We start from the raw sequence: 57,671 nt of genomic DNA, 5'->3' as shown, positions 1-57,671 counted from the left end.
CGGCAGTGCCGCATGCGCGAGACGGGCGACCACCTCCGCGTGGCTCACGCGATCCAGCACGAGCCCCGCGACGCTCACGCCGAACATCGAGCCCACCATCACGAGCGTAAAGAACAAGCCGATCGCCGTACCGGCATCTTTCGCAGGCACCTGGGTGGTGACGCCGTTGATGGTCGCGGTCGTCAGCATGCCGTTGGACACACCGAAGCAGAACAACCCAACGACGAAGATCGCACTCGACGTAGCGGGCCCGAGCACGCAGAACGCCGCGCAACTGACGAACAGCAGCGACATCGATACGAGCGTAGGAATGCGGAAGCCAACGCGATCGATCACTTTGCCGGCCAGCGGCGCGATGAACGCGACCGCGATCGTCATGCACAGCAACCACATGCCGGATTTCAGCTTCGAGTAGTCGAGTACGTTCTGCATGAACAGCGGCAGCACGAACAGAAAGCTGGCCATCGTGTAATTGAAGATCATCCGGATCAGGATGACCGTGAGATAGCCGCGGCTCGTCAACAACGTCACGTTGATCAGCGGAGCCGGCTTGCGCAGGCTGCGTCGCATGAATATCGCCGCCGACAGCAGCCCGGCCACGGCGATCGCGGCGAGTGTGGCGGTCGCGGCCGTGCTCAGCATGTTCGACACATAGATCAGGCAACCGAGGGCGAACAGGTAGAACGGCACGCCCGCGACGTCGAGCGCCAGCGGGCGACGCGCTCCGGCTGCGTCGTCGGACACGAAAATCCAGGTCAGTACGATCGAAAGCAAGCCGAGCGGGACGTTCAGCAGGAAGATCCAGCGCCACCCGAGATATTGCAGGATGAAGCCACCGGTCGGCGGTCCGAGCGCCATGCCGACCCCGGTGATGGTGACCGCGACGCCAGTCGCGAAGCCCTTCTGGTCCGGCGGAAACGCATTCGCGATGAGCACGAGCGCAAGACCCAGCGTGGCGGCGAAACCCGCGCCCTGGACGAACCGCGCGACGATGATCTCCGTGACCGTGCTCGACCACGCGCCTATATACAGCGACGACACCATGAACAGCACCGCGCCGAACATGAACACGCGCTTTCGGCCCACGCTGTCGGCCATCTTGCCGAACAGGCAGAAGAACGCCGCAGCCGCGGTCAGATAGCTGACGATGATGAGCTGAATCTGCTGCATCGACGCACCGAACTCGGTCGAGAACGCCGGCAAGGCCAGATTCACGATCGTCATGTCGAGATTGGCGAGCAGCAGGCAGATGCCGATCGAAAATAGAACGATCCATTTCTTCATTGAATTGCCTCGTTATGGCTGCGCTGATCGCTCACTGGAACATGTGCATCTGTCGTCGCGATGAACCAGGGCCGTGCCGAGCGACGCCGCTCGGCACGGCCGCCGGCCACGCCGTCATGCGAGTTGCCGCTCCAGCGTCTGCAGATCGAAATAGTCCTTGAAGAGCGTCAACTTGCCGTTTGCGTCGAACTCCAGAATCACCACCATCGGCAACCGAATCTCCTTGCCGCCCAGCACGATATGGCTCGTGCGCTCGACGATCGCGGTGCTGCCCTGTGCGATCAAGCGCTGCTGCTCCCAGCGATAGGTGCTTGCCTTGCCGAAGAAGTCGGTGATCTTCTCGACGACGGCATGCCTGCCGACATGCGCGCCGAGCGGTACGTCCTCGAGGCGCACGTCGTCGGCGAGCAGCGCCGACATCGACTCGATATCGCGCGCCTCGAACGCGCGGACGACTTGCTCGGCGAGGGTTTTCGTATCGTGACTCATGGGTTTTCACCTGTTCGTTGGGTTGGTGGAACGACGATCGACTCGGTGTTCGGGGCGAGCCGGCCTGATGCGCCGTTGCTGGACGGGCCGTGCGGCATTCGGGGCGCGTCTTCGACGGATAGACGACGGCCGAGCGATTCCTACGACAAGATGGATTCGTCGTCGCGGTCGCGATGGAGCTCTTGCGTGACCGCATTGCACACATCGCCGTGCGGCCTCACGACGGCGTTGCCGTTTTCGTTTTCCGCGTAGTGGTCTTCTCACGCTGCGATGCCGATCGAGGTCTCATCTTATCGACGGCCGCGGCCCGATCAAGTGTGAAAATTCACAGTCGCCGGCGCGTGAAAATTTCCAGGAAAACTGCTAGTGAGCGCGTCATGCGCCGAACCACGCCGGTGCGCGTGTCGCTGCCGGCGCATCGCGACGGCATGGCAACCGACCGGTGCCGGACCAAGCCAATCAGGGCGCGGGCCTCCCGCTGATCGCCGCCGCCAGCGCCGCGTGCGATTCGACCTCCGCCATCGAGCAGCCTCAAGACGGCGTCGCACGCACGTTGCTATGCTCGCACCGCCCGACGCGGACGCGCCGGCAGTCCACCGACGGCTGCCGTCGCGCAGGAATCTGCGTTTGCTGCCGGTGCCAAGCCGGGACTAATCGCGAACCGGAATCAGCCCGAGCATCGCCGCCTTGACCGTTGCGTGAGTCTTGTTGGTGGCGTCGAGCTTGTCCATCGCATTCTGGATATGGAAACCGACGTTGCGTTCGGTCAATTGAAGAATCGCCGCGACTTCGGCGGCCGTCTTGCCCTCCGCCGTCCAGTGCAGCACTTCCTTCTCGCGGAGCGACAACCGCATTGCGCCGCTCGGCATCACGTCCGAAACGATCAGGTTGCTCATCGTCGCGTGCACGAACTGGCAAAGCCAGATCATCTCCGGCTCCGTGCGCCGCAACTCTTCCGGCGAGATGGGCGGCCCGCCGCGCACGAGGCTGAAGGTGCCCATCGCGCCGCGATGATCGCGGAGCGTCTGCGACCAGCCGTGGCGCAGGCCGAAGTCCGCTGCGTCGCGCCAGAACGCGTCATGGCCGGCCAGCGGCCCCGGCCAGGGCATTGGCCGGGTGCAGGCTTGTCCGTAATGGAGAACCGGATCGGCATGCTGATACCGCTTTTGCGCGTAATGGGCGCGCCATGCTTGCGGAAAATTGTTCCATTCCATGCTGGCGGGCCGCGTAATCGGTATCGTGACCCGCAGCACATATGCGTGGTATTCGAACCCCAGCGCGCGAACGGCCGGCGCGAGACCATCGAATGCGTCGGATGCGGTTTCCGCCTGCTCCATGCTCGCCAGCAGCGATTCTCGCCATTGACTCATCTACGGCCCCTTCGATCGCTCGGTTATTCAATATAGTGTTCCCGACCCGTGAATCGCGCCGGTCACCATATCCGAACTCCGGAACCGAATCAATTGGCCGCGTTTCACAAAAAAATGGCGAACGCGACGTGGCCGCGCGACCGGCCGCGACACCGGCAGCCCGGAACTGCCGAACGTCCTGCGGTCGCACACCCCCGAGCAGGAGCCGCCGGTAACGCTGCCATTGCCGCTCCCATCCCGATCGCGACGGACCTCCCTTCCCTGCCGCCCAGTCATCCCCCCGGCAACACCCCCGTATACCTCCCCCCGACATTCCTCTATACTGCCCCCCAGTATCCGGAGCCCACGATCCCATGCCGCATTCCCCCGAAGAAAAGAAGCGCGTCCTGACCCGCGTGCGCCGCGTGCGCGGGCAACTGAACGCGCTCGAGCAAGCGCTGGAAGACGGCGCGGACTGTGGCCCGATACTCCAGCAACTGGCTGCGATTCGCGGCGCGATCAACGGCGTGATGGCCGGCGTGCTCGAAAGCCATTTGCGCGAGGAATTCACCCAGCTCGCGGACGCGACGCGCCCCGCTTCCGGGTCGATCGACGATATCGTGACGCTCGTCCGGTCGTATTTGCGCTGACCGATACGGGATCGTCGACGTGCCGATTCATTCGATGATTACTTAAAGGATTCCCATGAAATCACGTGCCGCAGTTGCATTCGAGGCGGGCAAGCCGCTGCAGATCGTCGAGCTCGACGTCGAGCCGCCCCGCAAGGGCGAGGTGCTCGTCAAGATCACGCACACCGGCGTATGCCACACCGATGCGTTCACGTTGTCGGGCGACGATCCGGAAGGCCTGTTCCCCGCCGTGCTGGGCCATGAGGGCGCCGGCATCGTGGTCGAAGTCGGCGAAGGCGTGACGAGCGTCAAGCCGGGCGACCACGTCATTCCGCTGTACACCGCCGAATGCGGCGAGTGCCTGTTCTGCAAGAGCGGCAAGACCAACCTGTGCGTGTCGGTGCGCGCGACGCAGGGCAAGGGCGTGATGCCGGACGGCACCACCCGCTTCAGCTACAACGGTCAGCCGGTCTATCACTACATGGGCTGCTCGACCTTCAGCGAATACACGGTCGTCGCCGAAGTGTCGCTCGCCAAGATCAGCCCCGACGCCAACCCGGAGCAGGTCTGCCTGCTCGGCTGCGGCGTCACGACCGGCCTCGGCGCGGTGAAGAACACCGCCAAGGTGCAGGAAGGCGACACCGTCGCCGTGTTCGGCCTCGGCGGGATCGGCCTCGCGGTGATCCAGGGCGCCAAGCTCGCGAAGGCCGGCCGCATCATCGCGGTCGACACGAACCCCGGCAAGTTCGACCTCGCGCGCGTGTTCGGCGCGACCGACTGCGTGAACCCGAGCGATTACGACAAGCCCATTCAGCAGGTGATCGTCGAGATGACCGGCTGGGGCGTCGACCACAGCTTCGAGTGCATCGGCAACGTCAACGTGATGCGCGCGGCGCTCGAATGCGCGCACCGCGGCTGGGGCCAGTCCGTCATCATCGGCGTCGCGGGCGCCGGCCAGGAAATCTCGACGCGTCCGTTCCAGCTCGTCACCGGCCGCCGCTGGCTCGGCACCGCGTTCGGCGGCGTCAAGGGGCGCTCCGAACTGCCGGGCATGGTCGAGGACGCAATGGCCGGCAAGATCCAGCTCGCACCGTTCGTCACGCACACGAAGCCGCTCACCGAAATCAATGAAGCGTTCGACCTGATGCACGAAGGCAAGTCGATCCGCACCGTCGTGCATTTCTGATCCCCATCCGACCGGCCGGCCACGCAGCCGGTCGCGCCGCATGACGACGCCGGCAAACCGCGAGGTTTGGCCGGCGTCGTGCATTCTGCGGGTGCGTCACGATCGCGCCGGCCGCGGCCTGCTGCGCCGGGAATGCGGCGGCGCTTCACACATACGCGCGGTCCGGTCGCACGCCCGTCAATCCCTGCGACCATCCGCGCGCGGCGACATCAGGATCGGCGCGTAATGCACGGCATACGCGGCGAATGCCACGATCCAGCAAGCAGCGGACGCATCGAGCCACACGACGTAGCCCACCCCAGGCACGAGCGGCCCGAACGCGCGCAGCAGCGTCGCGCCGATCATCAGCCAGTAGCACAGCCGCTCCCAGGGCCCGGCGACGAGCTTGCGCCCGGTATGGCCGAGCGCGGTGCGCGTCACCATCGCGATGATCGCCCCGCCGATCGCGCCGACCGTCAGCACATGCACCGCCAGCGAATGCGGCACGACGCCGGCGACCGACAGCGCGAGCATCGCGAATCCAGCCGGAATCCACAGGCACGATACGTGGAGCATCCAGACGATCGGCCGATTGCCGACGCGCCACGAGCGCCACCCGACGATGCGCCACGCATGCAGCACCGCAGTCGCGAGCGCGGCGGCAATCAGCAATGCGCCGGGTGCGCCGAGCGCATCAGCGAACAGCGTGAGCGCGACCGCCGGCCCCGTGAGCGTATCGACGAGCCGGAAGCGGCGCATCGTGAAGCCGGGGATCGCGTTCATCGTGAACATCGGCACGATGCGGCCCGTGATCACCGCGACGAAGAACACGACGAGCCCCGTCGCCGCGTAGGCGGCGCGCAGCGCGAGATCCGCGCGGCCGGTCGTCACGGCCACATGGAACAGCACGTTGAGCGCACCGAACAGCAGCAGCGCCACCGGCAGGAACACGTTGTGCCGGTTCTTCACGGCGACCAGCACGCGCAGCAGCACGGCGGCGGTCACGGGCAGGAACAGCGCATCGACGATCGCCGCGGGCACGGCCGACCCCGACCAGACGAGCACGCGTCCGGCGAGCCAGAGCAGCCACAGGGCTCCGAGCGCGGGGCCGCGCAGCGTTTCGCGCGACGTCCATGCGCGCACGGCGGTCGGCAGGAAACCCACGACGATCGCCGCCACGAAGCCGAAGATCATCTCGTGCACATGCCACATGAGGCCGGTCATCGCGCCCGCGCGCCCCGCGGCCGGCACGCCGTGCCAAGCCGCGAGCCACACCGCGACGGCGATGCTCGCGAACCCTGCGCCGGTCAGATAGAAAGGCCGCAGCCCGAGTTGCAGCAGCGGCGGCGTGGCGGGCGCGGATGGCGCCTGCATGGGCTCGCTGATTTTCATGTGCGCTCCGTCGATCGAGGATGACGTCATTCATCCTAGACCTCCGACGCACGCGACGACGGGTGCCCCTACGCAGCGCGGTGGCATCGTCCGCGTTCGTGACCTGCGTCAAGCTCGCACTTCACGCATGTGCGAGACTTTCGCAACCGCGCGTGTGTTGTCATCGCCCCGTCAGCATCGCGCGCGTCGCATCCGGAGCGTGGCCGACGGCGATTCCCCGAACGCCCGCTTGTATTCGATCGCGAACCGCCCGAGGTGCGCGAAGCCCCATTTGAGCGCGATGTCCGTCACCGACGCGAGCCCCGGCGTCGCGTCGTCGAGCAATTCGTCGCGCACGCGCTGCAGCCGCAACTGGCGCAGATACGCCATCGGCGTGCTGCCGTGGCGGTTGCGAAACCCGGCGAACAGCGTGCTCGGGCTCACGCCCGCCAATTCGGCCAGGCGCTCGATCGTCAACGGCTCGTCGAGATGCGCGCGGATGTACTCCTCGACGCGCCGCACGTAGAACGGCGCGAGCGGCGCCGGCGCCGGACGTGCGCGGTTGCGTGCGCTGTTCGGATGGCCGTACAGCAGCAGGTTCAGCAGCGTCGACTCCAACTGCTCGAACGCGAGCGGATGGCGCAACGGATGCCCGTCGGTTGCGATCGCGTCGGCCAGCATCGGCAGCATCTGGGCGAGGCACGCGCCCTGCGGCGACGCGAGGCTGAACTCCGGCTCGAACTCCACCGGCGCGCGGTGCTCGTCGCCGAAATGGCGCCGCGCATGCCGCTCCATCACCTCGCGCTCGACGCGCAGGATCACCTGCGGGCACGCGTCGCCCCACTGCATCCGGACCGGCAACGTCGGCGACAGCAGCGACGCGGTGTCGGGCGACGACACGAAGCGTGCCGCGCCGCACTCGATCTCGGCATCCCCGCGCAACGGTATCTGCAGCAGATAGAAGTGTTCGAGCGGCCCCGGCTCGATCGCCACCTGCCCGCCGTAGTCGAGCAGGTTCAGCGACAGGTTGCCCCAGCGCGCGTGATGCATGCAGCCGTGCAGCGCGTGCGCGGCGCCGGTCGGCGTGAGCCGATGCGGCTTGAACACGTCGGCCACGCGCGCGCGCACCTCGTCGACGTCGTTCGACTGCAGCAACAGCGTGTCGCGATTGAAACAGGCGGCCTCGCCCAGCCAGCCCGTTCCCGTAAATTGCCCCATCGAAGTTCTCCCGTCGTGCCCGATCGCACTTGCGCAGTGCACGTGTTCCCGATTCCTGGGAAGCGCGTCGCACGATCCGGATAGCACCCGGACTATCCGGACAGTCCGCGCCGTCGCGCGCGCAAGCCCCACGCCCATCACGCAAGAAGCGGACCGTTCGCGCATCGTAGAAAACTGCGCGGGTCTTCCGCATCCGCACATACCCGCAGTGCGCCGCGCGCCGGCCGCAGCGCCGCATGGCGCGCCGCAGGTTTCCGGAATCCGCGGATACCGGCCGAAGAAAGCGGATAGAAGTGCCAATTTCGTCCGCCAATACTGGGTCCATCCAAGCAACGCACCGAAGGGAGGGACGCATGAAAGGACGACACATCGAGGTTCCGTCGCCGCACGGCGGCGCGTTTCGCGCGTATCTGAGCACGCCGGCGGCCGGCAAGGGGCCCGGTATCGTGTTGTGCCACGAAATCTTCGGCGCGAACGCGACGATGCGCGACGTGGCCGACTATTACGCCGAAGAAGGCTATACGGTGCTCGTGCCCGATTTGTTCTGGCGTCAGGCGCCGGGCATCGAGCTCGGTTACACCGCGCCGGACTTCGAGCGCGCGATGGCGCTGTACCGCGACTACGACGAAAACGACGGCGTCGACGACGTCGCCGCCGCGCTGGCCGCGCTGACCGGCCGGCCGGAGTGCACGGGCAAGGCCGGCGTGCTCGGCTTCTGCCTGGGCGGCAAGCTCGCCTATCTGGCCGCGTGCCGGCTGCCGGACGTGGCGGCCGCGGTCAGCTATTACGGCGTCGGGATCGAGCACGCGCTCGACGAGGCGGCCGGCGTGCGCGGCCGGCTCGTGCTGCAGATCGCCGCGCAGGACCGCTTCTGCCCACTGGACGCGCAGGCGCGCATCGCCGCAGCGCTGAGCGGCCGCGATGGCGTCGAGGTGTACGTGTATCCCGGCGTCGACCATGCGTTCGCGCGCAGCGGCGGCGATCACTTCGACAAGGCGGCCGCCGTGATGGCGCATCAGCGCGCGATCGCCGCGTTCCGTGCGGCGCTCGGCCCGCACTACGATCTGTCCGCACTGTGGGAAGAACACCTGCGCCACGAATTCGACACGCGCAACGTCGACGCGACGATGGCCACGATGGTCGCGCAACCGTACGTGAACCATATCCCGACGCTGACCGGCGGCGTCGGTCACGACGAGCTCAAGCGCTTCTACACGCATCACTTCGTGCATGCGAACCCGCCCGACACAACGATCACGCCGATCTCGCGCACGATCGGCGCGAGCCAGATCGTCGACGAACTGCTGTTCTGCTTCACCCACACCACCGAGATCGACTGGATGCTGCCCGGCGTCGCGCCGACCGGCAAACGCGTCGAGATTCCGCTCGTCGCGATCGTCAAGTTCCGCGGCGACAAGCTGTATCACGAGCACATCTACTGGGACCAGGCCAGCGTGCTCGTGCAGATCGGCTTGCTGGACGCGGCCGGGCTGCCGGTCGCCGGCGTCGAGACGGCGCGCAAGCTGCTCGACGAAACGGTGCCGTCGAACCGGCTGATGCAGCGCTGGCGCGACAGCGCGTAAGCGCCCGAGCGACGGCCCGCAGCGCGAGCGCGTCGCCTTCACTCAATCATTCCAGGAGACACCCCATGACAGCTCTGGCAGGCAAAGTCGCGATCGTCACCGGCGGCGCCACGTTGATCGGCGCGGCGGTCGCGCAGGATCTGGTGCGCGCCGGCGCGTGCGTCGCGATCGTCGACCTCGACGTGCAGAACGGCGCGCGCGTCGCCGACACGCTCGGCGAGCGCGCGATGTTCATCGCCGCAGACATCACCGACGATCATGCGATCGAGCACGCGGTGGCGGCCGTCGTCGAGCGCTTCGGCGCGATCGATCTGTTGATCAACCTCGCATGCAGCTACGTCGACGACGGCATCCGCGCGACGCGCCGCGACTGGCTCGCGGCGATGGACGTCAACGTCGTATCGGCGGCGATGCTGGTCAAGGCCGTGCATCCGCACCTGGTGCGGCGCGGCGGCGGCGCGATCGTCAACTTCAGCTCGATCTCGGCGCAATGCGCGCAGACGGGCCGCTGGCTCTACCCGACCTCGAAGGCCGCGATGCGCCAGCTCACCCGCAGCATGGCGATGGATCTCGCGGCGGACCGGATCCGCGTGAACTCGGTGTCGCCGGGCTGGACCTGGTCGCGCGTGATGGACGAGATGACGCACGGCGACCGCGCGAAGACGGACCGCGTGGCCGCGCCGTTTCATCTGCTCGGGCGCGTCGGCGACCCGTCGGAAGTCGCGCAGGTCGTCACGTTCCTGTGCAGCGACGCGGCGAGCTTCGTCACCGGCGCCGACTACGCGGTGGACGGCGGCTATTCCGCGATGGGCCCCGAGCAGGCCGTGCCTGCGATCCCGCAGCTCGCGCAATAGCGGCAAGCCGTTGCGCCGCGCCGCATCACGACCCGATTGATTCGTCATACCAAGGATTTCATCATGAAGCGCATCGCCATCGTCGGTGCCGGCCAGTCCGGCCTTCAACTCGCTTTCACGCTGCTCGACCACGGCTATCACGTCACGCTCGCGACCAACCGCGACGCGCAGCAGATCCGCTCCGGCAAGGTGATGTCGAGCCAATGCATGTTCCACACCGCGCTGCAGCTGGAGCGCGATGCCGGCCTGAACCACTGGGAAAAAGCGTGCCCGTCCATCGAGGGGATCGGCGTCGCGGTGCCGCATCCCGACGGCGGCGGCCGCAAGGCGATCGACTGGTCGTCGCGCCTGACCCGCTACGCGCAGTCGGTCGACCAGCGCGTGAAGATGGCCGACTGGCTCGACGCGGTGCGCGACCGCGGCGCCGACGTGCGCATCTGCGACGTCGGCATAGCGGAGCTCGAAGCGCTCGCGATCAGCCACGATCTCGTGCTGCTCGCGGCCGGCAAGGGCGAAATCGTCAACCTGCTGGGCCGCGACGACGCGCGCAGCGCGTTCGAGCGCCCGCAACGCGCGCTCGCGCTGACCTACGTGAAGGGCATGACGCCGAGCCAGCCGTATGCGCGCGTGCGCTTCAACCTGCTGCCCGGCATCGGCGAATACTTCGTGTTTCCGGCGCTGACCACGACCGGCCCGTGCGAGATCATGGTGTTCGAGGGCACTCCGGGCGGCCCGCTCGACTGCTGGGCCGACGTGAAAACGCCCGAACAGCACCTCGACCGCAGCCTGTCGTTCCTGCAACGCTACGTGCCGTGGGAATTCGAGCGCTGCCGCGACGTCGAGCTGACCGATCCGAACGGCACGCTCGCCGGGCGCTTCACGCCGACCGTGCGCAAGCCGTTGTTGCGGCTGCCGTCGGGCCGCACCGTGTTCGGCATGGCCGACGCGGTGGTCGTGAACGACCCTATCACCGGGCAGGGCTCGAACAACGCGGCGAAATGCGCGAAGGTTTACGGCGACGCGATCCTCACGCGCGAGGCCGCGCCGTTCGACGAAGGCTGGATGCACGACACGTTCGAACGCTACTGGGCCTACGCGCAGCACGTCGTGCGCTGGACCAACTCGCTGCTCACGCCGCCGCCGCCGCACGTGCTCGAACTGCTCGGCGCGGCCGGCCAGTATCCGACGCTGGCCGCGACGCTCGTCGACGGCTTCGACGACCCGCGCCGCTTCGCGCCGTGGTGGTTCGAGCCGGCCGCGTGCGCCGCGATGATCCGCGAACACGCGGCACGTTCGGAGCAAGCGCGATGAACGCCAGCGCTTCCTCCCCTCTCGCCGCCGTCGATCCGCTGCAACTGCGCGCCGCGTTCGGGCATTTTCCGACCGGCGTCACCGTGATCACCACGCGCGCCGCCGACGGCCGCAAGGTCGGGCTTACCGCCAATTCGTTCTCGTCGCTGTCGCTCGATCCGCCGCTGCTGCTGTGGAGCCTGCGCAAGGTGGCGCCGAGCCGGCCGGATTTCGTTGCGGCCACGCACTTCGCGATCAATATCCTCGCGCACGACCAGCTCGAGCTGTCGCGCCGCTTCGCGACGCCGCGCGCCGACAAGTTCGACGGCGTGCCGCACGACGACGCCGAAGCCGGCGGCGTGCCGTGCCTGCACGGATCGAGCGCGCGCTTCGTGTGCCGCAACGTCGGCCATTACGAAGGCGGCGACCACCTGTTGTTCATCGGCCGGATCGAAGCGTTCGACGCGTTCGGCAAGGCGCCGCTGGTCTTCCATGCCGGCGAATATCGCGCGCTCTGCGCGCACCCGGATCTCGCACGCGCCGTTTGACCGGCTCTACTCATAACGCAACAGGAGGTGGTGATGAAGAATTGCGGCTCTCGCCTGCTCGCGATCGCGGGCATCGTGGTCGCCGGCCTGGCCGTCCACGCGCCGGCCCAGGCGGCCGACCTGCCGTCGGTCAACCTGGGGATGACGAGCTTCGTCGACGGGCTGCCGCCGGCCGGCTCCGGCTGGTACGGCACGCAGTACCTCGAGTACTACACGGCCGGCCGCGTCAACGACAACGCGGGCAACAAGGTCGGGCTGCCGAAGCAGGACATCGACCTGTTCGCGGGGCTGAGCCAGCTCGTCTACCAGGCGCCGCTGACGTTCGGCGGCATGCATCCGGGGCTCGACGTGATCCTGCCGTGGGTCGGCTCGGTCCATACCGACGACGGCATCGGCAACGTCGCGCTGAACGCGCGTGCGGGCTTCGGCGATCTGTTGATCGGCCCGTTCGTGCAGTTCGACCCGGTGATGGGCGCGCACGGACCGCGCTTCGCGCAGCGGGTGGAATTCCAGTTCATCGCGCCGACCGGCGCGTACGACCGCACGCGCGCGATCAATCCGGGCAGTCATTTCTGGTCGTTCGATCCGTACTGGGCCGCCACCTTCTGGATCACGCCGAAGTGGACCGTGTCGTGGCGGCTGCATTACTTGTGGAATGCAACCAATCACGCGCCGGCCGCCTCGCTCGGGCCGGACGTGACGTCGACGCAGGCCGGTCAGGCCGTGCATGCGAACTTCGCGACCGAGTACGAGGTGCGCCCCGGATTGCGGCTCGGGCTGAACGGCTACTGGCTGCGTCAGACCACCGACATGAAGGCGAACGGGCAGGACGTGGCGGGCACGCGGGAAGCGGTGTTCGCGATCGGACCGGGCGCGATGTACAGCTTCTCGCCGCAGGACCACGTGATGTTCAACGCCTACTTCGAGACCTATGCGCGCAACCGCCCGCAGGGCACGCGGATGGTGCTACGGTACGTGCATCACTTTCAGTGACGGGTGACGGGTGACGGGTGACGGGTGACGGGTGACGGGTGACGGACGGCATCGGGCCGTGCAACGCGATCGCGGCTCGCGCGCGCCGCATCGCGCGTGGCTCGCACGCGCGCCGTGCGTTCCAATGGCCGTAGGGGGCCACCCGCGCGGGCGGTGGACTACGGCCACGTCCAGGGTCGACCATGGGTCCGGGTTGCGTTGACGCCGCTATGATCGGCCTGTCTCGCGACGCCGCCCGGGGGACGACGAGCCTCCCATGAAGACGGTTGCCGTGCCGGCTCGCGATGCCGCGCAGCCGGCGCGCCGATCCACGGCGCGGCCGGCCGCGCCGCGCCGCTTACTGGCCGATGGTCGCGAAGCTCGGCAGCAGCACGCGGTACACATGAATCATCGCCGGCCCGAGCAGCACGCCCATCAGCGCGGGGAAGATGCAGAAGATCAGCGGGAACAGCAGCTTCAGCGCGATCTTCGCCGCACGCTCCTCCGCGCGCATGCGCCGCCGCGTGCGCAGCATGTCGGACAGCACGCGCAGCGAATCGCCGATGCTCGTGCCGAAGCGGTCGGCCTGGATCAGCATCGCGCAGAACGATTCGATGTCCTCGACGCCGGTGCGCAGCGCGAGATTGCGCAGCGCGGCTTCCTTCGTGAAGCCCGAGCGCATTTCGAGCAGCATCAGGTCGAGTTCGCCCGAGACCACTTCGCTGCGAAAGCGCAGCTCCTCGCTGACCCGCATCAACGCCGCATCGAGCCCGAGCCCGGCCTCGACGCACACGGTCAGCAGGTCGAGCGCGTCCGGGAAATCCTCGAAGATCGTCCGCTGACGCTTGGTGATGCGGCGCGACAGGACGAAGTTCGGCAGGTAGTAGCCGATGCCGGCCAGCGCGACGAGGATGAACGACAGCAGCATGCGCTGATCGGCGAGCCGCGTCGTGGCGAGCGCGAGCAGCGCGGCGCCCGGCAAGGTCAGCGCCAGCACCGTCTTCGCGGTGAAGTAGAGCCCGGCCGCGCTCGGGTCGCGCCAGCCGGCGTTCATCAGCCGGACCCGCAGCGGCGAGTCCTCCCAGCCCTCCTTCGGCACCGACAGCTTCGAGATCGGTTGCGACAGCTCGACGAGCCGCGCGATCCAGCGCGGGCCGGGCGCGCCGGCGTCGTCCGCTCCGGCGCCGGCCGCGCCGACCGCCACGCTCGCGCCGCTGGCCTGCTGCAGGCGGCGCTGCATGTTGCGCGGCACGAACAGCAGCATCGCGACCAGCACGCCGCCCGCGACGAACAGGAACAAGCCGGCGAGCATCACGGTATGTACTACGCTCAGGTTTTGCATGACAGCCTCGAATCGGTTCGTGAAGCCTGAGACACGCGTCAGACGCGAATCCGGATGATCCGGCGCATCCACAGCACGCCGAAGGCCATCGACACCAGCGTGGTGGCGACCATCTTGATCCCGGCCGAATCCTGCCAGAGCACCGCCAGGAATTCCGGGTTCAGCACCATCATCGCGCCGGCGGTGGCGAACGGCAGCAGCCCCAGCACCCACGCCGACATGCGCCCTTCCGCGGACAGCACGCGAATCTTGTCGAACAGCTTGAAGCGCTCGCGGATCAGCGCGGCGATGCTGTCGAGCAGCTCGGCCAGGTTGCCGCCGGTCTCGCGCTGGATCAGCACCGCGATCACGAAGTAGCGCAGGTCGCGCACCGGCACGCGGTTCGCGAGATTCATCAGCGCGTCGTGCAGCGACACGCCGTAGTTGATCTCGTCGAACGTGATGCGGAACTCGCCGCCCATCGGATCGGAAAACTCGTCGCTGACCATCCCGATCGCGCTCGTGAACGCGTGGCCGGAGCGCAACGCGCGCGCGATCATGTCGCACACGTCGGGCAGCTGGCGCTCGAGCTTGCGCATCCGGCGGCGGCGATGCCGCGTCACGTACAGCGTCGGGATGCAGCCGGCGAACAGCGCGACCGGCAGCACCGCGACGAGCGGCAGCGGCGTGACGCTCAGCACCAGCGCGGTGGCCGCGCACAACGCACCGCTCAGCACGACCAGCTTGGCGACCGTCCAGTCGAGGCCGGACTGCTGCAGCAGCAGGTCGAGCGAGTGCACGCGCGGCATCGCCATCAGCAGGCGGTCGAACGGCTTCGCTTCGTTGAGCATGCGCTCCTTCAGGATCGACAGCCGCTCCTTCTGCACCTGCCCGCCGGCGGACATCGCGCGCAAGCGCGATTCGATCCGGCGTGCGGCATTGCCGTGCCGCGCGTTCCACCATTGATAGACGCCCTCGATCGCGAGCACGACCGCGACGAAGGTGAGAATCACAAAACCGTAAAAGATCGAGTCCATGAGGCCTCCGGCCGTCGTCAGTTCGCCTCGTAATGGCGCGACGGGTCGTAGAGCGCGTCCGGCAGGTTGATGCCGAACGCCTGCAGGCGGTCCGCGAACTTCGGCCGCACGCCGGTCGCGGTGAAGTGCCCGCGCACCGTGCCGTCCTTGTCCACGCCCGTGCGCCTGAACGTGAAAATCTCCTGCATGTTGATGATGTCGCCTTCCATCCCGGTCAGCTCGGAGATGCTGACGATCTTGCGCTTGCCGTCGGTCAGGCGCGCCGCCTGCACGACGACCGAGATCGCCGACGCGATCTGCTGGCGCATCGTCTTCGGCGGCAGCGACAGGCCGGCGATGCTGATCATGTTCTCGAGGCGCGTCAGCGCGTCGCGCGGCGTGTTCGCGTGGATCGTCGCGAGCGAACCTTCGTGGCCGGTGTTCATCGCGTTCAGCATGTCGAGCGCCTCCGCGCCGCGCACTTCGCCGAGGATGATGCGGTCCGGGCGCATCCGCAGCGCGTTGCGCACCAGCGTGCGCTGCGTGATCTCGCCCTTGCCCTCGATGTTCGGCGGACGCGTCTCGAGGCGCAGCACGTGCGGCTGCTGGAGCTGGAGTTCGGCCGCGTCCTCGATCGTGACGATCCGCTCGTTCGGCGGAATGAAGCCCGACAGGATGTTGAGCAGCGTCGTCTTGCCGCTGCCGGTGCCGCCCGACACCAGCACGTTCACCTTCGCGCGCGACAGCGCGTCCAGCAGCTCCGCCATCGGCGGCGTGAGGCTCTGGAAGCGCACGAGGTCGTCCATCTTCAGCGGGCACACCGCGAAGCGCCGGATCGACATCAGCGGGCCGTCGATCGCCGACGGCGGGATGATCGCGTTGACGCGCGAGCCGTCCGGCAGGCGCGCGTCGACCATCGGGCTCGATTCGTCGATGCGGCGGCCGACGCGCGACACGATCTTCTCGATCACCTTCATCAGGTGTGCGTCGTCGTAGAACGTCACGTCGGTCAATTCGAGCTGGCCGTGCCGCTCGACATAGACCTGCTTGTACGTGTTGACGAGGATGTCCGACACGCTCGGGTCGCGCAGCAGCGATTCGAGCGGGCCGAAGCCGAACATCTCGTCGTACACGTCGATCGCGAGCTGGCGCCGCTCGATGTCGTTCGCGGGCAGCCTGTCCTCGTCGAGGATGCGCGCGATCAGCATCGAGATCTCGTGGCGGACCTGCTCCTGCGGCAGGCGCGACAGCCGCTCGAGCTCGACACGTTCCAGCACCGCGGCATGGATCTCGCGGCGCAGCTTCTGATACGCGTCGCGTACCGACGGATGGCCCGATCCGGCCGACTCCGCGCCCGTTGCCGGCGCCTGGGTCCGATACAACGACATCTGTTCGCGCAATGACATGATGGTTTCCCCGAAAGATTCACATGGACTTGAGCTTCGGCGTGGCCTTGCGGCCGAACAGCCGGGACATCAACGGTTCGCTGCTGGCCGCGTCGGGCTGGGTGCGCACGTCGCCTTCGACGATCTGCTTCGCGCACGCGTGCACCGCGCGCGCGACGCCGGCGGTGCGCGCCAGGCGCGACACCGGATACCCCTGGTCGATCGCTTCGCGCACGGTGTCGGCGTCATCCGGAATCGTGGTGCTCGCGTGCATGCCGAGCACTTCCTCGAGCGCGGTGCGGGTGCGCTCGCCCGTGCGCGTCATCCGGTTCACCACGAGCCGCAGCTGGTCGCTCGAGTAGCCGAGCGACATCAGGATTTCCTGCAGCCGGCGCCCCGCGCGCACGTGCGGCATCGTCGGCAGCAGCACGAGCCCGATCCGGTCGCTGCGGTCGAGCGCGACCATCGATACCGGATTGAGGCTCAGGCCGACGTCGAAGATCACGAAGTCGTAGCGCGGCGCGGCAACGCCGAGGATCCATTCGAGCGCGTCGTCGCGCATCTCGGCCGCCTTCACGGGATCGCCCGCGCCGGCCAGCACGTGGAAGGTGTCGCTGACCCGCGCGACGCTCGCGTCGAGAAACGCGCCGTCCAGGCGTTCGAGCTGCGTGCAGAGCTGCGGCAGCGTCGACGGCGGCGTCTCGTCGGAGACGAGGAACGCCGCGTCGCCGAACTGCTGGTTCAGGTCGATCAGCAGCACGCGACGCTTGAAGGTCTCGGCGATCTCGTACGCGACGTTGCTCGCGACGAACGTCGTGCCCGAGCCGCCCTTGCACGACATGAACGACACGATCCGGGTGTCGCCGCTGTCGCGCCGCGTGCTCTGCGCGGCCGCGCGTTCGAGCGCACGGGCGAGCGCGGCCGTGTCGATCGGCCACTGCAGCACGTCGCGCGCGCCAGCGCGCATGGCGTCCAGCAGCATCTGCGGCGATGCGTCGGCGCTCACCAGGATGCCGGTCAGGCCCGGATGCTGCCGGCAGATGCGTTCGAGCGCCGCCAGCTCAGCCGCATCGATCTGCCCGCTGTCGATCAGCAGGATGTCGAACGCGTCGAGCCCGTCGGTGCGATGCTCGATCTGCGAAGGCCGGCCGGCCGCGCGCGTGACGCGGTAGCGGCCGGCGTCGCTGACGAGACGCGCGATCCGCATGAGCCGGGCCGTGTCGTCGGAAGCTACGAGGATATTGATCATGACTGTGCCTCGTCGTGCAATTATTGACAGGCTGATCCGCCGGTCGAGGAATTCAGGCTCTCTCGCGGGAGCGTCGTCGTGAAGGGCGGCATAGTGAGCGCGACGTTGACGAACGGGACCATCGTCTTGACGGTGAGGTTCGTGATGCTCAGCGTCACGAACGAGCAGCTGCTCACGTCGCAGCCCGACGGCGTGTAGGTCACCGCGACGTTCGCATCGGCCAGGATCGGCAGCATCGACTTCACGCGCTTGACGATGCCGGCGGCGTTCACGTCGCACACGGTCGCGGTGCGCGCGCCGAGGCGCATCGCCTCGCTCGCGGTGTTCCAGTAGAACAGCACGCGGCCGAACTCGCAGATGCCGATGAGCAGCGTGCAGAAGATCGCCGCGACCAGCGCGAACTCGACGACGGTCGCGCCGCGCTCGTTGCGGCGGCACAGCGGGGAACGGGTGCGCGGTTTCATGACACTTGCCTCATCACGGTGACGATGTTGCCGAAGGTGATCTGCGGCAGGCCGGGGAACGCCGGGATCGGCTGGTACTTGTAGCCCTTGATCTTCACCTCGACCAGGTTGATGCTCCCCGACGGCGTGCCGCTCGACGCCCCGTTGTTGGTGTCGTAGGTCGCCACGTTCGCGAACTGCGGCGGATCCGACGCATCGGCGCAGTCGGGCGTGTGCGCGGCGTCGCAGACGATCACCATCGACGTGGTGAGCCCCGGCACCAGCTCGGTGCCCGTCGCGCCGCAGGTCGTACTGCCGTAGACGGCGAGGCACTGCGCCGCCGCAAGCGGATAGGCGGGATCGCTCGACAGGTAGGTCGACAGGTAGCGCGCGGCGTCGCGGGTCGACTTGGTCAGCGCCTCGTACTGGTAGATCGCGCGGCCGAACTCGGCCACGCCGGTCGCGAGCACGATCAGCGGGATCAGCACCAGCGCGAACTCCACGGCGGCCACGCCGCGCATGCGCGAACGGTGCATCGGAAGCCTTTTCATGATCGCGTCTCCTCTATTGAACGAGCATCGGCACCTTGACGCCCGCCGAGCTGCCGACGCCCGGCAGCCCGTGCGTCGCGCAAGGTGTCGAGCCCGATGCGGTCGAGCCGAGATATTCGAGGTGCGCGACCACGCCGCCCGCGCCCGGGCTGAACGGCAACGGATCGAGCATCAGCACGCAGTCCCACTGCGTGACGTGCAGCTTGCTGCTGCTGCCCGACAGCGTCGAGCAGTCGCCCTCCGGCGCCAGCGCGAGCCGGCGATCGCCGCCGTACGTCTGATAGTTGCTCGCGGTGGCCGTCCCGTTGGTCGCGATGCCGCTGCCGGCCGGCGGCGCGCCGTCGCCCTGGTAGGACTTGAAGCTGGCGCGATCGAGCACGAACTGTGTGTACGCATCGCCGACGATGCCCGGCGTGCCGGGCGGCCCGTATTTCGGCCCGACGTACGCATAGCCGGTGAAGTCGGGCTGGCCGCTCGAGCCGTTCGCGCCGTTCGTATAGATGCCGAAGCGGGTGTTCCAGGCGCGCAGCGACGCGGACTTCAAGCCGGTCGAGCCGAGATCGGGCGGCGACGTGATGTTGCAGGTGTTGCCCGACAGCTCGCTCGCGATGGTCGTCTCGTTGGTCGAGCCATCGAGCGCCGCCCAGCCGAAGTTGCCGGGGCCGTAGGTCGACGACGACCCGGACGGCGACGAGATCCAGTCGCCGACCTTGTACGGCGCGGCCGACGAGGCGCGGCACACGAACACCGGAATCGCACAGGTCGTCTGCCCGGCGGCGACGGTCGCGATCGCGCTCGCCGACACCTGCGTCGCGTTCGCGACCTGTACGCCGGGCATCGTGTTCAACACGCCGACGAACCAGTTCGCGATGCCGCTCAACGTGGCCGTGCATTTCACGTACTTGACGTTGGCCGGCGTCGAAACCGCCGTCTTCGTCAGGAACGGATTCGTCAGCGAATCGCTGAACGTGACGTTCGAATCGGTCAGCATCTGCACCGCGCTCTTCTGAAAGAACGCGAAGTTGACGTGACCGGCGGCGATGCCGTCCGCCTCCGCGACGGACAGGCTGATCGCCGAAGTCAGGTCACGCGCGGCGGACAGCGCGCAGGCGTCGGCGCTGTTCTGCAGCTCGCTGCGCGTGACGTACAGCTTGCCAAGATCCAGCGCGAGGCCGACGAACCCGATCAGCACCGCCAGCGCGACGGCGACGACGACCGCGACGGCGCCGCGCTGTCGATGCAAACTGCGGCGCGTGAGTTTCGGATGACGAGCTGCGCTGGACATGGCGTTCTCCCTGAGCTTGCCTGTTGTTATTGCGCCGACTTGCCGATGCCGATCACGAAGGCATTGCCCTTCGGCTCCGGCTGCTTGAACGACTTGTCGTAGTTGTCGAGCGCGGACGCCGCGGCGTGGCCCGACACGGCCGGCGTGGACGGCGCGTGCTCCGCGGCGTGCGGATCGATGATCTGCGCTTGCATCACGGTGCGCACCGATTCGCCGAACCGGCCGTCCCACACCGGCGTCGACGACATGCAGCCCGCGAGCGCGGCGGCGAGCGGCGCGGCCAGGGCCATGCGGCGCACGATTACGAGGTAGGCGGATTTCATGAGCTTCCCCTTGAGTGGATTCAATGATCGGTGGACTGGGGGCCTGCGTTCGCCCGCGCGACCTGCGCGTGGGCGGCGGCTGGCAGCCGGGGCTTCTGGGGCGGCGTGCTGCCCGCGGCCGCCGCGAGACGCGCGGCGGCGGCTTCGATGCGTGCGACACGGGCTGCGTTGGCCGCATCGGCCGGCGGCTGCGCGACGGCCGGCGCCGCGCTCACCGCACCGGCCGCAGCCGGTGCGGCTGCCGCCGCGTTCTCCGGCTGGACCGCGGCAGGCGCCGGTGCGTCGGCAGGCGCCGGGGCACGCGGTGCGGGCGCGGCCGCCGCGGGCGCAGCCGATTGCTGCGCGGGCGTGGGCGCCGGTGCCTGCGGCGCATCCGCGGCGCCGTTCGCCGGTTGCGCGGCCGGCCGGCGCACGCCGTGGCGGCCTTCCATGTTGCCGGTCGCGAACACGTCGACTTCGTTCGTCCGGGTGAAGCTGTCGGTCGGCAGCGGCACGTCGGCGGTCTGCAGCGGCTTCACGAGGTGCGGCGTGATGATGAAGATCAGCTCGGTGCGGTCCTGCTGGAACGACGTACTGCGCGCCAGCGCCCCCAGCACCGGGATTTCGCCGATGCCCGGCACCGCCTTCAGCGAGCCCGTCGCGTTGTCCTTGATCAGCCCGCCGATCGCGAACGATTCGCCGTCGGCCATCTGCACGGTCGTCGATGCGCGCCGCGTCGTGATCAGCGGCAGGATCGACGCGCCGGCGACGTTGGTCGCGGTGAGCGTGACGCCCGTCTGCGACAGCTCCGACACCTCCGGCGCGACCTTCAGGCTGATGCGGCCGTTCGACAGCACCGTCGGCAGGAACCGCAGCGCGACGCCGAATTCCTCCTCCTGCAGCGTGATCGTCGAGCCGCCGCCGGTATTGCTCTGCGGGACCGGGATGAAGATCTTGCCGCCGGCGAGGAACGTCGCTTCCTGGCCGCTGATCGTCACGAGGTTCGGCTCCGCGAGGATCTTGACGAGGTTGTCGGTGTTCTGCGCGTCCACCGCGACGCTGAACGGCCGGTTGTTCGCCTTGTTCGCGACGATGCCGCTCGCGACGCCGGCGAGCAGGTTGCTCACCAGCGCGCCGCTCCACGAGCCGAAGCCGCCCTGGATGTTGAACGCCGAGCCGAGCTGGTTGATCAGCGTCTTCGACACCTCGGCGACCTTCACCTCGAGCATCACCTGCTGCGGCGCGGTCACGGTCAGCATGTTGAGCACGGTGCCGCCGCCCTTGGCCGTCCCGCCTTCGCCGCCGCCGGCGCTGTCGCTGTAGGCGCGCGCGATCTGCACGGCCTGCTGCGCGGCCTGCGCGCTCGACACGTTGCCCGCGAGCACGATCGTGTCGGCCGCGGTCGACACGTGGATGTCGCGCTCGCCCGGCATCAGCTGCCCGAGCGACGCCTGCAGGCCGCCCGCGTCGGCGCCGACCGCCACGTCGATGATCCGGCACGCGCCGCTCTTGCCCTGCACGATCATGTTGGTCGTGCCGACCGACAGCCCGAGGATGTAGAGCGTCTGCGGCGACACCATCGTCGCCTGCGCGACGGCCGGGTTGCCGATCGTGCGGTTGCGCACGGGCTCCGGCATCGGCACCAGCATCGACTTGCCGAGCGGCACGCTGACGGACGTCGATTCACGCACCGCGCCGACGCAGTTCGGCCCGCGCAGCGGCCCGTTCGCGGCGGCGGCCGCGGCGCCCGCCGCAGGCGCCGGCGTCATGCTGATCGTCATCTGCATCGGTCCCTTCGCGACGGCGGCCGGCGCGCTCGCGCCGCCCTTCGTCAATGCCGCCGATTCGGCGGCTTCCTGCGCCAGTGCGCTGTATACCGTCAGCGTTCCGGTACAGAGGATCGCGGCCATCATCGCGCCTCGTGCGATACGTGTGCGCACCGGGCCGGTACCTGAGTGTTGCGGTTTGATCTTCATTTCGTCTGATCCCCCGAATTCCCGGCGCAGCGCCGGTTGTCGACTTCCAAGGCCGCCGTGCCCTGACGGCGGCCGATCTGGTTAATCTGTTGTGTGGGCCTGTCGTGCGGCTTCAGAAACACTCGACGCTGCCGGCCACGCCGGTCAGCACGCCGATGCAGTCGCGCCGCACCGCCGGCGCCGCGTGCGACGCGACGTGCACCCGCACGGTTCGCACGCGGGCCGGTGCCGGCGCGGGCGGTGCATCGGGCACCGGTGCCTTGCCGAGCAGCGTGAGCTTGGTCGCGCCGTCGGTGTTCAGCGTCTGCTTGTCGACCTGGTTGCGCAGCACGAGCGACAGCGTGCCGACGCTGCGCGCGACGTCGAGCTTCTCCGCCTGCTCGGGCGACACTTCGAGCGTCACCGCGTTGACGACCTTCGGCTGCGTGTCGTCGCGGCTGACCTGCTGCGCGACCGCCAGCACCAGGATGTGCTCGAGCACGATCTTCGAGATGCTCTGCTGGTTGTCGGTCTTGCCCGGCTCCTGGGTGTTGACGATCACGTCGACGTAGTTGCCCGGCAGCGCGAAGCCCGCGACGCCGACGACGTCGTTGACGCGCACCGTGATCGCGCGGTTGCCCGCGCCGATCACGGCGGACAGCCCGCCCTTCGTGCCGAGCGGCGCGAGCTTCGCTTCGAGCACGGGCTCGCCGCGCGCGAGGCTCGTGCGCACGACGCGCCCTTCGAGCGACTTGGTGTCGGTGAACGCGCCCGGGGGCACGCTGCCCGTCGGCCAGCTGATGGTGCGGATCTGGGCCGGCCCGATCGGCTCGCCCAGGTTGAGGTCGGTGGTCGCGACCGCGACGGACGTGACCGAACCGTTGGACGTGTTCATCAGCCAGCGCGACGCGAACACGACCGCGGCAAGCCCCGCGACCATCGCGACCACCAGCATCAAGATTGCGCGAGTGTTTTTCATGGCAATGCTCCTCGACAGATCGTGAATGAAACGGCTCAACCGGCGACGCGCGTGCGACCGCCGCGCTCGCCCGGCGGCAGATACCCGCCGTCGCGCTCCGGCGCCGCGCCGAAATAGCTGGCCCAGGCGTCATGCAGCGCGTCGTGCGTCACTTCGGGCGGATCGCCGCGATAGCGCGCCGACGCGGCGACGAGACGCAGCAGGTCGCCCGGGAAGCAGGCGAGGAACGCCTTGCCGGTCGGCAGGTGCAGCCGGTGCAGCAGGTAGTCGAAGGCGTCCTGCGACGACACCAGCCCGAGCGACTCGCACGCGGCGTCGAACACCGTGCGGTAGTCCTCGATCTCCATCGGCCCGACGTAGAGCTTCGAGCCGAGGCGGCGCAGGAACGCGTCGTCGCCGAACTGCGACGGCGCGATGTTGCTCGAGAACACCGGCCACACGTCGAACGGCACGAGAAAGCGGTTGCCCGAGCCGAGCGTCAGCAGGTCGACGCCGCGATCGAGCGGCCGCAGCCAGCGGTTGAGCAGGTCGCGCGGCTCGACGCGCTGGCGGCCGAGGTCGTCGACGACGTACATGCCCATGTTGGCCTTCACGTGCGGCGGCGCCTGGTAGCAGCCGGACGCGTCTTCGCGCCGCAGGTCGAGCTCGTCGAGCGTCAGCTCGCCGCCGGACATCACCATCGGGCGCTCGCACAGCCGCCAGCGGCGGTCGACCGACTGCCCGTCCGGCTGCTGCGCCGCGTCGACGTGCACGAGCGGGTCGTGGATCTGGATGATCTCGCCGCCCGCGTAGATCGCGTACGGCACCGGCACGTCGCCGCGCATCAGCATGCCGAGGCGCTCCGCGAGGAAGGTCTTGCCGCTGCCCGCAGGGCCGTGGATCAGCAGCGGCCGGCCGGCGTTCAGCGCGGCGGCGGCCGCGTCGAGGATCGACGTGTCCATGATCACGCCGTCGAACACGGCCCACACGTCGTTCTGCGCGACGCGCAGCTTGCGCACCGAATGCGCGTCGATGCAGGCGAGATACGCATCGAGCGGCACCGGCGCCGGCCCGCTGTAGCTGCTGCGCGCGCGCTCTTCGAGCGCCGCGACGCGGCCGGCGTCGGTCAGACGGAACGACACGTCGAGATCGGTCGTGCCGCGATGCGTGATCTCGACGAGATGCTCGCGCACGAGGAACGCGAGCACGTCGTCGAGCACCGAGATCGGCAGGCAGTGCCGGTCGATCAGATCGCCGTACGACGGGCGGCCGAGCACCAGCGTCGCCTTCAGCACGAGCCCAGCCACGAAGGTCTGGCTCAGCCCGGTTTCCGCGATCGAGCGCGGCGCCGGCGGCAGCTGCGTGTCGGGCTTCGCATGCGCTTCCCGCTGCGGCGACGGCTGCGGCAGATGCGCTACCTGCGCGTCGCGTTTCGGTTCGGTGGGATTCGTGTTCATGTTCGTTCCATCCTCGTTGCGGATACGCCGCGCTATGCGCACGATGCGAACAACATCCCCAGCGTGCCCGCGGCGATTGCGACGCCGTACGGCAACGCCCCCACCGACGCGGATTCGACGGGGCCGTCGGTTGCCCCTGCAAGCGGCGCGGCGGCGCGATGCGCGACCAGCATCCACACGTTGGTCCACATCCGGCGCATGCGGCCGCGCAGCAGCGCGAAGCCGAGTGCACCGACGCCGCCCGCGACGAAGGTCGCGAGCACGATGTAGAAGGTCATCTGCGCGCCAACCCATGCGCCAATGGCGAGCATCAGCTTCACGTCGCCGGCCGCCATCCCGTGCATCAGGTACAGCGGCAGCAGCAGCGCGAGCCCGGTCGCGGCGCCGGCGAGCCATGCGAGCACGCCGGCCGGCACGCCGTGCAGCGCACATTGCGCGACCAGCGCACCGGCGAGCCCTGCGACGACGAGCCGGTTCGGGATGCGGCGGCTCGCGAGGTCCGTGCTCGCCGCGACGATCACGAGCAGCGTCACGCACAACGGAACCGGATAAGGCGGCGCAACTGGCAACATGGCGAACCTCGGTTAAATGAAACGATCTGGATTACTGCCCGAGCGCGGTATTCACCGCCGCGGTCACGATCGACGCAATCGCGTCGTACGCGCCTTGAACCGAGCCCTTCAGCGCGACCACGGCGCCGAGCACGACGGTCGCGAACACCGCTGCGAGCAGCGCGTATTCGATCGACGTCACCCCTCGCTCGTCGTCGATCCATCGCGATACCGCTACTGCAAGTACCCTGGCGCGCATGACGGCCTCCGATCCGGTTGATCGACCGAGCGGGAGACGGCTCGCGGAGCGCACCGGCCGAGCCATCCGCCATTCGGTCCATCAGACATTCGTTGCTTGGTATGTCCGGCCTTGCTCGACGGACGACATGGCGACGAACGGGCCGGACCAGCCGTTCGTCGCCCCGTCATTCAGATCGCCGCGTTGAGGTCGTCTGCGATCGTGTTGAACACAGTCTTCAGGTCGTTACCGACCAGCGTCAGCGCGGCAACGAGGCCGACTGCGATCAGCGCGGCAATCAGGCCGTATTCGATGGCCGTCACGCCTTGCTCGTCTTGAACGAAACCGCGGACCTTCTGGATGAACGTGGACATGGCTACTCTCCTTTTGCACTGCTACGAAAACCCCGTGGTCTGGAATAGACGCGGGGAGCGGGTACCACCGGTACTACAAAGAAACTCGGAGCCGAGGCTCAGCGACGGGTGCGGCCGGCTGCGAGCCGATCCGGACCTGGAGACATCGGTGAGCTGGTGTGTGCGCTGCACATGCGTGGAACGATCGGCGATACATCACGATCGAACCGGACGGCACGGCTGCCGTCCTGCACAAGGCCGCGGATTGAATGACCGACGCAAGCGCGTCGATACTGCTGAAGGTTCCCGTCGCGGCATGCGAGCCGCGTGGTGCTGTGGTCTGTCATTTTTATTCCCCAATGCTGTCATCTGATTCTTATTGCGCGAACGATGCTGACGCTCGCTCGATCGATCGGTCGACGATGCTGCCCGCCGCTGCGTGGACCACTACGCCGTATTCCCCGACGCGCTTGCGGTCCATCGTCCTGCACGGGTGAGGCGCTCCGGTATGTTCTGCTGCGTCAACCGGTCGCGGCTCGCATCGTCGCCTGCCGTGCGGCCCTAGACGCAAAGAGCAGGCCAGCCGACCGACAATCGAGGCGCAGCAAGGATTCCGACGATCCATGCGCCGGGCCGGCGGCAGTGCGACACCCGAAATGTTTCAGATTTGATATATGCGCGGCGGGCATCGGCGCGCGTCGGCCGGGCGCAGGCGCGCTGCCAGGGCGGTTCGAAAAATTTTCTCGGGACTTTCCCGAACCCGCGACGCCATTCATCCGACGCGTATTCGATGCAGTCCCGAAGCAGCGACAAACGCGGAATGTTTCAAGCGAGAAACATGAATTGCGCGGCGACCGATTGCTCTGACGTAAAAACGCCGTTTTCGGCCGAAGAACTGCCGCATCGACATCGCGCGTTTCCGGCCGCGGTTTGCGTCGTGCGATTTTTTCTCCAACAATGCATTCACCGGACAGCGCCATCGAATGCGATTCGATCCGGATACACGACAACACGAAAAGCCGCGCGCACACCACGCGGCATTCACCAGACACGGGGCATCATGTACACGGCCAATGATGGAATGCGCTATCGCGCGACACGCTGTGCTCAATGGCTGACGGCCGACCGGGTCGTGCCGTACAGCTGCGCGATGCTGCTGTTGTGCGTGGGCTTCGTGATCACATGGGCCGTCACCACCGACGCGTTCACGGCGCAAACCACCGCCCGCCCCGGCGTCGACTTCTCCGTGTTCTGGAGTGCATCGCATCTGGTGCTGCACGGTCATGCCGCAGCCGTCTACGATCCCGTGTTCTTCTCACGGGCCGAGGTCGCGAAATTCGGTGCCTACATGGGTCACCAGTCGCTGCCGTGGCTGTATCCGCCGACGATGCTGCTGCTCGTCGTGCCGCTCGCTTTCGTGCCGTTTCTGCCCGCCTTCTTCCTCTTTTTCGCGGGCAGCTTTCTATGCTATGCGTACGCCGTCCTGCGACTGTCGGGCCTGCGTGCGCACCTGCCCGTGCCGCGCGCCGCCGTGCTCGTCGTGCTCGGCTACTCGGCCGTCTGCGCGTGCGTGCTGTACGGGCAGAACGGCCTGCTCACCGCCGGCATCGCGGCGCTCGCGCTGCACCTGCTCGGCCCGCGCCCGATCGTAGCCGGCGTGCTGATCGGACTGCTCGCCATCAAGCCGCAGATGGCGACGGTGTTCCCGTTCGTGCTGATCGCCACGCGCGCGTGGCGGGCGTTCGGCGCGGCGGCGGTCACGACCACGCTGTTCACCGCGGCCGGTTTCGCACTGACCGGCCCAGGCTCGCTGGAGGGCCTCGCTCACGCGTTGTCGATCGTGCGCGGCATGCACTTCACGCTTCCCGCGTACTGGTTCGTGTCGCCGTCGCCGTTCGCGGCGCTGCGGCTCGCCGGCGCGTCCATCGCGGTGTCGCTCGCGGTGCAGGGCGCCGTCGCGCTGCTCGCGATGGCCGCGGCCATCTCCGTGTGGCGCCGCACGCGCGACATGCGCCTGCGCGGCGCGGCGCTCGCAGCCGCGACGCTGCTGACGACGCCGTACCTGTGGCATTACGAACTGCCGTGGCTCGGCATCGCGGTGTTCTGCGTCGTCGCGTACGGCCTCGACGAAGGCTGGCTGCCCGGCGACCAGCCGGTGGTCGTGCTCGCGTGGCTGCTGCCGGTGTTCGAAGTGTTCAACCGGATCACGAAGTGGCCGCAAATCGGCCCGGTCGTGCTGCTCGCCGTGCTGCTGATCACCGTGCGGCGCGTCGCGCTGCCGCCGCGGGAACGGCAATGAAGGCGCCGCGCTTCCTGCTGCATGGCGGCTCGGCGATCGATGCTCATCCGGAGCTGCCGATCGCCGGCCCGCGCCGCCATCCGCACTGGCTCAATCGCGATCGCGTGCGCACGTATGCGGCGGCGGCCCTGCTGACCGAGCTGCTGTTCGTCTGCGTCTATCTCGCGCGCGTGCACGGCTCGCATACGTCGGTGCCCGAGCCGCTCGCGCAGGATTTCGCGCCGCTGTGGAGCGCCGCGTGGCTCGCCGCGCACGGGCGCGCGCTCGACGCATGGCATTTTCCGTCGCTGTTCGCGATCGAGCGGCTGGCGATTCCGACGCTGAATCTCGCCGGCGGCTCCGCACCGTGGCTCTACCCGCCGACGATGCTGCTGCTGGTCGCGCCGCTCGGCTGGCTACCGTATCCGGGCGCGCTCGCGATCTGGCTCGGGCTCACGTGGATGCTGTTCGCCGCGACGATCCGCGCGACCGTGCAGCGCGACGCCGCGCTGCTGTGTGCGCTGGCGTTTCCCGGCGCGTTCGTCGCGCTGCTCGCCGGACAGACGAGCCTCGCGAGCGCGGCGCTGGCGGGCCTCGGCCTGCTGGCGCTGAACCGGCGCCCGGTCGCGGCGGGCATCTGCTTCGCGTTGCTGACGGTCAAGCCGCAGCTCGCCGCGCTGTTCCCGCTCGCGCTGCTGTGCGCCGCGCAATGGCGCGCGCTGGCGGCATGGGCCGCGACGCTCGCCGCGGGCGTCGTGCTGTCGACGCTCGCGTTCGGCTTCGAGACGTGGATCGCGTTCGGACACGGGATCGCCGACGCATACCGCAACGTCGACGCGGGCCATGCGCAGCTCGCGCGCATGCCGACGGTGTTCGCGCTGGCCGCGTACGCCGGATGGCCGGCCGCGCTGGCGCGCACGCTGCAGCTGCTGTCCGGCGCGGCCGCCGCGCTCGTCGTGGGGTACGCGTGGCGCGGCGCGTGTTCGTATGCGCTGCGCGCCGCGACGCTCGTCTGCGCGAGCCTGTTGGCCGGCCCGTCGCTGATCGACTGCGATCTCGCGTGGTACGGCATCTTGATCGCGTGGTACGCACGCTATGCGTGGACGCACGGCTGGCGGCGCTTCGATCGCGAGTGGCTGCTGCTGATGTGGGTCATGCCGCTCGCCGGCCTCGTGCTGGTGCCGCATCTGTCGTTCCAGTTCATGCCGCTCGTCACGCTCGCGTCGCTCGCGATGCTCGCCGCCCGGATCGCACAGGAACGACGCGACGTGCCGTCGATGCCCGACGCGCACGATCACTCGACCGACACCGGCTTCAAGCATCCGGCCCGGTCGCATCACCGCTCGACGCACGGATTGCGCCGCATCGGCCGCCCGCTGTTCGGCGCCGATCGCTGATATGTCATTACAGGGGAACCCGTCATGCGCGAATCGCTCTACACACCGCTCGTGTCGCTCGTCGTGCCGTTCTACAACGAAGGCGAGGCCGTCGGGCACTTCTTCGACGTCGTGATTCCGCTGATGGCCGGAATCGACGGGATCCGCTTCGAGATCGTGTGCGTCAACGACGGCAGCCGCGACGACACGCTCGACCGCCTGATCGCGATCGGCGCGAAGGACCGCCGCGTGCGCGTGATCGACCTGACGCGCAATTTCGGCAAGGAAGCGGCGCTCACGGCGGGCCTCGACGAAGCGGTCGGCGACGCGGTGATTCCGATCGACGCGGACCTGCAGGACCCGCCGGGCCTGATCCCGGTGATGATCGAGCACTGGCGCAACGGCGCGGAAGTCGTCGCCGCGCGGCGCACCAACCGCGCGTGCGATTCGTTCGCGAAGCGCACCGCCGCCGCCCTCTACTACCGCGTGCACAACGCGCTGTCGGAAGTGAAGCTGCCGGAAAACGTCGGCGACTTCCGGCTGATGGACCGCCAGGTCGTCAATGCGCTGCGCAGCCTGCCGGAGCGGCGGCGCTTCATGAAGGGCCTGTTCGCGTGGGTGGGCTTTCGCACCGTGATCGTCGACTACGAGCGCGAAGCGCGCAGCGCCGGCAAGTCGAAATTCTCGGGCTGGAAGCTGTGGAATTTCGCGCTCGAAGGCATCACGAGCTTCAGCACGGTGCCGCTGCGCAGCTGGACCTACATCGGGCTCGGCATCGCCGCGCTCGCGTTCGTGTACGGCGCGTTCATCGTCGCGCGCACGCTCATGTTCGGCAATCCGGTGCCCGGCTATGCGTCGCTGATCTCGGCGATGCTGTTCATCAGCGGCATCGAGCTGATCGGGATCGGCGTCGTCGGTGAATATATCGGACGCATCTACTACGAATCGAAGGAGCGGCCCATCTATCTCGTGCGCCGCCGCTATCAGGCGCACGCGAAGGTGATCGAGCTGCCGGTCGCGCGCGATGCGCGGCGGGCCGGCGCACGCCGGCGCGTGCAGCCGGCGCGCGTGCGGGTCGGCGCGCGCTGAGCCGCGGGGCGCGCCGATGTTCGCGCTGCTGTATGCCGAACGTGCGCGGCTGGCGCGTTTCGGCGTGACCGGGCTCGGCTCGACCGCGCTGCACGTGCTGGTCGCGTCCGCGCTGTATGCCTGGTTCGATGCGACGCAGGTCGCCGCGAACGCGGTCGCGTTCGTCTGCGCGACCGTGTTCTCGTATCTCGCCAACACGCTGTGGAGTTTCTCGTCGACGCTGCATTCGCGCAACCTGCTGCGTTACCTCACCGTCGCAACGGCCGGCTTCATCGAAACGATGCTGCTCGCGCGCGCCGCCGAACTGCTCGACGTTTCGCGCGGCGCGGCCATCGTCGCGATCGCGCTGCTGATCCCGCCGACGATGTTCGTGATGCACCGCGCGTGGACGTATCGCTGACGCGTCGGCGTCGTGCGAGGCCCGGTGGCCTGCATCCAATCGTTGCATGAGACGGCGATGCGGCGGCTTGCACCGCTTCCGCCGATACCGCTGCTTCGGTCTACCGCTCGCATCCGATCGCATGCGCCGCACGCGCGGCCGTGTCGCGACGTTCATCGAACGGTCATCGAACCGTCGCAGCCGATCGGCGCGGCGCCTGCTAGGATGGCATGTCCGCCGCGGGACGGCGGCGACGCTCGCACGCTGCGCGGCACGAATCGTGCTCGGTGCGCACCCGCCTCCCATTCGACGCCGGCTTCGGCGCTACGCGCCGTCGGCACGAGACTCGTGACTCGTCCATGCCCAGGAAAAAATCCAGCCTCTGGCTCCGGCCTTTCGACCTGCTTGCCGCCGCCACCGGCACGCGGCCGAAACGTAAAACCGCGAAGCCCGCCGCGTCGGTCAAGCGCAGCGCCGGCACCAAGACGGCGCGCGCCGCCCGCCCCGCCGCGCCCGCGGCCCGCACGTCGCCGCGCGAGACGCAGGGGGCGTGGCTGCGTTCGTTCCATTCGGCGCGCCCGGCCGCCGGCCGCCTCGTCAACCATCTCGCCTATGCGCTGTACCTGCCCGCCGCGGCGGCGACGACGCGCGACATGCCGGTCGTCGTCATGCTGCACGGCTGCACGCAGACCGCCGAATCGTTCGCGGCCGGCACGCGCATCTGCCGCGTCGCGGCGCGCGCCGGGTGTGCGGTGCTGTTGCCCGAGCAGGCGAAGACGGCGCACTCGCACCGCTGCTGGAACTGGCATGGCGATGCATCGCTGTCGGAAGCGCCGGCGATCGCGTCGCTGGTCGATGCGATCGTGCGCGAACGCGGCTTCGATCGCGACCGCGTCTATCTGGCCGGCATGTCGGCCGGCGCCGGGCTGGCCGCGCGGCTCGCGCTCGACTATCCCGACCGGTTCGCGGCGGTCGGGCTGCACTCCGGCCCTGCCATCGCGCCGCCGTTGTCGACGATGGCCGCGATGAGCGTGATGCGGCGCGGGCTGCGCGACGATCCGATCCGCACCGTCGACACCTGCGTCGACACGCGCCATTACCCCGGCATGCCCGCGCTGATCGTGCACGGCGGGCTCGACACGGTCGTCGCGGAGCAGAACGCGGTGCAGCTCGGCGTCGCGTTCGCGCGCCTCAATCGGCTGATCGACGAGGCAGGCGAGCCGCGCGTCGGCGAGCAGCGCACGTACACGCACGACGGCGTGCGCTACACCGACTATCTGCGCGGCGGCCGGGTGATCGTGCGCGTCTGCATCGTGCACGGCCTCGCCCATGCGTGGAGCGGCGGCGATCCGCGCGAGGCGTTCCACTCCGCGACCGGGCCGGATGCGACCGCGATGTTCTGGAATTTCTTCCGCAGGCGACGGCGCAAGCGCAAGCGCTAGCGCTTGCGCGGCGGCGCGCATGCACGACTCACGCGCGCTGCGCGATCGCTGTCGCGTCGCTCGCGTCCGCGTGCGACCGCCGGATCGGCAGCCGCACGCAGAACGTCGTGCCCTGCCCCGGCACGCTCGTCACGTCGATCGTGCCGCGATGACGCTCGACGATTCCGTGCGACACCGACAGCCCGAGCCCGGTCCCCTGCCCGACCGGCTTGGTCGTGAAGAACGGATCGAAGATCCGGCGCATGACGTCGGGCGGCATGCCCTTTCCGGTATCGCTGATCGCGATCGTCACGTGGTCGCCGTCGCTCGTCGTGCGAATCGTGATGACGCCGCGCCCCGGGATCGCCTGCGCCGCATTGACGAGCAGGTTCATGAACACCTGGTTCAGTTGTGAAGGCAGGCATTCGACATGCGGCACGTCGCCGTACTCGCGCACGATGTCGGCCTTGTACTTGAGCTCGTTGTGGACGACGTTCAGCGTGCTCTCGAGGCCCGCGTGGATGTCGACGACGCTCCATTCGTCGCTGCCCGGGCGCGAGAAGTCGCGCAGGTCCTGCACGATGCGCCTCACCCGCATCGTCCCGTCGATCGACTCATCGATCAGCGTCACGATCTCGTCGCGCACGTAGTCGAGGTCGGCCGCGCGGCGCTGCGCCGCCAGCGCGTCGCGCGCGGCCGGCTCGAGTTGCGGCAGCAGCGCGTCGTGCGCGGCGACCACGTCGAGCAGGCCGCGGACCCAGGTCTTCAGCGTATTGAGATTCGCGCTGACGAAGCCGATCGGATTGTTGATCTCGTGCGCGATGCCCGCCGCGAGCTGGCCGATCGACGCGAGCTTTTCCGACTGCAGCAGTTGAACGTGGGTTTCCTCGAGCTCGTGCAGCAGGCGCCGCTGCTCGTCCTTCTCCTGTTCGAGGCGCGCTTGCGCGGCACGGCGCTCGTCGATCTCGGTCGCCATGTTCTCGCGCGTGCGCTGCAGCATCGCGGTGGTCTGCTCGTAACGGCGCAACGCGGTCTCGAGCTCCGCGGTGCGCACGCGCACCAGCCGCTCGAGCATGTCGGTGATGCCGCGCAGGAACATCGTGCGTGCGTCGAACCGGCACACCAGCAGCGTGACGGTCAAGGTCGCGGTGGTGAACATCGCGATGGTCGTCGCGAGCCACGGCGTGTCGATGCCGTTCGCGGCGCCGCAGCGCGCGTCCGGCGCGAAATGCGCCGCCGCCATCGCCGTGTAATGCATGCCGCTGATCGCGATGCCCATGACGAGCGCCGCGCCGATCCGCAGCGCGCTCGCATGGCGCGCGTGCTGCGCGCGCAACGCCTGCGCCATCCACAGCGCGGCAGTCGACGCCAGCACGGCGATGCCGATCGACGCGGCGAACAGCGCGGGATCGTAGCGGATGCCCGGCTGCATCTGCATCGCGGCCATGCCCGTGTAATGCATGCCGGCGATGCCGCCCCCCATCAGCACGCCGCCGGCGAGCAGCCGGGAACGCGTCTGCATGGCGCGCGTCACCACGCTCAGCGCGAAGTACGACACGAGCACGGCGATCACCAGCGATACGCCCGTCTCGACCAGGTCGTAGCCGAGGGGAATCGGCAGCGAGAACGCCAGCATCCCGACGAAATGCATCGACCAGATTCCGGTGCCCATCGCGGCCGCACCGCCGCCCAGCCACGCGCGCCTGAGCCGCGGCTTGTCGAGCAGCGAAATGAACGCGGCCAGATCGAGCGCCGTGTAGGAGGCCAGCGTCGCGATGACGAGCGACAGCAGGACGAGCGGCAAATGGTAGGTGCCTTGCATGATCGCGCCTCGGTCGGATTGAACGCGTGGCCCTCGCGTGCGAGGGCCGTGCAGCCGCGCGCCGGCTCAGGCGGACGGCGCGTGGCTCGCCGCAGCCGCGCCCGCGCCCGTCGCACCGGTCGCGCCGGTCGCGCCGGCCACCACGAGGATGTCGAACGGCGTCCCTTCCCGTGCTTCGAAACGGCGCACGAGTTCGATCTGGTGGGTCGTCATCACGCTGCCCCTCGTCATCAGCAGCACGCCGCGATGCGTGCGCAGGTCGTCCGCGAGCTGCATCCCTTCGCACAGCTGCGCGGACTGGATCTCCGCCACCGACGCCGCGATGCCGAGGTTCTGGGGATCGCGCATCAGGTCGATGAAGCGCGCGACGAGCAGCGGGTCGTAGCGCACGCCGGCCTGAGACTTGAGAACGTCGAGCGCCTGTTCGACGGAATGCGGCGGGCCGATCTCGCCGAGGCGCAGCCCCTCGAAATCGCGCGCGACCGCGACGATCCGCGAGCCGAGCGGAATATCGATGCCCGCGAGGCCGTCCGGCGTGCCGCGGCCGTTGAACCGTTCGTACTGGTGCAGCACGATCGACGCGACCTGATGAAGCTGCGCAACCGGCGTCAGCACCATTTGCGCGCGCAGCGGATGCTGCTGGAACAGGCCTCGTCCGTGGTCATGCGGCTCAGCGGCTTGTGCAGCAGCTCGTCGGGCAACGACAGCTTGCCGATCCCGTGCAGCAGCCCGGCGTAATAGACGTCCTGCGCGTGAAGGCTGGACATCTCGGACGCGAACGCGAGATGCCGCGCGATTTCGCCGATGCGCATCGACTGCCCGCTGGCGGCCCCGCAGCGCAGCTCGATCATGCTCGCGCAGACCTGCACCATCGCCGTGAAATTGCTTTTCAGGTCGCGCTGCGCCGCTTCGAGGAACATCACGGTCTGGGCCAGTTCCTCGGTGCGGGCCCGCACCTGGGTTTCGAGTTCCGTGTTGAACTGGCGCAGCGTCTCGTTCTGCGCCTGCGTGAGCGCCGTCAGCCGCGCGGCCTCGCGCCGCAGGCGCCGCTGCTCGAGCGCCTGTTCGATCGTCAGCAGCAGATCGTGGTCGTCCCACGGCTTGTTCAGGTAGCGATAGATGCCGCCTTCGTTGACGGCCTCGACGATCGACGCGATGTCGGAATAGCCGGTCAGCAGCACCCGCATCGTCTCCGGGTACAGCGCGCGGGCACGGCGGAGAAACGCCGCGCCGCTCATGTGCGGCATGCGCATGTCCGATACGATCAGGTCGACTTCGGTCGACGCCAGGAGCTCGAGCGCCGCCTCGCCGCCGTCGGCCGTCAACACTTCGTAATTCGCGGGCCGCAGCACGCGCCGCAGCGCGGACAGCACGTTCGGCTCGTCGTCGACCAGCAGGATCGACGCCGTGCGGCGCGGCTCGCCGTCCGCCGTTGCGCCGATCGTTTCAGGCAGCGCGGCAGTCATGCCGGTCGCGCCATCGGTTGCGTCTGTTCCGTTCGTCGCGGAAATCGTCATAATCGGCCTCGGATCAATTGTCTTCACCACCTCTCCTCTGTGAGAACGGCCGGCGCCGCGCATTCCGTATCGGGGAAAACGCTGATGCAGCGCAGCTGACTGGCGGCGCAGCTGGCTGCGACGCGCGCCGGCTTCCGGTATCGTGGCGGGGCGCGCCGAGCGCGGCGCGCGCCGGCTGCACACTCATTCAACCTATGGAGCACGCATGATCCTGGAAATGGCATCGCTCGAAATCGATCCGGCGCAAGCCGCCCAATTCGAAGCGGCGGTTCGCGCCGCACTGCCGCTGTTCGCGCGGGCGCGCGGCTGCGGCGGCGCGCAGCTGCATCGCTTGATCGAGCGCAGCGGCGGCTATCTGCTCGTCGTCGAATGGGAAACCGTCGACGACCACATGGTGCATTTCCGCCAGTCGGACGACTTCCAGGCGTGGCGGCAGCTGGCTGGCCCGTTCTTCAAGAGCCCGCCGCAGGTCGTGCATACGGAAGTCGCGGTGAAGTGAGCGCCGCGACACGCGAGCGGCGCGCCGCCCCGCATCGGCGGCGCCGCGCCCGCGCACGCGCCCGCGCCCGCACGCGCACGCGCACTCGCGCGCGCCGTTCGCGCGTGAGCGCAACGCCGCATCCCGCGCACCTCGCGCAACCGATCCTCTACGAGCCTTCGCAATGACCATCGACCCTTCCGTCCTCGCCGCCTTCACGCCGACCGGCAAGCTGCGCGCATCGATCAATCTCGGCAACCCGATTCTCGCGAACCGCGACCCGGCCACCGGCGAGCCGTTCGGCGTGTCGATCGACCTCGCGCGCGCATTCGCCGAGCGCCTGTCGGCCGAACTCGAACTGGTCGTGTTCGACGCGGCCGGCAAATCGGTGCAGGCGCTCGCCGACGAGCGCGCCGACTTCGGCTTCTTCGCGATCGATCCGCTGCGCGGCGAAACGGTCGCGTTCACCGAGCCGTACGTGCTGATCGAGGGCTACTACCTGGTGCGCGACGATTCGCCGATCCGCAGCAATGCCGACGTCGATCAGCCGCACAACCGCGTGACGGTCGGCAAGGGCAGCGCGTACGACCTGTTTCTCACGCGCGAGCTGAAGGCCGCGCAGATCGTGCGTGCGCCGACTTCGGCGGACGTCGTGCCGACCTTCGTCGACGAGCGGCTCGAAGTCGCGGCGGGCGTGAAGCAGCAGCTCGAGGCCGATGCGGCGAAGACGCCCGGCCTGCGGCTGCTCGGCGAGCGTTTCATGGTGATCCGGCAGGCGATGGGCGTGCCGAAGAGTCGCGGCGAAGCGGCCGCCGCGCTGCTCGGCGCGTTCGTCGAGGAGATGAAGGCGTCGGGCTTCGTCGCCGATGCGCTGCGGCGGCACGGGATCAGCGGCGCGTCGGTCGCGCCGTAACGCTGACCGGCCACTCGCCGGCCGCGCTGCACGGCGGCGGCCTCGGTGCAGACCGAGGCGCCGACATTACTCCACGGCGGCCGGCACGAACGGCTGCGGATACCGCCCCGCCGCCTGACGCTCGATCATCCAGTCCGGATAGCCGGACGGCAGCGCACTCACCGTGTCGAGATGCGCCAGCTCGTCCGCGCTCAGCACGACGTCGAGCGCGCCGAGATTGTCTTCGAGCTGCTCGATCCGTTTGGCGCCGACGATGACGCTCGTCACATGCTGCTTCGCGAGCAGCCACGCGAGCGCGATCCGCGCCACCGACACGCCGCGCGCGTCGGCGAGCGTGCGCATCGCCGCCACGCACGGCCACGCGCGCTCGAGATCGACCGGCGGGAAATCGAAATGCGCACGGCGCGCACCGGCATCGGTAGGCGCACCCGGCCCGAACTTCCCCGACAGCAGGCCGCCGGCGAGGGGCGACCAGACCAGCAGCGACAGTTGCTCGTCGCGCGCGAGCGGCACCAGCTCGCGCTCGACGTCGCGTCCGGCGATCGAGTAATAGGCCTGCAGCGTCTCGAAGCGCGTCGCGCGGAGCGCTTCGCTGAGCCCGAGCGCCTTGCCGATCTTGCCCGCTCGCCAGTTCGAGACGCCCACATAACGCACCAGCCCCTGACGCGTCAGGTCGTCCAGCGCCCGCAGCGTCTCGTCGATCGGCGTGACCGGATCGTTCGCATGGATCTGGTAGAGGTCGATATGGTCGACCTGCAGCCGTTCCAGGCTGCGCTGCGCCGAATCCATGATGTGCGCGCGCGACGCGCCCTGATCGTTCGGCTTCGGACCCATCGCGCCGGCCGTCTTGGTCGCCAGCACGACGTCGGCGCGCGGCACGCCGAGGTCCTTCAGCGCCTGGCCGACGATGCGCTCGGACTGGCCGAACGAGTAGACGTCCGCGGTATCGATGAAGTTGATGCCGCCGGCCAGCGCGCGTTCGATCAGCCGGTTCGCGTCGTGCTGGCCGACGGCGCCGATCGCCGCCCACATGCCGGCGTCCGCATTGCCGCCGAGCGTCATCGTGCCGAGACACAGCTCGGAGACGTACAGGCCCGTGCGGCCCAATTGCTTGTATTTCATCCTGGTTCCTTTCCGGTTCGCCAACACCGCATGCGGCGGCGCGCGCTCACGCGTCGCGCGCCGGATGCGAATTCAGCCGATCTGCGCGCGCCCCGCGCGCCACTGCGCGGCGACGGTCGCGACGCGCTCGCCGTAGCGGCGGGCGGTCTCGAGATCGCCCGGCGACATTTCGTCGGGCGACGCATCGGCCGGCGTCTGCGCCATCGGCGCAAGATACGAGCCCATGCGATTCAGGTCGTCGCGCTGCGACGCCTTCAGGTTCGCCGGCTTGAGGTCCATGCTGACCCAGAGGCCGCCGTGCTGGCCCGCCAGCAACACGAAGTACTCGAGCGTGTTCAGCTTGTCGCCGTTGACGCTCGCGCTGTTGGTGAAGCCGCCGAACAGCTTGTTGCGCCATGCGCCTTCGAACCACGCCTTCGCAGTGGCGTCGGCGAATTTCTTGAACTGCCAGCTGGGGCCGCCCATGTAGGTCGGCGAGCCGAACAGGATCGCGTCGGCCGCGGCAAGCGTGCGCCACGCGTCGTCGGCGACGTTTCCGTCGGCGTCGATCGCGACCAGCACGGCGCCCGCGCCGTCGGCGACGGCCTTTGCCATCCGTTCGGTATGGCCGTAGCCGGAGTGGTAGACGACGACCGTGCCGGCCGCGGAGGAAGTCGATTGCGTCATGGTTGAGCGTCCTTTGGTTCGGGTTGCCGTCGGGCGACGACATGGGAACGCACTTTACTGAGTCGCAAATGCGTTATAAATGGGCGACCTTTGAACGTTCTGTTACCCCCGGAGAGAACAATGCAAAACCTCGATGCGCTTCTGATCTTCGCCCGGGTGGCCGAGATGACGAGCTTCACGCGTGCCGCCGAGAGCCTGGGGATCCAGAAGGGACGCGCATCGATGGTCGTCCGCCAGCTGGAGCGCGACGTCGGCGTGGCGCTGCTGCACCGGACGACGCGCAGCGTGCAGCTGACCGAGGACGGCCGCGCGTTTTACGCGCGCGCCCGCGATCTGCTGGCCGAAGTGCAGGAATTGCAGTCGATGTTTTCGGGCAGCGGCACGCGCCTGCGCGGGCGGCTGCGCGTCGACATGCCGACCGAGCTGGCGCGCAGCGTCGTGGTGCCGGCGCTGCCGCAGCTGATGGCCGCGCATCCCGAGCTCGAGCTGGAACTGTCGAGCACCGACCGGCGCGTCGATCTCGTGCAGGAAGGGTTCGACTGCGTCGTGCGGCTCGGCCCGATCATCGACGACACGCTGATCGCGCGGCCGCTCGGCCGCCTGCGGATGATCAATGCGGCGAGCCCCGACTATCTGGCGCGGCACGGCGTACCGCATACGCTCGACGATCTGCTCGGCCAAGGGCACCGGATGGTCCACTACTCGCTGACGCTCGGCGCGCGGCACGCCGGATGGGAATACCCGAAGGGCGACGGCTACGCGACGCTCGCCTTGCCGAGCGCGATGCAGGTGAACAACGTGCAGACCTATCATGCGGCCGGGCTGGCCGGCATCGGCCTGATCCAGGCCGGCTATTCGGGCGTCGCGCCGCACATCGCGAGCGGCGCGCTGGTGGAGGTGCTGCCCGACCTGCGGCCCGAACCGCTCGCCGCGTCGCTGGTGGTGGCGCATCGGCGCAATCTGTCGCCGCGCGTGCGCGCGTTCATGGACTGGATCGAACGCGTGCTGCAGCCGTACTTCGATTGAGCGCACGCGGCATCGCGCGAGCGGCCGTCCTCGCCGCCAACGACCCGTTGCGACGTTTCAGATCTGCAACCTGAACCGCAGTGCGGTCGTCCGGTTTCGTCAGACGCAGGTAGGCGCGCGTCGGCGCGGTCCGTACTGCGGCAGACGCTCCCGACGCCGCCTCGCGGCTTGCCCGATATCCGCGCGTGCGCGGTGCGGCGCGGTTGCGCGATCGCAGCGCGGCGCCGTCGTCTTCGCGTTGAGCGCGACCGCGCCGAGATGGCGGCCGGCATTCGACAACGCGACGAACGACGGCCGAGCCGATTCGCCGCGCGCGACCGTTTCAGGATCGACACATTTCCGGCGACGGCGAGCGTCCCGACCCGCATGGCCGCGCCGCCGGCCGCCTGCCCGCGCGCATCGACGGCCGTGGCACGCTCCATGCATTCACGCCAGAGACGCCGGACCCACCGTATCGGCGCGCACACAATATTTCGAATAAATCCGCGTCCGGCGCACCCGTCGATGAGTTCTCCGGTGCACGGCGCATCGGGGGACACGATGAAAACGAACACGACCGTCTCGATCGGCGCGGCTGCGCGCGCCGACAGCAGCACAGCAACGCTCCCTTCGCGGCCGCTGGCCGCCGCATCCCGCGCATTTCATCGCGCCGACGCGCTCGACGCGAACCCGGCGACGCCCGTGCGCACGCGCACGCCGCGTGCGGCCGCGCGCAGCGCCGGCGTCCGCAGGTTCGGCCGGCCCACCGCCGGCCGCGCACCGCAACCCGCACGCTGAGCGCCAGCCGGCGCTGCATTCGGACGCACCGCGGCCGTCCGCGCGCGCCGCCGACAGCGGCGGCCGGCGCCCGATGGCCCGGTGGCCCGACAGCTCGTTGCACCGCCGGCAGCCGGCAAGCGCACGCAATCCCGTCGACGAGAGCCTGCCCTTCCATCATGAATCCGACTGAGAAACCCGGCCGTTCGGACATCGCACTGGTGGTTTCGCTGGCCGTCCTGTTCGTGGTCGCGCATCCCTACACGGGCATCCGGCACGACGCGATTCTGTACACCGCGCAGGCGCTGCACAACCTCCATCCCGACAGCTTTGCGCACGACCTGTTCTTCCAGTACGGCTCGCAGGATCGCTGGACGATCTACGGGCGGATGTTCGCGCTGCTCGTGTCCGCGTTCGGCCTGCGCGCAAGCAATCTCGCGTGCCTGATCGCCGCTCAGGCACTGTGGTGGACCGGCATCTGGCGGCTCGCCCGCCAGCTGCTGCCCGCACCGTGGCACTGGGTCGCGCTGCTGTTCGTCGCGTGCATGCCGGCCGATTACGGCGCCGGCCTGATCTTCTCGTACGACGAAGGCTTCGTCACCGCGCGGCTGCCGGCCGAAGCGCTCGGCCTGTGGGCGATCGCGTCGCTGCTCGAACGCCGGTATCGCGTGGCGCTCGCGCTGACCGTCGTCGCCGCCGCCGTTCATCCGCTGATCGGCGGCGCGGCGCTGGCGTTCGTCGCACTCGTGCGGCTGCCGCGCGTCGCGTGGTGGCGACTATTGCCGATCGCGCTGATCGCGTTCGCCGTCGTCGAGATGCCGGCCTTCCACGCGCTCCACCTCGATCCGTTCGATCCGGAATGGCGAGCGATCGCGCGCTACAACGTGCCGTTCCTGTTCCCGACCCTGTGGTCGCTCACCGCGTGGAGCAAGCTGTGCTGGGCGATCGCGCTTCCGGCCGCGCTATCCGCGGACCCGGCGCAGCCGCAACGCGCGCTGTGGTCGAACCTCGCGTTGATCGGCGTGGCGGGCGTCGCGGCCACCACGATCGCGGACCTGACCGGCCAGGACGCGCTGTGGATCCAGCTGCAGCCGTGGCGCACGCTGTGGCTGCTCTCGGTGATGCAATGGCCGGCGGCCATCCTGCTCGTGCGGCGCGAAGCACGCGTGCGGCCGACACTGGTCTGGCTGCTGGCGATCTGCTGGCTGCTGCTCGACGTCGGCGGCGGGATCATCGCGCTGGCCGTTGCCGCCGCGCTGCACGTGGGCGCGCGCCGGCCCGCCGCTGCGGTGCCGGTCACGCAGCTGCGCGACCTCGGTACGGTGCACCGCGCCGCATGGATCGGAACCACGCTGATCGCCGCGATCGTCTGGTTCGTATTCCAGTGCGCGTATCAGGTCGCGCGCGCCGCCTATCCGACCGGCAAGGTCGCGCTCGACATCGGGTGGCTCGAGGCGTTGATTCACACGCATCTGGCGATCGTCCCGGTCGCGTTGCTGGTCGCGCTCCACCTGTCGCGCACGCGACTCGCGGCCGCCGCGCTTCCCGTCACCTTGGCCGCGCTCGCCGCGTATGGATTCGTCAATCTCGACCAGCGCTCCGCGGCGGCGACGCTCGTCGAAGCGCGCGCCGACCGCCCGGCGATCGCGCCGTTCGCCCGCACGGTCGCTCGCGGCGACATCGTGTATTGGGACGGCCCGGGCGACGAAGTCGTCTACCCGTGGTTCCTGATGAAGACGTCGAGCTATTACTCGTCGGCGCAGGCGGCCGGGTTGATCTTCAACCGCCGCACCACCTTCGAGGCCGTACGGCGCGTCGAGCTGATCCGGCGAGACCCGTATGCCGCGCGGCCGCCGCGCGGCGGCGCCACCGCCGCCGCTGCGGACAAGCACTCGAACGTCTTCGTGTCCACCTACGACTACGTCGCGCTGACCGCGGCCGGCATCCGGCGCGTGTGCGCCGATCCCGTGCTCGATTTCATCGTGTCGCGTCGGCACTACCCGGCATTGGCGACGCGCGACGCGTGGTCGCCCGACGCCGCAAGCACCTTCTGGCTGTACGACTGCGGCCGCATCAGGACGGCAGGCGCGGCCGCGCACGCGCTGACCGTACATGCGCAACCGCGCACCGACACCGACGCAATTCACGAGCGAATGCCCGCTGCAGCGCAGGCCGGCCCGCCCGCGCGTGACGACGCGCGCGTGGACGGCGCTTGAGCCGGACGCCCGCAACCGCTTCGACATCACGGCTCGCCGTCCGGCTGGAACGGCAGAGACGACACACGACAAACCAGCGACTCGACACTCGGGGTGACATCATGGATCAATCGGTTGACGTACTGATCATCGGCGCCGGGCCGGGCGGCCTCACCGCCGCCTACCTGCTGACCAAACAGACCGCGCTGTCGGTCGCGCTCGTCGAGAAGGATCCCCACTATGTCGGCGGCATCAGTCGCACCGAACGGTTCGACGGCCATTGCTTCGACATCGGCGGGCACCGCTTCTTCTCCAAGTCCGCCGAGGTCGTCGCGCTGTGGCACGAGCTGCTGCCGGACGACTTCATCGAGCGGCCGCGCAGCTCGCGCATCTTCTACCGGAACAAGTTCTACCGCTATCCGCTCGACGGGCTCGAAGCGTTGATGAACCTGGGCATCGTCGAAAGCGCGCGCTGCGTGCTGTCGTACCTCGCCGCGCGCGTGCGGCCGTGCCGCAACCCGACGTCGTTTCATCAATGGGTCGCCAATCAGTTCGGCGAACGGCTGTTCTCGATCTTCTTCAAGACCTACACCGAAAAGGTGTGGGGCATGTCCTGCGACGAAATTTCGGCCGACTGGGCCGCACAGCGCATCAAGGGGCTCAGCCTGTCCACCGCGATCGCCGGTGCGGTAAAGCGGTCGCTCGGGATCCGGTCGCGCCGGACCGACGTCAAGTCGCTGATCGAATCGTTCCACTACCCGCGACGCGGCCCCGGCATGCTGTGGGAAGCCGCCGCGCGCAAGTTCGAGCAGCAAGGCGGACGGTTGATGATGGGCCACGCAGCGGGCGCACTGCAGTACGACGGCCGCGCGCGGCGCTGGCTCGTCGAAACCATCGGCCCCGACGGACAGACGCATCGCATCAGCGCGCGCGACGTCGTGTGCACCGCGCCGCTGCGGGAAACCATCAACGCGATTTCGCCGCGGCCGTCGTCCGCCGAGGCCGCCGCGCGACTCCAGTACCGCGACTTCATCACGGTCGCGCTGATACTCGACCGGCCGGCCACGTTCACGGACAACTGGATCTACATACACGACCCGTCGGTCAAGGTCGGGCGCATCCAGAACTTCGCATCGTGGTCGCCCGAGATGGTGCCCGACGCCGCGACGGGCGGTTGCCTCGGGCTCGAGTACTTCTGCTTCGACGGCGATGCGATGTGGGAGAGCAGCGACGCCGACATCACCGCGCTCGCGATCCGCGAGCTCGAACAGATCGGCCTGGCGACGCGCGACCAGATCCGCGGCGCGCGCGTCGTGCGCCAGCCGAAGGCGTACCCGGTGTACGACGACGATTACCGCGCGATCGTCGACCAGATCCGGGCCGATCTGGCCGAACACTTTCCGAATCTGCATCTCGTCGGCCGCAACGGCATGCACAAGTACAACAACCAGGACCACGCGATGATGACGGCGATGCTGACCGTCGAGAACATCGTCGCCGGGCATCGGCTTCGCGACGTATGGGCCGTCAACGAGGACGCCGAATATCACGAGAGCGGCGCCGAACCGCAAGCCGGCGCAGCGGGCCTGCGCGCCGTGCCGGCCCGCACCGTTCAGTGGAGGCGGACATGATGCTGTCGCGCTATTGCGTCGTCAGCGTGGTGTCGCTCGGCGTCGACTGGGCGCTGTTCGTCGTCCTGAAGGCGACGATGCCGATCGACGCGGGGATCTCGGCGTGGCTCGCGTACCTGGGCGGCGGTGTCGTCAACTATCTGCTGTCGCGCCGCGTGGTGTTCCGCTCCGACGCGACCGGCCGCCGGCAGCTCGGCGAAGCGCTGCTGTTCGCGGCGAGCTGCGCGCTCGGCTCGCTGCTGACCGGCGGCATCGTGCACGTCGCGTCGGCGCGGGTCGGCACGGTCGCCGCGAAATGGATCGCAGTGGCCGTCAGCTTCGTCACGCTGTATCTGGTGCGCAGGATCGTCGTGTTCAGGACGGCGCACGTGCGCGTAGCGGATGCGGCGGGAGCACCGGCGGCCGCGCGCCGCGAAGCCGGCGCGAGCGCGCACGTCGAGGCGACGGTTCGTTGACCGCGTGGGCGGATAACGGCCGAGCGCGTGCATAGCGCGCCCGCCCGCTTGTCCGACGCGCGATCGATCGCACTGCCCGAATCGAAAACCGGCGCCGACGTCCGATCCGAACGCCGGCGGCGGCCTCGGCAACGCTGCGTTTCGCCCCGACACGCAGTGCCCGCGTTGGCGCGGGACGAAAGCGCCAGTCAGCGGCAGCACCGCTGATCAACCGGCCTGGGCCACGCCGTCACGCACCGCGTCGCCGCCGTCCGAGGCCGTGCGCGCGAGCACCGGCTTCAACGCGTGTCCGGTATGGCTCGCGCTCACCTGCACGAGCCCTTCCGGATGCGCGGCCGCCACGATCGCGCCGCCTCCGACGCCGCCCTCCGGGCCGAGGTCGATGATCCAGTCCGCTTCCGCGATCACGTCGAGGTCGTGCTCGATCACGATGACGCTGTGCCCCGCATCCACGAGCCGGTGCAGCACATGGATCAGCTTCGCGACGTCGGCCATATGCAGGCCCACGGTCGGTTCGTCGAGCACGTACAGCGTATGCGGCGCCTTCTGGCCGCGCCGCGTGATGTCGTCGCGCACCTTGCTGAGTTCGGTGACGAGCTTGATGCGCTGCGCCTCGCCGCCGGACAGGGTCGGCGACGGCTGGCCGAGCGTCAGGTAGCCGAGGCCGACGTCCTTCATCAGTTGCAGCGGATGCGCGATGTTCGAGATCGGCGCAAAGAACTCCACGGCTTCGTCGATCTCCATCGTCAGCACGTCGCCGATGTTCCGGCCGCGCCACGTGACCGCGAGCGTCTCCGGATTGAAGCGCTGCCCGTGGCACACGTCGCACGGCACCTTCACATCGGGCAGGAAGCTCATGCCGATCGTGCGCACGCCCTGCCCTTCGCAGGCGGGGCACCGCCCTTCGCCGGTGTTGAACGAGAAACGCGACGCCGCGTAGCCGCGGGCGCGCGCCTCCAGCGTGTCCGCGAACAGCTTGCGGATGGCGTCCCACACGCCGATATAGGTCGCCGGGCATGAGCGCGGCGTCTTGCCGATCGGCGTCTGATCGACTTCGAGCACGCGATCGATGTGCTCCCAGCCGCTGATCGACTCGCAGCCCTGCCACGCATGCGTGACGTCGAGCGACGGCCTCGGCGCGCTGCGCGCCAGCACGCTCGCGCGGCAATTCGCGGCCGATGATGGCGCTGCCTGCTCCGCGGCCTTGCGCGCGCGGCGCGCGGCCGGCGACGACAGCACCGAGCGGCCCACCGCATCGAGCAGGTTCGTCATCAGCACGTCGCGTGCGAGCGTCGACTTGCCCGAGCCGCTCACGCCCGTCACCGCGACGAGCCGCCCGAGCGGAATGCCGACCGTGACGTCGCGCAGGTTGTGCAGCTTGCCGCCGTGCACCGTCAGCCAGGTCTCCGGCACCGCCGGCCCGTGCTTCGCGCCCGGCAGGTTCACGCTGCGGCGCGGCTGCAGCGGATGCACGATCGGTTGCGCGAGGAAGCGCCCCGTCAGCGAATCGGGCTGCGCGGACAGGTCGGCGACGCCGCCCTGCGCGACCAGCGTGCCGCCGCGCTTGCCGGCGCCCGGGCCGACGTCGATGATGTGATCGGCGCGGCGAATCGTGTCTTCGTCATGCTCGACGACGACGAGCGTGTTGCCCTTGTCGCCGAGCTTGCGCAGCGCGTTCAGCAGGATCTGGTTGTCGCGCGGATGCAGGCCGATCGTCGGCTCGTCGAGCACGTAGCAGACGCCCTGCAGGTTGCTGCCCAGTTGCGCCGCGAGCCGGATGCGCTGGGCCTCGCCGCCCGACAGGCTCGGCGCCGCGCGGTCGAGGCTCAGGTAGCCGAGCCCGACTTCCTCGAGAAACGCGAGACGGCTGCCGATCTCGCTGACGATGTCGCGCGCGATCTGCGCGTCCCGCCCGGCGAGCTGCAGGCCGTCGATCCAGCGACGCGTATCCGACACGGTCCACTGCGCGACATCGACGATCGGATGGCCGTCGAAGGTCACCGCGCGCGCGGACGGGTTCAGGCGCGTGCCGCCGCAATCCGCGCACGGCTCGTCGCCGACGCCCTCCGGCTCCTGCTCGTCGGACGGCAGCGTCTGCTCGCGCCCTCGCCCGTCTTCGGCGAGCACCGTGTCGTCGTAGGCCGCGCGCTGTTCGCGCGTGAGCGTGACGCCGGTCCCCACGCAGGTCGTGCACCAGCCGTGCTTGCTGTTGTACGAGAACATCCGCGGGTCCAGCTCCGGGTAGCTCGTGCCGCACACCGGGCACGCGCGCTTCACCGACAGCACCTTGACCTCGCCGATCCGCGCGGTCGAATGATCGTTGGTCATCGCATGATGCAGCCCGTCGAGCGGCGCGAGCAGATGCATCACGCCCTTGCCGAGCTCGAGCGTTTCGTCCAGAGCGCGCCTCAACTCGGCTTCGTGGTCCGGCGACACGACGAGATCGGCCACCGGCAGCTCGATCGTATGCTCGCGGAAGCGATCGAGCTTCGGCCACGGGTCGACCGGCACGAATTCGCCGTCCACGCGCAGATGCGTATTGCCGCGCGCCTTCGCCCACTTCGCGAGATCCGTGTACACGCCCTTGCGGTTGACGACGAGTGGCGCGAGCAGCCCGACGTGCTCGCCGCGGTGGTCGCGCAGCAACTGCGCGGCGATCGATTCGACGGTTTGCGACGTCACCGGCGTGCCGTCGTGGATGCAATGCTGCAGGCCGAGCTTCACATACAGCAGCCGCAGGAAGTGCCACACTTCGGACGTCGTCGCGACCGTGCTCTTGCGGCCGCCGCGCGACAGCCGCTGCTCGATCGCGACGGTCGGCGGAATGCCGTACACCGCGTCGACTTCCGGGCGCCCCGCCGGCTGCACGATCGAGCGCGCGTACGCGTTCAGCGACTCGAGGTAGCGGCGCTGGCCTTCGTGAAAGAGGATGTCGAACGCGAGCGTCGACTTGCCGGAACCGGACACGCCCGTCACCACGTTGAACTTGCCGTGCGGAATGTCGACGTCGAGCGCCTTCAGGTTGTGCTCGCGCGCGTTGACGATCCGCACGACGTCCTCGCCTTCGACCGCCCGCCGCGCCCGCGCCGCGTTCAACGCGGCCTGCAGCGGCACCCCCTCGTCCGCGGGGGCTCGGCTTCGGCGCCGATTGCGCGGTCGTAGTGCAGCAGCGCCGCGCCGGTATGCGATTCGGCGCATGCCTTCACGTCGTCGGGCGTGCCCGCGCACAGCACGAGGCCGCCGCCGTCGCCGCCTTCCGGGCCGAGATCGATCAGCCAGTCGGCCGCGCGGATCACGTCGAGATTGTGCTCGATCACGATCAGCGAATGGCCGCTCGCCAGCAGCTTGCCGAACGCCTGCATCAGCTTCGCGATGTCGTCGAAGTGCAGCCCCGTGGTCGGCTCGTCGAACATGAACAGGCGCGCTTGCGCGATGCGCGCCTCTTCCGTGACGACGCGGCGCCCGCTGCCGGCCTTCGCCGACTCGGCGAGAAAGCCCGCCAGCTTCAGGCGCTGCGCCTCGCCGCCCGACAGCGTCGGCACCGGCTGGCCGAGCTTCACGTATTCGAGCCCGACGTCGACGATCGGCTGCAGCACGCGCAGCACCTCGGCGTCGGCCGCGAAGAATGCCGCGGCTTCGCTGACGGTCAGGTCGAGCACGTCGGCAATGCTGAGCGCGCGGCCGCCGCGTTCGATCCGCACTTCGAGCACCTCGGCGCGATAGCGCTGGCCGTCGCAGTCCGGGCAGCGCAGGTAGACGTCGCTCAGGAACTGCATCTCGATGTGCTCGAAGCCCGAGCCGCCGCACGTCGGGCAGCGGCCGTCGCCCGAGTTGAAGCTGAACGTGCCCGCGCCGTAGCCGCGCTGCAGCGCGAGCGGCGCCTTCGCGAACAGCTTGCGAATCTCGTCGAACGCGCCGACATAGCTCGCCGGGTTCGAGCGCGTGGTCTTGCCGATCGGCGACTGGTCGACGAACACGACGTCGCCCACCTGCTCCGCGCCCGTGAGGCGGCGGTACGCGCCCGGCGACTCGGTCGCCTTGCCCAGGTGCCGCGCCATCGCCGGATAGAGCACGTCCTGCAGCAGCGTCGACTTGCCGGAGCCCGATACGCCGGTCACGCAGACGAGGCGCTGCAACGGAATCTCCACCGTGACGTCGCGCAGGTTGTGCTCGCTCGCGCCTTCGAGCACGATGCGCGGCGTGTGCGCGTCCACCGCGCGGCGCGACCAGTGCGACGCGTGCGCGACGTGCTTGCGGCCGCCGAGATATTCGCCCGTCAGCGTGCGGGCCGAACGGATCGCGCCGGGCGTGCCGTCGTAGACGATCGTGCCGCCGCGCTCGCCCGGGCCGGGGCCCATGTCGATCAGCCGGTCGGCCGCGAGCATCACCGACGGATCGTGCTCGACGACGACCAGCGTATTGCCCGCGTCGCGCAGGCGCTGCATCGCCTCGACGATCCGGTTCAGGTCGCGCGGATGCAGCCCGATGCTCGGCTCGTCGAGCACGAACAGCGTCTTCGTGAGCGAGGTGCCGAGCGCCGTCGTCAGGTTGATCCGCTGCACTTCGCCGCCCGACAGCGTGCGGCTCTGGCGGTCGAGCGTCAGGTAGCCCAGCCCCACGTCGCACAGATACTTCAGCCGCGTGCGCACCTCGGCGAGCAGCAGCTTCAGCGCGTCGTCGAGCAGCGCGCTCGGCAGGCTGATGTCGTCGAAGAAGCGGCGGATGCGCTCGATCGGCAGCAGCATCAGGTCGTGCACCGTCAGGCCCGGCAGCGCTTCGAGCTGCGCGCGGGTCCAGTCGACGCCGCGCGGCATGAAGCGGCCGGCCGGCGCGAGCGCCGCGTCGGCGTTCGCCTTCGTGCCGAGCCGCCACAGCAGCGACTCCGTCTTCAGGCGCGCGCCGCCGCACACGTCGCACGGCGTATAGCTGCGGTATTTCGACAGCAGCACGCGGATATGCATCTTGTACGCTTTCGATTCGAGGTAGGCGAAGAAGCGCCTCACGCCGTACCACTGGCTCTGCCACTTGCCGTTCCAGTCCGGCGAGCCGTTGATGACCCAGTCCCGCTCGTCGGACGTCAGCTCGCTCCACGGCGTGTCGCGCCGGATGTTCGCCTTCGCCGCATAGCGCATCAGGTCGTCCTGGCATTCCTTCCATGCGGGCGTCTGCATCGGCTTGATCGCGCCGCCGCGCAGCGTCTTGCGTTCGTCCGGGATCACGAGGCCGAGATCGACGCCGATCACGCGGCCGAAGCCGCGGCAGGTTTCGCACGCGCCGTATGCCGAGTTGAACGAGAACAGCGCCGCTTGCGGGTCCGCGTAGCGCAGATCGCTCTCCGGGTGGTGGAGCCCGGTGGAGAAGCGCCACACCTGAGGCTCTGCCGCCGTGTCCTCTTCTTGCGCGAGCACGTAGACGTTCACCCGCCCGCCGCCGCGCTTCAACGACGCTTCGATCGCCTCGACCGCGCGCGCCTTGTCGGCCTGATGCAGCCGGAAGCGGTCGGCCACCACGTCGAGCACCTTGCGCGGCCCGGTGGGCGACGCGACTTCGCGCCGCGCCTGCACCCGCGTGTAGCCGCTCGCCGACAGCCACTGCTCGACTTCCTCATCGGTCACGGTTTCCGGCAGCTCGACCGGAAACGTGACCACGAGCCGCGGATCGTGATCCGCCGTGCGCGCGGAGAGGTCCGCGTAGATCGTCTCCGGCGTGTCGTGGCGCACCGGCAGCGCGGTCTTGCGGTCGAACAGTTCCGCCGCGCGCGCGTACAGGAGCTTCAGGTGGTCGTTGAGCTCGGTCATCGTGCCGACGGTCGAGCGCGAACTGCGAACCGGATTGGTCTGGTCGATCGCGATCGCGGGCGGCACGCCGTCGACGCGATCCACCTGCGGCCGGTCCATCCGGTCGAGAAACTGCCGTGCATACGCGCTGAACGTCTCGACGTAGCGCCGCTGGCCTTCCGCGTACAGGGTGTCGAACACGAGACTCGATTTGCCCGAGCCCGACGGGCCGGTGACGACCGTCATTTCGCCGGTGCGCAGGTCGAGGTCGAGGTGCTTGAGATTGTGCTGACGCGCTCCGCGAATGCGGATCAGATTGCTGGATGACAATTTGTCTGCCCGTCTGAATGAGTTAGCCGGAATCACGGTGCCGCGGCGCTGCGGCGGATCTCCGCAGGCACGGCGCACGCGTCGCAGGGGTCATGCCTGGGCGGCGCGCGTCCGGCGGATACTATACTGTACATTCATACAGTTTTCCATCGGGTGGGCGGGCGCCTTGGTCGGATGGGGGCGGCAGGCGCGGGGCTCGATGCGCCGGGGAACGGCGCGGGGATCGGGCCGCGATCGTTGGTGGGGCGGCGTTGGTTGGCGTTGGTTGGCGTCGGCTGGCGTTGGCCGCGGCGGTCGGTGGGCGGAGTTGGCCGGTGAGCTTGGTTGGCCGGTGAGCCGAGTTGGGCGAGTTGGGCGAGTTGGCCGCGTCGGCCGCGCTGGTCGCATTGGCCGGGTAGCCGAGTCGGTCCGCGTTGGCCGGCATTGGCACCGTCGGTCGGTGGGCGGAACTGGCCGGTGAGCCTAGTTAGCCGCGTCGGCCACGCTAGCCGCGTCGGTCGCATTAGCCGGGTAGACGACGAGTCGGTCCGCGTTGGCCGGCATTGGCCGCGTCGGTCAGTGGGCGGAGTTGGGTGGTGAACCGAGTTGGCTTCGTTGCCCTAGTTGGCCGCGTCGGTCGCGCTGGCCGCGTCGGCCGCATTAGCCGGGCAAACGAGCTGGTCCGCGTTGGCCGGCGTTGGCAACCATTCGCCGGCGTCCCTCGCGCCGCGATGCGCGCCCGAGCCGGCTTGCCGGACGGAACGTGCGGCCGCGACCGTCCAGCGGCCTGCGGCCCGCAACAATCAGCCTTCCTGCCGCTCGATCAGGAAACGCTCGCGGCGCTTGCCCTTGATCCACGCGGGTTCGCGCCCGCGCCCCGTCCACGTGCGCCCGGTGCTCGGGTCACGATACTTCGGCGCGCCGGTCGGCGTGCGCGTCGATGCCCTGGCGACACGGCCCGTGCGCCCGAAGATCTGCCGGGCCGTCAGCCCGTATTCGGCGACACGGGCGCGCACCTCCTGCAGAACGGTCTCGAGCTCGGCCTGCCGCGCCTCCTCGGCACGCAGCATCAGTTCATCGGCTTGCGCCTTCAGTTCCAGGTAACCCGACATCCTTTTTCTCCAAAGTGTTCCGATGCGATGAAAATCCGAACCGCGCGCGCCGCGAGCGGTTCGTCGTGTGCTCGATGAACGATCGTGCCGCTCGCGGCGCGGCGCCGTTCGCGCCTGTCCGAAGCGCCGCTGGCGAGCACGCTCGTGTTCGTCAGAACGGCAGGCCAACGTCCGGCTTCGCGGCCGTCAGCACGCGGCGGAAGTCTTCCTGGATGCGGGCGAGGCCGTCCTGCGTCTCGGCTTCGAAGCGCAGCACGACGACGGGCGTCGTGTTCGACGAGCGAGCGAGACCGAAGCCGTCCGGATACTCGACGCGCAGGCCGTCGATCGTCACGACCTCGTCCGCGCCGTCGAACTTCGCTTCCTTCTGCAGCTTCTCGATCAGGCGGAAGTTCTCGCCCTCGTCGAGCCACAGCTGCAGCTCCGGCGTGCACATCGCGTCCGGCAGCGCGTTCAGCTGCGCGCTCGGGTCGGCCGTCTTCGCGACGATCTCGAGCAGGCGCGCGCCCGTGTAGAGGCCGTCGTCGAAGCCGTACCAGCGGTCCTTGAAGAACACGTGGCCGCTCATCTCGCCCGCGAGCGGCGCGCCGGTCTCGCGCAGCTTCGCCTTCACGAGCGAATGGCCGGTCTTCCACATCAGCGGCGCGCCGCCTTTCTCCTTCACCCACGGCGCGAGATGGCGCGTGCACTTCACGTCGTAGATGATCTGCGCGCCCGGGTTGCGCGACAGCACTTCCTCGGCGAACAGCATCAGCTGGCGGTCCGGGAAGATGATCTGGCCGTCCTTCGTGACGACGCCGAGGCGGTCGCCGTCGCCGTCGAACGCGAAGCCGAGCTCGGCGTCGGTTTCCTTCAGCGCGCGGATCACGTCCTGCAGGTTTTCCGGGTGAGCGGGGTCCGGATGGTGATTCGGGAACGTGCCGTCGATGTCGGTGTACAGCTCGACCAGCTCGCAGCCGAGCGCCTTGAACAGGCGCGTCGCGAGCGGCCCGGCGACGCCGTTGCCGGCATCGACGACGAGCTTCATCGGCCGCGCGAGCTTGACGTCGCCGGCGATGCGGGCGATGTACTGCTCCGCGACGTCGAACTGCTCGTAGGTGCCGCTGCCCGTCTCGAAGCGCGCGTCGACGATGCGGCGGTACAGCGCCTGGATCTGCTCGCCGTAGATCGCCCCGCCGCGCAGCACCATCTTGAAGCCGTTGTAGTCCGGCGGGTTGTGGCTGCCGGTGACGACGATGCACGAATCGACGCGGCGCTCACCGCCCTTCAGCGCGAGCGGCACGCTCGCAGCGAAATAGCCGACCGGGGTCGGCACCATGCCGACGTCGACGACGTCGACGCCCGCCGCACGCAGGCCGTCGGCAAGCGCCCCGACGAGCTCGGGCCCCGACAGCCGGCCGTCGCGCGCGACGACGACCGCGTCGCCGCCCTGCGCGCGCACTTCGCTGCCGAACGCACGGCCGATCGCGCGCGCCGTGTCGGCGTCGAGCGTCTTGCCGATCACGCCGCGAATGTCATATGCCTTGAAGATGGATTGGGAAATCATCGATTCACTCTCGGTTGCCTGCATGGAAAACGCTCGGACCGGCGCGTACGCATGGCCGCCAGCGCTGCCGCCGCGCAATCGCGGCGCACCTGGGCGACGGACCAATTCACATGCGCGCACGGCAGCAGCGGCATCTCGTCCCGGCGCGCGCAATGCGCGTTGCCGTGCGTGGCCGGGGCACCGGATCGCCGATACGGACGACTGCCGGCGATGCGCTTCACAATGTCGCCGGTTCCGCGTCGCTGCGGATCGCCGTGCACCGTCGCCGCGGCCGCCGACGCGCATGCAGCTCGCCCACACGACGCGCGCGTCGCGTCGTCGTTCGCGAACCGCGTTGCAAATCGCCACCGTCCTGCCACGGTCGAGCCGCATGCACGGCTGCCGATGCGCCGGCCGCGTCGCTTCCGCCCCCGCCGGTCGTTCGATCAGGCACTGTACGTCGCACACACGCCGACGGGCCGACAAAGCTCTGAACGATTCCGCCAGCGCGCGCCACGGCTACGACGGCATCGCATCCCCAGCCGCACGCGCCGCGCTCAGTCCGTCTGCGCGAGATACGGCGACGTGAACACGCGCGGCGGAAACGGCGCCAGCCCGCCTTGCGGCGTGAAGCTGTAGCGCAGATACACGGCGGCCGTCCATTCGCGATACTGATACGCGTTGCCGAACGACGCGGTCGCGCCGACGGCGAGTTGCGGCGCGACCTGATATTCGCCGCGCGCGGCGAGCGAATACGCGACGCCCGTCTTGCTGTGCGACGGGTACAGCGCGCCCGGATCGAGGCCCACGGCCTGGCTGGCGGCCGCGTTCGCCGCCGCTTGCGCCTGCATGCCCGGATCGAGGGGGAAATACGGCACCGCGTTCTGCCGGTAATGCTGCACGCCGATCGAGCCGTTCAGATCGTAGGTGAACGCGCCGGTCCTGCCTGAATACTCGACCGGAATGTTCAGTATCACGTACTGCTGCGGGCTGAAGTAACCGCCGTGCCCGTACGTGAAATACGACTGGTTCTTGCTGAAGCGCATCCACGTCGCGTTGACGCCGACGGTGAGCGTCCGGTCGGCGTCGTTCAGGATGCGCGTATACGCGCCGCCGCTGCCCTTGCCGGAGAAGTTGCGCTCGACGTGATGGCCGTCGTAGAAGTCGAATCCGGCCGCGACGTAGGTGCCGCTCGTGCCGTCGTCCCAGCTCAGCGTGCCGCGCGCGCCGCTGCGCATCACGCCGCCCCACTTGAGGCCCGCGCCGGCGTCGCGCGTGCCCGCGTACGACAGCACGCTGTCGGTCACCGCACGGCGCGTCACGGCCAGCGAATACGCCGCGCGATCGGTGATCGCGCCGTTGTAGCGCGCGCCGCCGACGATGTCCTGATACGGAAACCCGACCGGCGTCGCGCCGATCTCGGCCTGCACCTGCTTGCCCTCGTAGCCGAGCGCGACGCCGACGCCGCTCGCGGTCTGCGAGCCCGGCGAGCCGCCGCCCGCCGCCTTCGACAAGCCGGCGCCGAATCGCGCGAGGGTCGGCACGTCGGTGCTCGCGCTGCCGCCGTCGAGCATGACCGGCGTGGCCGTCACGACGACATGGCCGTTACCGGCCTTGATGCGCCCTTCGATCGGCGCCTCGATATCGGTGAGAGCCGACAGCCCGGCTTCGCCGGTCCGGTTGCGGAACACGAGGCCGCCGGTCAGCGCGCTGGTCTGTTCGCGATTCACCTGCGCGAGCTCCGACGCGACGTCGAGCAGCTGCGCATCGGCGTTCGCGCCGCCGTCCGGCTGCGGCGGCTGGCTCGCGGGCCGCCCGCCCGCATAGCCGGCCGGCGGACGCGGAATGTAGCGTGGCGCCGCATACGGATCCGCGTCCGTCTGCGCGAGCACGGGCTGCCGTGTCGCCTGCGCCTTCGCGCCGCCGCGCGCCAGCCTGCCGGGCCGGGACGCAGGCACGGGCGCGGGCGCGGCCGCCGATGCAGTCGCCGATGCCGCGGCACGCGACGCGGGCGACATCGGCCACGGCGTCGCGACGTAGCCCGCACCACAGTCGTCGTCAGGGCTGCCCGACGCCCCGCATTCGGGCGACGGCACGTCGGCCGCCGCCTCCCGATACGACCGATAGCGCGGCGCGGCCGCGGCGCGTCCCGACTCCGCCAAGCCGCCGCCGTCGCCGCCGTAACCGTCCGGATCGCGCGCAACGGGCAGCGGCGCGGCGCGCGGCGCCGGACGGGCCTCGGGCATGGCGGACGGTATGACGTAGGTCGCGGGCGGCGCGGGCGGCATCGAATAAGGCACGGTCGGAACGTAAGAGGACGGAGAGGGCCACGAAGGCGCGCCGGGCGCCGGCAGCGCCGCGCCGGAACGCGTCGACGGACGCGCCGCATCGACGGCGGTCTTGCCTTCGAACGGATTGGTGCCGGGCAGCGGGTTCGCGCCGATGCGCCGCATCGCGTCGTCCCAGCCGCGCGGCACGTTCGCGCGTGTCGGCTTGCCGGACGCGGGCGGCGTATTGGCCACCAGCAGCGCCCGCTGCAGATACTGCGCGGCGAGCGTGAGCTTGCCTTGCGCGCGATACAGGCGGCCGACGGCCGCGAACAGCGCCGGATCGTCGGGCGCACTGCGCAGCGCGCTCGCCGCGAACGCTTCACCGTCGCGCCACGCCTTCGCGCTGCTCGCCGCATAGATCGCCGCGATCAGCAGGCCGACGTCGTCGGGGCGGCGGGCCAGCGCGACCCGATAGCACTTCAGCGCGTTCGCCGGATCGCCGGCCGACGTGTACATCCGCGCGAGCGCACCCTGCAGCTCCGGGTTGTCGGGCATCGCGGCCAGCCACGGCGCGATGACGGCGTAGCCGCCGGCGAGGTCGCCTTCGTCGCGCACCTGATCGGCGCGACGCACGACGATGTCGAGATTGAGCCGTTCGAAGTCCGCACGCTGCGCGGGCGACAACTGCATCGCATCGAGCCGCCGCATCGCCTCGGCCACGCGCGCATCGTCGTGCGCGGCCGACGCGAGCCGCGCGTATTGCAGCAGCAGGCCCGCGTTGCCGGGTTCGCGGCCCAGCGCACGCTGCACGATCCACAGCGCGCGCGCGACGTCGCCGGCCTGCGCGTAGCCGGCGGACAGCTGCGCCGCGAGCGCCGGCACCGACAGGCCGATGCCGTCCGCCTCGTGCAGCACGACGAGCGCCTTCGCTTGCTGGCCGTTGCGCACCAGGCGCGTCGCGAGGGCCACCTGCTGGCCGACCCACAACCGGTGCTGCAACGTCGTCATCGCCGCGGTGCGCTGCGCGGGGGCGATGCGCTCGAGCCGCTGCAGGCCGACGCTCCAGTCCTGCGTCTGCTCGGCCAGCAGCGCACCGGCATAGAGCGCATCGGGCATGTCGGGCCGCTCGGCCAGCAAGCCGTCCATCAGGCTGCGCGCGGAGGCGATCGCGCCTTGGCGCACGTACACGCGCGCGAGGTCGAGCCGCAGCCACGGATCGTCCGGATTGCCGGCGAGCGCATCCTCGAACAGGCTGCGCGCCGCGCCGAGGTCGCCGTGCGCTTCGGCCTGCCGCGCCTGCGCGGCCTCGGCCGTACTGCGCAAGCGCTCGAGGCCGCCCGCCTTCGCTTGCTGCTCGGCGCTCAGTTGCGTCGCGAACTGCAACGCCTCGTCCGCGCGCCCCTGCGCGGCCAGCGCGCCGACCAGGCCGCGCATCGCGTCCGGGTTGTCCGACTGGCGCCGCAACGCCATCCGGTACGCCTGCTCGGCGCCGGGCGCGTCGCGGTTCTCCAGCAGCGCGTCGCCGAGCAGCACCTGCGCGGTGACGTTCGACGGGTCCGCGAGAATCGCGCGCTCGAACAGCGCCTTCGCCTGCGCGAAGTCGCCGTTGCTCTGCGCGCCGAGCGCGCTGCTCGTGTAGAACCAGTAGGTCGCGCTGTCGAGCGCCGAGCGCCAGCGCGCCGCATTGCCGCCGCGCGACGCGCGTTCGAGATCGCTGCGCGCCTGCGCGAAGCGCTCC

Annotated in this window: 44 protein-coding genes and 2 pseudogenes (2 of these 46 running past the window's edge); 19 read left to right on the top strand and 27 right to left on the bottom strand. The window is 69.2% G+C overall.

What is annotated here, in order from left to right:
- The 3 genes from WJ35_RS19705 to WJ35_RS19695 form a co-directional block, all read right to left on the bottom strand.
- A protein-coding gene (locus WJ35_RS19705) for an MFS transporter (RefSeq protein ID WP_069239757.1) crosses the window boundary here: on the bottom strand, positions 1–1,284 show its 5' portion. It extends 267 nt beyond the left edge of the window; 1,284 of the gene's 1,551 nt are visible here — the first part of the coding sequence; its start codon is at positions 1,282–1,284; the stop codon falls past the left edge of the window.
- Positions 1,285–1,398: 114 nt separating this feature from the next.
- The gene (locus WJ35_RS19700; protein WP_011880510.1) at positions 1,399–1,773 is read right to left on the bottom strand and encodes a nuclear transport factor 2 family protein; all 375 of its coding nucleotides are present in this window, start codon (positions 1,771–1,773) and stop codon (positions 1,399–1,401) included.
- Between the two features lie 650 nt (positions 1,774–2,423).
- The gene (locus tag WJ35_RS19695) at positions 2,424–3,110 is read right to left on the bottom strand and encodes an autoinducer binding domain-containing protein (RefSeq protein ID WP_105856523.1); all 687 of its coding nucleotides are present in this window, start codon (positions 3,108–3,110) and stop codon (positions 2,424–2,426) included.
- A 386-nt stretch (positions 3,111–3,496) separates the two neighbouring features.
- On the opposite strand from WJ35_RS19695, the gene frmR reads away from it, so the two are divergent.
- Both frmR and WJ35_RS19685 read left to right on the top strand, forming a co-directional pair.
- Positions 3,497–3,772 carry a formaldehyde-responsive transcriptional repressor FrmR gene (frmR, locus tag WJ35_RS19690; protein WP_011880512.1) on the top strand — a complete coding sequence of 92 codons (276 nt, stop codon included), beginning with the start codon at positions 3,497–3,499 and terminating at the stop codon, positions 3,770–3,772.
- A 55-nt stretch (positions 3,773–3,827) separates the two neighbouring features.
- A complete protein-coding gene (locus WJ35_RS19685) occupies positions 3,828–4,937 on the top strand; it encodes an S-(hydroxymethyl)glutathione dehydrogenase/class III alcohol dehydrogenase (protein ID WP_034193640.1) in 1,110 nt (369 codons plus the stop codon).
- 177 nt (positions 4,938–5,114) lie between these two features.
- On the opposite strand, the gene WJ35_RS19680 is transcribed toward WJ35_RS19685, so the two are convergent.
- Together WJ35_RS19680 and WJ35_RS19675 are read right to left on the bottom strand one after the other, a co-directional pair.
- Entirely contained in the window at positions 5,115–6,308 is a 1,194-nt protein-coding gene (locus tag WJ35_RS19680; protein WP_069239756.1) for an NnrS family protein, read from the bottom strand.
- A 171-nt stretch (positions 6,309–6,479) separates the two neighbouring features.
- Complete coding sequence (locus WJ35_RS19675; protein WP_059559897.1) at positions 6,480–7,505, bottom strand: AraC family transcriptional regulator; 1,026 nt, start codon at positions 7,503–7,505, stop codon at positions 6,480–6,482.
- A gap of 353 nt (positions 7,506–7,858) precedes the next feature.
- Here WJ35_RS19675 and WJ35_RS19670 point away from each other — a divergent pair, with 353 nt between their 5' ends.
- The 5 genes from WJ35_RS19670 (at position 7,859) to WJ35_RS19650 (ending at position 12,773) form a co-directional block, all read left to right on the top strand.
- Positions 7,859–9,088 (top strand): dienelactone hydrolase family protein, encoded by a 1,230-nt coding sequence (locus WJ35_RS19670; RefSeq protein ID WP_069239755.1) that lies wholly within the window; start codon positions 7,859–7,861, stop codon positions 9,086–9,088.
- A 65-nt stretch (positions 9,089–9,153) separates the two neighbouring features.
- Positions 9,154–9,942 (top strand): SDR family oxidoreductase, encoded by a 789-nt coding sequence (locus tag WJ35_RS19665; RefSeq protein WP_059494706.1) that lies wholly within the window; start codon positions 9,154–9,156, stop codon positions 9,940–9,942.
- A 63-nt stretch (positions 9,943–10,005) separates the two neighbouring features.
- Complete coding sequence (locus WJ35_RS19660) at positions 10,006–11,253, top strand: styrene monooxygenase/indole monooxygenase family protein (protein ID WP_069239754.1); 1,248 nt, start codon at positions 10,006–10,008, stop codon at positions 11,251–11,253.
- Positions 11,250–11,780, top strand: a complete 531-nt coding sequence (locus WJ35_RS19655) for a flavin reductase family protein (RefSeq protein ID WP_011880519.1) — start codon at positions 11,250–11,252, stop codon at positions 11,778–11,780. Before WJ35_RS19660 ends, WJ35_RS19655 begins: the two co-directional genes overlap by 4 nt.
- Positions 11,781–11,813: 33 nt before the next feature.
- Positions 11,814–12,773, top strand: a complete 960-nt coding sequence (locus WJ35_RS19650; RefSeq protein WP_069223906.1) for a SphA family protein — start codon at positions 11,814–11,816, stop codon at positions 12,771–12,773.
- Positions 12,774–13,110: 337 nt separating this feature from the next.
- Here WJ35_RS19650 and WJ35_RS19645 read toward each other — a convergent pair whose 3' ends face one another.
- From WJ35_RS19645 to WJ35_RS19580, 14 genes are all read right to left on the bottom strand, one after another.
- Complete coding sequence (locus WJ35_RS19645) at positions 13,111–14,094, bottom strand: type II secretion system F family protein (protein WP_069239753.1); 984 nt, start codon at positions 14,092–14,094, stop codon at positions 13,111–13,113.
- A gap of 38 nt (positions 14,095–14,132) precedes the next feature.
- Positions 14,133–15,110 carry a type II secretion system F family protein gene (locus WJ35_RS19640; protein ID WP_069239752.1) on the bottom strand — a complete coding sequence of 326 codons (978 nt, stop codon included), beginning with the start codon at positions 15,108–15,110 and terminating at the stop codon, positions 14,133–14,135.
- Between the two features lie 17 nt (positions 15,111–15,127).
- The gene (locus WJ35_RS19635) at positions 15,128–16,495 is read right to left on the bottom strand and encodes a CpaF family protein (RefSeq protein WP_069239751.1); all 1,368 of its coding nucleotides are present in this window, start codon (positions 16,493–16,495) and stop codon (positions 15,128–15,130) included.
- Positions 16,496–16,514: 19 nt separating this feature from the next.
- A complete protein-coding gene (locus WJ35_RS19630; RefSeq protein WP_069239750.1) occupies positions 16,515–17,723 on the bottom strand; it encodes an AAA family ATPase in 1,209 nt (402 codons plus the stop codon).
- Positions 17,724–17,743: 20 nt separating this feature from the next.
- The gene (locus tag WJ35_RS19625; RefSeq protein WP_069239749.1) at positions 17,744–18,187 is read right to left on the bottom strand and encodes a TadE/TadG family type IV pilus assembly protein; all 444 of its coding nucleotides are present in this window, start codon (positions 18,185–18,187) and stop codon (positions 17,744–17,746) included.
- Positions 18,184–18,687 (bottom strand): TadE/TadG family type IV pilus assembly protein, encoded by a 504-nt coding sequence (locus WJ35_RS19620; RefSeq protein WP_196222105.1) that lies wholly within the window; start codon positions 18,685–18,687, stop codon positions 18,184–18,186. Before WJ35_RS19620 ends, WJ35_RS19625 begins: the two co-directional genes overlap by 4 nt.
- A 43-nt stretch (positions 18,688–18,730) precedes the next feature.
- Complete coding sequence (locus tag WJ35_RS19615) at positions 18,731–20,002, bottom strand: pilus assembly protein TadG-related protein (RefSeq protein WP_069239747.1); 1,272 nt, start codon at positions 20,000–20,002, stop codon at positions 18,731–18,733.
- A 26-nt stretch (positions 20,003–20,028) separates the two neighbouring features.
- Positions 20,029–20,325, bottom strand: coding sequence for a hypothetical protein (locus WJ35_RS19610; protein ID WP_069239746.1), 297 nt, complete (start codon positions 20,323–20,325; stop codon positions 20,029–20,031).
- Positions 20,326–20,345: 20 nt separating this feature from the next.
- Positions 20,346–22,280 (bottom strand): type II and III secretion system protein family protein, encoded by a 1,935-nt coding sequence (locus WJ35_RS19605; RefSeq protein ID WP_069239745.1) that lies wholly within the window; start codon positions 22,278–22,280, stop codon positions 20,346–20,348.
- A gap of 112 nt (positions 22,281–22,392) precedes the next feature.
- Positions 22,393–23,238 (bottom strand): Flp pilus assembly protein CpaB, encoded by an 846-nt coding sequence (gene cpaB / locus WJ35_RS19600; RefSeq protein WP_069239744.1) that lies wholly within the window; start codon positions 23,236–23,238, stop codon positions 22,393–22,395.
- A gap of 35 nt (positions 23,239–23,273) precedes the next feature.
- A complete protein-coding gene (locus tag WJ35_RS19595; protein WP_069239743.1) occupies positions 23,274–24,674 on the bottom strand; it encodes an ATP-binding protein in 1,401 nt (466 codons plus the stop codon).
- A gap of 32 nt (positions 24,675–24,706) precedes the next feature.
- Positions 24,707–25,246 (bottom strand): A24 family peptidase, encoded by a 540-nt coding sequence (locus WJ35_RS19590; protein ID WP_069239742.1) that lies wholly within the window; start codon positions 25,244–25,246, stop codon positions 24,707–24,709.
- A 31-nt stretch (positions 25,247–25,277) separates the two neighbouring features.
- A complete protein-coding gene (locus tag WJ35_RS19585; RefSeq protein WP_011880533.1) occupies positions 25,278–25,484 on the bottom strand; it encodes a Flp family type IVb pilin in 207 nt (68 codons plus the stop codon).
- Positions 25,485–25,654: 170 nt separating this feature from the next.
- Complete coding sequence (locus tag WJ35_RS19580) at positions 25,655–25,837, bottom strand: Flp family type IVb pilin (RefSeq protein WP_011880534.1); 183 nt, start codon at positions 25,835–25,837, stop codon at positions 25,655–25,657.
- 1,039 nt (positions 25,838–26,876) lie between these two features.
- Between WJ35_RS19580 and WJ35_RS19575 the strand changes: the two genes are divergently transcribed.
- From WJ35_RS19575 to WJ35_RS19555, 5 genes are all read left to right on the top strand, one after another.
- Positions 26,877–28,115 carry a glycosyltransferase family 87 protein gene (locus WJ35_RS19575; RefSeq protein ID WP_069239741.1) on the top strand — a complete coding sequence of 413 codons (1,239 nt, stop codon included), beginning with the start codon at positions 26,877–26,879 and terminating at the stop codon, positions 28,113–28,115.
- Entirely contained in the window at positions 28,112–29,491 is a 1,380-nt protein-coding gene (locus tag WJ35_RS19570) for a glycosyltransferase family 87 protein (RefSeq protein ID WP_069239740.1), read from the top strand. Before WJ35_RS19575 ends, WJ35_RS19570 begins: the two co-directional genes overlap by 4 nt.
- A 24-nt stretch (positions 29,492–29,515) precedes the next feature.
- Entirely contained in the window at positions 29,516–30,559 is a 1,044-nt protein-coding gene (locus WJ35_RS19565; RefSeq protein WP_069239739.1) for a glycosyltransferase family 2 protein, read from the top strand.
- Positions 30,560–30,575: 16 nt separating this feature from the next.
- Complete coding sequence (locus tag WJ35_RS19560) at positions 30,576–30,959, top strand: GtrA family protein (protein ID WP_069239821.1); 384 nt, start codon at positions 30,576–30,578, stop codon at positions 30,957–30,959.
- Positions 30,960–31,297: 338 nt separating this feature from the next.
- Positions 31,298–32,380, top strand: coding sequence for an alpha/beta fold hydrolase (locus tag WJ35_RS19555; protein WP_069239738.1), 1,083 nt, complete (start codon positions 31,298–31,300; stop codon positions 32,378–32,380).
- Between the two features lie 28 nt (positions 32,381–32,408).
- On the opposite strand, the gene WJ35_RS19550 is transcribed toward WJ35_RS19555, so the two are convergent.
- Positions 32,409–34,181, bottom strand: coding sequence for a histidine kinase (locus tag WJ35_RS19550; protein WP_069239737.1), 1,773 nt, complete (start codon positions 34,179–34,181; stop codon positions 32,409–32,411).
- 66 nt (positions 34,182–34,247) lie between these two features.
- Positions 34,248–35,698, bottom strand: a pseudogene (locus WJ35_RS19545) (HD domain-containing phosphohydrolase).
- Between the two features lie 205 nt (positions 35,699–35,903).
- Between WJ35_RS19545 and WJ35_RS19540 the strand changes: the two are divergent.
- Both WJ35_RS19540 and WJ35_RS19535 read left to right on the top strand, forming a co-directional pair.
- Positions 35,904–36,197, top strand: a complete 294-nt coding sequence (locus WJ35_RS19540; protein WP_069239736.1) for an antibiotic biosynthesis monooxygenase family protein — start codon at positions 35,904–35,906, stop codon at positions 36,195–36,197.
- A gap of 163 nt (positions 36,198–36,360) precedes the next feature.
- Entirely contained in the window at positions 36,361–37,089 is a 729-nt protein-coding gene (locus tag WJ35_RS19535; protein WP_014726188.1) for an ABC transporter substrate-binding protein, read from the top strand.
- A 66-nt stretch (positions 37,090–37,155) separates the two neighbouring features.
- Here WJ35_RS19535 and WJ35_RS19530 read toward each other — a convergent pair whose 3' ends face one another.
- Both WJ35_RS19530 and WJ35_RS19525 read right to left on the bottom strand, forming a co-directional pair.
- Positions 37,156–38,211, bottom strand: a complete 1,056-nt coding sequence (locus WJ35_RS19530) for an aldo/keto reductase (RefSeq protein WP_069239735.1) — start codon at positions 38,209–38,211, stop codon at positions 37,156–37,158.
- 72 nt (positions 38,212–38,283) lie between these two features.
- Positions 38,284–38,877 carry a flavodoxin family protein gene (locus WJ35_RS19525; RefSeq protein WP_059463210.1) on the bottom strand — a complete coding sequence of 198 codons (594 nt, stop codon included), beginning with the start codon at positions 38,875–38,877 and terminating at the stop codon, positions 38,284–38,286.
- Between the two features lie 120 nt (positions 38,878–38,997).
- Here WJ35_RS19525 and WJ35_RS19520 point away from each other — a divergent pair, with 120 nt between their 5' ends.
- The 5 genes from WJ35_RS19520 to WJ35_RS19495 all read left to right on the top strand — a co-directional run bounded on the left by WJ35_RS19520 (position 38,998) and on the right by WJ35_RS19495 (position 44,940).
- Positions 38,998–39,903, top strand: coding sequence for a LysR family transcriptional regulator (locus tag WJ35_RS19520; protein WP_011880547.1), 906 nt, complete (start codon positions 38,998–39,000; stop codon positions 39,901–39,903).
- Positions 39,904–40,071: 168 nt separating this feature from the next.
- Positions 40,072–40,680 (top strand): hypothetical protein, encoded by a 609-nt coding sequence (locus WJ35_RS31440; protein ID WP_155121946.1) that lies wholly within the window; start codon positions 40,072–40,074, stop codon positions 40,678–40,680.
- A 158-nt stretch (positions 40,681–40,838) separates the two neighbouring features.
- Entirely contained in the window at positions 40,839–42,875 is a 2,037-nt protein-coding gene (locus tag WJ35_RS19505; RefSeq protein WP_069239732.1) for a hypothetical protein, read from the top strand.
- A gap of 101 nt (positions 42,876–42,976) precedes the next feature.
- Positions 42,977–44,485, top strand: a complete 1,509-nt coding sequence (locus WJ35_RS19500) for an NAD(P)/FAD-dependent oxidoreductase (RefSeq protein ID WP_069239731.1) — start codon at positions 42,977–42,979, stop codon at positions 44,483–44,485.
- Positions 44,482–44,940 carry a GtrA family protein gene (locus WJ35_RS19495; RefSeq protein WP_045579853.1) on the top strand — a complete coding sequence of 153 codons (459 nt, stop codon included), beginning with the start codon at positions 44,482–44,484 and terminating at the stop codon, positions 44,938–44,940. The genes WJ35_RS19500 and WJ35_RS19495 overlap by 4 nt, the downstream gene beginning before the upstream one ends.
- Positions 44,941–45,147: 207 nt before the next feature.
- On the opposite strand, the pseudogene uvrA reads toward WJ35_RS19495, so the two are convergent.
- The 4 genes and pseudogenes from uvrA to WJ35_RS19475 all read right to left on the bottom strand — a co-directional run.
- A pseudogene (uvrA, locus tag WJ35_RS19490) lies at positions 45,148–51,047 on the bottom strand (excinuclease ABC subunit UvrA).
- A gap of 782 nt (positions 51,048–51,829) precedes the next feature.
- Positions 51,830–52,138: an H-NS family nucleoid-associated regulatory protein gene (locus WJ35_RS19485; RefSeq protein WP_034193664.1), complete on the bottom strand. Its 309-nt coding sequence runs from the start codon at positions 52,136–52,138 to the stop codon at positions 51,830–51,832.
- 151 nt (positions 52,139–52,289) lie between these two features.
- Entirely contained in the window at positions 52,290–53,684 is a 1,395-nt protein-coding gene (locus WJ35_RS19480) for a phosphomannomutase/phosphoglucomutase (protein WP_069239730.1), read from the bottom strand.
- Between the two features lie 536 nt (positions 53,685–54,220).
- Positions 54,221–57,671 carry the 3' portion of a cellulose biosynthesis protein BcsC gene (locus WJ35_RS19475; RefSeq protein WP_011880555.1) on the bottom strand. The gene runs 998 nt beyond the window's last position, so the window shows 3,451 of its 4,449 coding nt (coding positions 999–4,449); its start codon lies off the right edge, out of view; the stop codon is at positions 54,221–54,223.

Source organism: Burkholderia ubonensis, from assembly GCF_001718695.1.
Classification (GTDB): Bacteria; Pseudomonadota; Gammaproteobacteria; order Burkholderiales; family Burkholderiaceae; genus Burkholderia; species Burkholderia ubonensis_B.
This window is presented reverse-complemented; position numbering and strand designations above follow the sequence as displayed.

Excerpts from the sequence above, each read along its gene's own strand:
- WJ35_RS19700 (WP_011880510.1), bottom strand. The coding sequence starts at position 1,773 with ATGAGTCACGATACGAAAACCCTCGCCGAGCAAGTCGTCCGCGCGTTC.
- WJ35_RS19695 (WP_105856523.1), bottom strand. The coding sequence starts at position 3,110 with ATGGAGCAGGCGGAAACCGCATCCGACGCATTCGATGGTCTCGCGCCG.
- frmR (WP_011880512.1), top strand. The coding sequence starts at position 3,497 with ATGCCGCATTCCCCCGAAGAAAAGAAGCGCGTCCTGACCCGCGTGCGC.
- WJ35_RS19685 (WP_034193640.1), top strand. The coding sequence starts at position 3,828 with ATGAAATCACGTGCCGCAGTTGCATTCGAGGCGGGCAAGCCGCTGCAG.
- WJ35_RS19680 (WP_069239756.1), bottom strand. The coding sequence starts at position 6,308 with ATGAAAATCAGCGAGCCCATGCAGGCGCCATCCGCGCCCGCCACGCCG.
- WJ35_RS19675 (WP_059559897.1), bottom strand. The coding sequence starts at position 7,505 with ATGGGGCAATTTACGGGAACGGGCTGGCTGGGCGAGGCCGCCTGTTTC.
- WJ35_RS19670 (WP_069239755.1), top strand. The coding sequence starts at position 7,859 with ATGAAAGGACGACACATCGAGGTTCCGTCGCCGCACGGCGGCGCGTTT.
- WJ35_RS19665 (WP_059494706.1), top strand. The coding sequence starts at position 9,154 with ATGACAGCTCTGGCAGGCAAAGTCGCGATCGTCACCGGCGGCGCCACG.
- WJ35_RS19660 (WP_069239754.1), top strand. The coding sequence starts at position 10,006 with ATGAAGCGCATCGCCATCGTCGGTGCCGGCCAGTCCGGCCTTCAACTC.
- WJ35_RS19655 (WP_011880519.1), top strand. The coding sequence starts at position 11,250 with ATGAACGCCAGCGCTTCCTCCCCTCTCGCCGCCGTCGATCCGCTGCAA.
- WJ35_RS19650 (WP_069223906.1), top strand. The coding sequence starts at position 11,814 with ATGAAGAATTGCGGCTCTCGCCTGCTCGCGATCGCGGGCATCGTGGTC.
- WJ35_RS19645 (WP_069239753.1), bottom strand. The coding sequence starts at position 14,094 with ATGCAAAACCTGAGCGTAGTACATACCGTGATGCTCGCCGGCTTGTTC.
- WJ35_RS19640 (WP_069239752.1), bottom strand. The coding sequence starts at position 15,110 with ATGGACTCGATCTTTTACGGTTTTGTGATTCTCACCTTCGTCGCGGTC.
- WJ35_RS19635 (WP_069239751.1), bottom strand. The coding sequence starts at position 16,495 with ATGTCATTGCGCGAACAGATGTCGTTGTATCGGACCCAGGCGCCGGCA.
- WJ35_RS19630 (WP_069239750.1), bottom strand. The coding sequence starts at position 17,723 with ATGATCAATATCCTCGTAGCTTCCGACGACACGGCCCGGCTCATGCGG.
- WJ35_RS19625 (WP_069239749.1), bottom strand. The coding sequence starts at position 18,187 with ATGAAACCGCGCACCCGTTCCCCGCTGTGCCGCCGCAACGAGCGCGGC.
- WJ35_RS19620 (WP_196222105.1), bottom strand. The coding sequence starts at position 18,687 with ATGCGCGGCGTGGCCGCCGTGGAGTTCGCGCTGGTGCTGATCCCGCTG.
- WJ35_RS19615 (WP_069239747.1), bottom strand. The coding sequence starts at position 20,002 with ATGTCCAGCGCAGCTCGTCATCCGAAACTCACGCGCCGCAGTTTGCAT.
- WJ35_RS19610 (WP_069239746.1), bottom strand. The coding sequence starts at position 20,325 with ATGAAATCCGCCTACCTCGTAATCGTGCGCCGCATGGCCCTGGCCGCG.
- WJ35_RS19605 (WP_069239745.1), bottom strand. The coding sequence starts at position 22,280 with ATGAAGATCAAACCGCAACACTCAGGTACCGGCCCGGTGCGCACACGT.
- cpaB (WP_069239744.1), bottom strand. The coding sequence starts at position 23,238 with ATGAAAAACACTCGCGCAATCTTGATGCTGGTGGTCGCGATGGTCGCG.
- WJ35_RS19595 (WP_069239743.1), bottom strand. The coding sequence starts at position 24,674 with ATGAACACGAATCCCACCGAACCGAAACGCGACGCGCAGGTAGCGCAT.
- WJ35_RS19590 (WP_069239742.1), bottom strand. The coding sequence starts at position 25,246 with ATGTTGCCAGTTGCGCCGCCTTATCCGGTTCCGTTGTGCGTGACGCTG.
- WJ35_RS19585 (WP_011880533.1), bottom strand. The coding sequence starts at position 25,484 with ATGCGCGCCAGGGTACTTGCAGTAGCGGTATCGCGATGGATCGACGAC.
- WJ35_RS19580 (WP_011880534.1), bottom strand. The coding sequence starts at position 25,837 with ATGTCCACGTTCATCCAGAAGGTCCGCGGTTTCGTTCAAGACGAGCAA.
- WJ35_RS19575 (WP_069239741.1), top strand. The coding sequence starts at position 26,877 with ATGTACACGGCCAATGATGGAATGCGCTATCGCGCGACACGCTGTGCT.
- WJ35_RS19570 (WP_069239740.1), top strand. The coding sequence starts at position 28,112 with ATGAAGGCGCCGCGCTTCCTGCTGCATGGCGGCTCGGCGATCGATGCT.
- WJ35_RS19565 (WP_069239739.1), top strand. The coding sequence starts at position 29,516 with ATGCGCGAATCGCTCTACACACCGCTCGTGTCGCTCGTCGTGCCGTTC.
- WJ35_RS19560 (WP_069239821.1), top strand. The coding sequence starts at position 30,576 with ATGTTCGCGCTGCTGTATGCCGAACGTGCGCGGCTGGCGCGTTTCGGC.
- WJ35_RS19555 (WP_069239738.1), top strand. The coding sequence starts at position 31,298 with ATGCCCAGGAAAAAATCCAGCCTCTGGCTCCGGCCTTTCGACCTGCTT.
- WJ35_RS19550 (WP_069239737.1), bottom strand. The coding sequence starts at position 34,181 with ATGCAAGGCACCTACCATTTGCCGCTCGTCCTGCTGTCGCTCGTCATC.
- WJ35_RS19540 (WP_069239736.1), top strand. The coding sequence starts at position 35,904 with ATGATCCTGGAAATGGCATCGCTCGAAATCGATCCGGCGCAAGCCGCC.
- WJ35_RS19535 (WP_014726188.1), top strand. The coding sequence starts at position 36,361 with ATGACCATCGACCCTTCCGTCCTCGCCGCCTTCACGCCGACCGGCAAG.
- WJ35_RS19530 (WP_069239735.1), bottom strand. The coding sequence starts at position 38,211 with ATGAAATACAAGCAATTGGGCCGCACGGGCCTGTACGTCTCCGAGCTG.
- WJ35_RS19525 (WP_059463210.1), bottom strand. The coding sequence starts at position 38,877 with ATGACGCAATCGACTTCCTCCGCGGCCGGCACGGTCGTCGTCTACCAC.
- WJ35_RS19520 (WP_011880547.1), top strand. The coding sequence starts at position 38,998 with ATGCAAAACCTCGATGCGCTTCTGATCTTCGCCCGGGTGGCCGAGATG.
- WJ35_RS19505 (WP_069239732.1), top strand. The coding sequence starts at position 40,839 with ATGAATCCGACTGAGAAACCCGGCCGTTCGGACATCGCACTGGTGGTT.
- WJ35_RS19500 (WP_069239731.1), top strand. The coding sequence starts at position 42,977 with ATGGATCAATCGGTTGACGTACTGATCATCGGCGCCGGGCCGGGCGGC.
- WJ35_RS19495 (WP_045579853.1), top strand. The coding sequence starts at position 44,482 with ATGATGCTGTCGCGCTATTGCGTCGTCAGCGTGGTGTCGCTCGGCGTC.
- WJ35_RS19485 (WP_034193664.1), bottom strand. The coding sequence starts at position 52,138 with ATGTCGGGTTACCTGGAACTGAAGGCGCAAGCCGATGAACTGATGCTG.
- WJ35_RS19480 (WP_069239730.1), bottom strand. The coding sequence starts at position 53,684 with ATGATTTCCCAATCCATCTTCAAGGCATATGACATTCGCGGCGTGATC.